Annotated in this window: 45 protein-coding genes and 1 pseudogene (1 of these 46 running past the window's edge); 37 read left to right on the plus strand and 9 right to left on the minus strand. The window is 65.6% G+C overall.

Annotation, left to right across the window (positions count from 1 at the left end):
• Nucleotides 1-592: the 5' portion of a ScyD/ScyE family protein gene (locus ACS5PJ_RS16875; RefSeq protein WP_439436017.1), read on the minus strand. Its footprint begins 521 nt before the window's first position; 592 of the gene's 1,113 nt are visible here — the first part of the coding sequence; the start codon lies at nucleotides 590-592; its stop codon lies off the left edge, out of view.
• Nucleotides 593-764: 172 nt separating this feature from the next.
• Between ACS5PJ_RS16875 and ACS5PJ_RS16880 the strand changes: the two genes are divergently transcribed.
• The 5 genes from ACS5PJ_RS16880 to ACS5PJ_RS16900 are packed head-to-tail and all read left to right on the plus strand — an operon-like array spanning nucleotide 765 to nucleotide 3,556.
• Nucleotides 765-1,265: a nucleoside deaminase gene (locus tag ACS5PJ_RS16880; RefSeq protein WP_439436018.1), complete on the plus strand. Its 501-nt coding sequence runs from the start codon at nucleotides 765-767 to the stop codon at nucleotides 1,263-1,265.
• Nucleotides 1,266-1,292: 27 nt separating this feature from the next.
• Complete coding sequence (gene trxA, locus ACS5PJ_RS16885; RefSeq protein WP_439436019.1) at nucleotides 1,293-1,718, plus strand: thioredoxin; 426 nt, start codon at nucleotides 1,293-1,295, stop codon at nucleotides 1,716-1,718.
• A 20-nt stretch (nucleotides 1,719-1,738) separates the two neighbouring features.
• Complete coding sequence (gene truB, locus ACS5PJ_RS16890) at nucleotides 1,739-2,659, plus strand: tRNA pseudouridine(55) synthase TruB (protein WP_439436020.1); 921 nt, start codon at nucleotides 1,739-1,741, stop codon at nucleotides 2,657-2,659.
• 2 nt (nucleotides 2,660-2,661) lie between these two features.
• Nucleotides 2,662-3,015 (plus strand): hypothetical protein, encoded by a 354-nt coding sequence (locus ACS5PJ_RS16895; protein WP_439436021.1) that lies wholly within the window; start codon nucleotides 2,662-2,664, stop codon nucleotides 3,013-3,015.
• 1 nt (nucleotide 3,016) lies between these two features.
• Nucleotides 3,017-3,556 carry a hypothetical protein gene (locus ACS5PJ_RS16900; RefSeq protein ID WP_439436022.1) on the plus strand — a complete coding sequence of 180 codons (540 nt, stop codon included), beginning with the start codon at nucleotides 3,017-3,019 and terminating at the stop codon, nucleotides 3,554-3,556.
• A 39-nt stretch (nucleotides 3,557-3,595) separates the two neighbouring features.
• Here ACS5PJ_RS16900 and ACS5PJ_RS16905 read toward each other — a convergent pair whose 3' ends face one another.
• Complete coding sequence (locus tag ACS5PJ_RS16905; RefSeq protein ID WP_439436023.1) at nucleotides 3,596-4,408, minus strand: DUF937 domain-containing protein; 813 nt, start codon at nucleotides 4,406-4,408, stop codon at nucleotides 3,596-3,598.
• Nucleotides 4,409-4,660: 252 nt separating this feature from the next.
• Between ACS5PJ_RS16905 and ACS5PJ_RS16910 the strand changes: the two genes are divergently transcribed.
• From ACS5PJ_RS16910 to ACS5PJ_RS16940, 7 genes are all read left to right on the plus strand, one after another.
• On the plus strand, nucleotides 4,661-5,644 hold the full coding sequence (locus tag ACS5PJ_RS16910; protein WP_439436024.1) for a bifunctional riboflavin kinase/FAD synthetase: 984 nt from the start codon (nucleotides 4,661-4,663) through the stop codon (nucleotides 5,642-5,644).
• Nucleotides 5,645-5,673: 29 nt separating this feature from the next.
• Entirely contained in the window at nucleotides 5,674-6,528 is an 855-nt protein-coding gene (kynA, locus tag ACS5PJ_RS16915) for a tryptophan 2,3-dioxygenase (protein ID WP_439436025.1), read from the plus strand.
• Nucleotides 6,525-7,784, plus strand: a complete 1,260-nt coding sequence (gene kynU / locus ACS5PJ_RS16920) for a kynureninase (RefSeq protein ID WP_439436026.1) — start codon at nucleotides 6,525-6,527, stop codon at nucleotides 7,782-7,784. The genes kynA and kynU overlap by 4 nt, the downstream gene beginning before the upstream one ends.
• A gap of 214 nt (nucleotides 7,785-7,998) precedes the next feature.
• Nucleotides 7,999-8,268 carry a 30S ribosomal protein S15 gene (gene rpsO / locus ACS5PJ_RS16925; RefSeq protein ID WP_108597943.1) on the plus strand — a complete coding sequence of 90 codons (270 nt, stop codon included), beginning with the start codon at nucleotides 7,999-8,001 and terminating at the stop codon, nucleotides 8,266-8,268.
• 247 nt (nucleotides 8,269-8,515) lie between these two features.
• A complete protein-coding gene (locus ACS5PJ_RS16930; protein WP_354147350.1) occupies nucleotides 8,516-10,777 on the plus strand; it encodes a polyribonucleotide nucleotidyltransferase in 2,262 nt (753 codons plus the stop codon).
• A gap of 110 nt (nucleotides 10,778-10,887) precedes the next feature.
• Entirely contained in the window at nucleotides 10,888-12,231 is a 1,344-nt protein-coding gene (locus ACS5PJ_RS16935) for a M16 family metallopeptidase (protein ID WP_439436027.1), read from the plus strand.
• Between the two features lie 61 nt (nucleotides 12,232-12,292).
• Complete coding sequence (locus ACS5PJ_RS16940) at nucleotides 12,293-12,754, plus strand: DUF1579 family protein (protein WP_439436028.1); 462 nt, start codon at nucleotides 12,293-12,295, stop codon at nucleotides 12,752-12,754.
• Between the two features lie 37 nt (nucleotides 12,755-12,791).
• Here the strand turns inward: ACS5PJ_RS16940 and ACS5PJ_RS16945 are convergent, their stop codons facing one another.
• Nucleotides 12,792-13,073, minus strand: coding sequence for a hypothetical protein (locus ACS5PJ_RS16945; protein ID WP_439436029.1), 282 nt, complete (start codon nucleotides 13,071-13,073; stop codon nucleotides 12,792-12,794).
• A 316-nt stretch (nucleotides 13,074-13,389) separates the two neighbouring features.
• Here ACS5PJ_RS16945 and ACS5PJ_RS16950 point away from each other — a divergent pair, with 316 nt between their 5' ends.
• A complete protein-coding gene (locus ACS5PJ_RS16950) occupies nucleotides 13,390-14,514 on the plus strand; it encodes a helix-turn-helix transcriptional regulator (protein WP_439436030.1) in 1,125 nt (374 codons plus the stop codon).
• A gap of 27 nt (nucleotides 14,515-14,541) precedes the next feature.
• Here ACS5PJ_RS16950 and ACS5PJ_RS16955 read toward each other — a convergent pair whose 3' ends face one another.
• The 3 genes from ACS5PJ_RS16955 to moaA form a co-directional block, all read right to left on the minus strand.
• Nucleotides 14,542-16,038 carry an HNH endonuclease signature motif containing protein gene (locus ACS5PJ_RS16955; RefSeq protein ID WP_439436031.1) on the minus strand — a complete coding sequence of 499 codons (1,497 nt, stop codon included), beginning with the start codon at nucleotides 16,036-16,038 and terminating at the stop codon, nucleotides 14,542-14,544.
• Nucleotides 16,039-16,230: 192 nt separating this feature from the next.
• Complete coding sequence (locus ACS5PJ_RS16960; RefSeq protein ID WP_439436032.1) at nucleotides 16,231-16,497, minus strand: MoaD/ThiS family protein; 267 nt, start codon at nucleotides 16,495-16,497, stop codon at nucleotides 16,231-16,233.
• A 3-nt stretch (nucleotides 16,498-16,500) separates the two neighbouring features.
• On the minus strand, nucleotides 16,501-17,625 hold the full coding sequence (gene moaA / locus ACS5PJ_RS16965; protein WP_439436033.1) for a GTP 3',8-cyclase MoaA: 1,125 nt from the start codon (nucleotides 17,623-17,625) through the stop codon (nucleotides 16,501-16,503).
• A gap of 156 nt (nucleotides 17,626-17,781) precedes the next feature.
• On the opposite strand from moaA, the gene ACS5PJ_RS16970 reads away from it, so the two are divergent.
• From ACS5PJ_RS16970 to ACS5PJ_RS17000, 7 genes are all read left to right on the plus strand, one after another.
• Nucleotides 17,782-19,401 (plus strand): molybdopterin-dependent oxidoreductase, encoded by a 1,620-nt coding sequence (locus ACS5PJ_RS16970; protein ID WP_439436034.1) that lies wholly within the window; start codon nucleotides 17,782-17,784, stop codon nucleotides 19,399-19,401.
• A 23-nt stretch (nucleotides 19,402-19,424) separates the two neighbouring features.
• Nucleotides 19,425-20,849 carry a molybdopterin molybdotransferase MoeA gene (locus tag ACS5PJ_RS16975; protein WP_439436035.1) on the plus strand — a complete coding sequence of 475 codons (1,425 nt, stop codon included), beginning with the start codon at nucleotides 19,425-19,427 and terminating at the stop codon, nucleotides 20,847-20,849.
• Nucleotides 20,837-21,331, plus strand: a complete 495-nt coding sequence (moaC, locus tag ACS5PJ_RS16980; protein WP_439436036.1) for a cyclic pyranopterin monophosphate synthase MoaC — start codon at nucleotides 20,837-20,839, stop codon at nucleotides 21,329-21,331. The genes ACS5PJ_RS16975 and moaC overlap by 13 nt, the downstream gene beginning before the upstream one ends.
• Entirely contained in the window at nucleotides 21,328-21,867 is a 540-nt protein-coding gene (locus tag ACS5PJ_RS16985; RefSeq protein WP_439436037.1) for a MogA/MoaB family molybdenum cofactor biosynthesis protein, read from the plus strand. The genes moaC and ACS5PJ_RS16985 overlap by 4 nt, the downstream gene beginning before the upstream one ends.
• A complete protein-coding gene (locus ACS5PJ_RS16990) occupies nucleotides 21,857-22,315 on the plus strand; it encodes a molybdenum cofactor biosynthesis protein MoaE (RefSeq protein ID WP_439436038.1) in 459 nt (152 codons plus the stop codon). Before ACS5PJ_RS16985 ends, ACS5PJ_RS16990 begins: the two co-directional genes overlap by 11 nt.
• 125 nt (nucleotides 22,316-22,440) lie before the next feature.
• On the plus strand, nucleotides 22,441-23,211 hold the full coding sequence (dapB, locus tag ACS5PJ_RS16995) for a 4-hydroxy-tetrahydrodipicolinate reductase (protein WP_439436039.1): 771 nt from the start codon (nucleotides 22,441-22,443) through the stop codon (nucleotides 23,209-23,211).
• 3 nt (nucleotides 23,212-23,214) lie between these two features.
• On the plus strand, nucleotides 23,215-23,694 hold the full coding sequence (locus tag ACS5PJ_RS17000; RefSeq protein ID WP_439436040.1) for a hypothetical protein: 480 nt from the start codon (nucleotides 23,215-23,217) through the stop codon (nucleotides 23,692-23,694).
• A 49-nt stretch (nucleotides 23,695-23,743) separates the two neighbouring features.
• Here ACS5PJ_RS17000 and ACS5PJ_RS17005 read toward each other — a convergent pair whose 3' ends face one another.
• Nucleotides 23,744-24,979, minus strand: a complete 1,236-nt coding sequence (locus ACS5PJ_RS17005; RefSeq protein ID WP_439436041.1) for a heparan-alpha-glucosaminide N-acetyltransferase domain-containing protein — start codon at nucleotides 24,977-24,979, stop codon at nucleotides 23,744-23,746.
• Between the two features lie 229 nt (nucleotides 24,980-25,208).
• Here ACS5PJ_RS17005 and ACS5PJ_RS17010 point away from each other — a divergent pair, with 229 nt between their 5' ends.
• The 9 genes and pseudogenes from ACS5PJ_RS17010 (at nucleotide 25,209) to ACS5PJ_RS17050 (ending at nucleotide 34,061) form a co-directional block, all read left to right on the plus strand.
• Nucleotides 25,209-25,742: a hypothetical protein gene (locus tag ACS5PJ_RS17010; RefSeq protein WP_439436042.1), complete on the plus strand. Its 534-nt coding sequence runs from the start codon at nucleotides 25,209-25,211 to the stop codon at nucleotides 25,740-25,742.
• 9 nt (nucleotides 25,743-25,751) lie between these two features.
• A pseudogene (locus tag ACS5PJ_RS17015) lies at nucleotides 25,752-25,964 on the plus strand (carbon-nitrogen hydrolase family protein); the annotation flags it as partial.
• Nucleotides 25,965-26,044: 80 nt separating this feature from the next.
• Nucleotides 26,045-26,497, plus strand: coding sequence for a carbon-nitrogen hydrolase family protein (locus ACS5PJ_RS17020; RefSeq protein ID WP_439436062.1), 453 nt, complete (start codon nucleotides 26,045-26,047; stop codon nucleotides 26,495-26,497).
• A gap of 105 nt (nucleotides 26,498-26,602) precedes the next feature.
• Nucleotides 26,603-27,511, plus strand: coding sequence for a 4-hydroxy-tetrahydrodipicolinate synthase (dapA, locus tag ACS5PJ_RS17025; RefSeq protein ID WP_439436043.1), 909 nt, complete (start codon nucleotides 26,603-26,605; stop codon nucleotides 27,509-27,511).
• A gap of 41 nt (nucleotides 27,512-27,552) precedes the next feature.
• Nucleotides 27,553-29,244, plus strand: a complete 1,692-nt coding sequence (locus ACS5PJ_RS17030; RefSeq protein WP_354147266.1) for a ribonuclease J — start codon at nucleotides 27,553-27,555, stop codon at nucleotides 29,242-29,244.
• A 129-nt stretch (nucleotides 29,245-29,373) separates the two neighbouring features.
• Nucleotides 29,374-32,322 carry an FtsK/SpoIIIE family DNA translocase gene (locus ACS5PJ_RS17035; RefSeq protein WP_439436044.1) on the plus strand — a complete coding sequence of 983 codons (2,949 nt, stop codon included), beginning with the start codon at nucleotides 29,374-29,376 and terminating at the stop codon, nucleotides 32,320-32,322.
• A gap of 9 nt (nucleotides 32,323-32,331) precedes the next feature.
• Entirely contained in the window at nucleotides 32,332-32,967 is a 636-nt protein-coding gene (pgsA, locus tag ACS5PJ_RS17040; RefSeq protein ID WP_439436045.1) for a CDP-diacylglycerol--glycerol-3-phosphate 3-phosphatidyltransferase, read from the plus strand.
• Between the two features lie 9 nt (nucleotides 32,968-32,976).
• Entirely contained in the window at nucleotides 32,977-33,456 is a 480-nt protein-coding gene (locus ACS5PJ_RS17045; RefSeq protein WP_439436046.1) for a CinA family protein, read from the plus strand.
• A gap of 152 nt (nucleotides 33,457-33,608) precedes the next feature.
• Complete coding sequence (locus ACS5PJ_RS17050; protein ID WP_439436047.1) at nucleotides 33,609-34,061, plus strand: helix-turn-helix domain-containing protein; 453 nt, start codon at nucleotides 33,609-33,611, stop codon at nucleotides 34,059-34,061.
• Between the two features lie 122 nt (nucleotides 34,062-34,183).
• Here the strand turns inward: ACS5PJ_RS17050 and ACS5PJ_RS17055 are convergent, their stop codons facing one another.
• Complete coding sequence (locus ACS5PJ_RS17055) at nucleotides 34,184-34,693, minus strand: MarR family winged helix-turn-helix transcriptional regulator (RefSeq protein ID WP_439436060.1); 510 nt, start codon at nucleotides 34,691-34,693, stop codon at nucleotides 34,184-34,186.
• A gap of 131 nt (nucleotides 34,694-34,824) precedes the next feature.
• Between ACS5PJ_RS17055 and ACS5PJ_RS17060 the strand changes: the two genes are divergently transcribed.
• From ACS5PJ_RS17060 to dapF, 6 genes are all read left to right on the plus strand, one after another.
• Nucleotides 34,825-35,049 (plus strand): DUF3046 domain-containing protein, encoded by a 225-nt coding sequence (locus ACS5PJ_RS17060; RefSeq protein ID WP_439436048.1) that lies wholly within the window; start codon nucleotides 34,825-34,827, stop codon nucleotides 35,047-35,049.
• 257 nt (nucleotides 35,050-35,306) lie between these two features.
• Nucleotides 35,307-36,362, plus strand: coding sequence for a recombinase RecA (gene recA / locus ACS5PJ_RS17065; protein WP_108598485.1), 1,056 nt, complete (start codon nucleotides 35,307-35,309; stop codon nucleotides 36,360-36,362).
• A 139-nt stretch (nucleotides 36,363-36,501) separates the two neighbouring features.
• Nucleotides 36,502-37,023 carry a regulatory protein RecX gene (locus ACS5PJ_RS17070; protein WP_439436061.1) on the plus strand — a complete coding sequence of 174 codons (522 nt, stop codon included), beginning with the start codon at nucleotides 36,502-36,504 and terminating at the stop codon, nucleotides 37,021-37,023.
• A 65-nt stretch (nucleotides 37,024-37,088) separates the two neighbouring features.
• A complete protein-coding gene (gene miaB / locus ACS5PJ_RS17075) occupies nucleotides 37,089-38,687 on the plus strand; it encodes a tRNA (N6-isopentenyl adenosine(37)-C2)-methylthiotransferase MiaB (RefSeq protein WP_439436049.1) in 1,599 nt (532 codons plus the stop codon).
• A gap of 4 nt (nucleotides 38,688-38,691) precedes the next feature.
• On the plus strand, nucleotides 38,692-39,588 hold the full coding sequence (gene miaA / locus ACS5PJ_RS17080) for a tRNA (adenosine(37)-N6)-dimethylallyltransferase MiaA (RefSeq protein WP_439436050.1): 897 nt from the start codon (nucleotides 38,692-38,694) through the stop codon (nucleotides 39,586-39,588).
• A gap of 53 nt (nucleotides 39,589-39,641) precedes the next feature.
• A complete protein-coding gene (gene dapF / locus ACS5PJ_RS17085; protein ID WP_439436051.1) occupies nucleotides 39,642-40,586 on the plus strand; it encodes a diaminopimelate epimerase in 945 nt (314 codons plus the stop codon).
• Here the strand turns inward: dapF and ACS5PJ_RS17090 are convergent.
• A complete protein-coding gene (locus ACS5PJ_RS17090) occupies nucleotides 40,567-41,181 on the minus strand; it encodes a class I SAM-dependent methyltransferase (RefSeq protein WP_439436052.1) in 615 nt (204 codons plus the stop codon). The genes dapF and ACS5PJ_RS17090 overlap by 20 nt on opposite strands.
• A 433-nt stretch (nucleotides 41,182-41,614) precedes the next feature.
• On the opposite strand from ACS5PJ_RS17090, the gene hflX reads away from it, so the two are divergent.
• On the plus strand, nucleotides 41,615-43,180 hold the full coding sequence (gene hflX, locus ACS5PJ_RS17095; protein ID WP_439436053.1) for a GTPase HflX: 1,566 nt from the start codon (nucleotides 41,615-41,617) through the stop codon (nucleotides 43,178-43,180).
• Nucleotides 43,173-45,230 carry an ATP-dependent DNA helicase gene (locus tag ACS5PJ_RS17100; protein WP_439436054.1) on the plus strand — a complete coding sequence of 686 codons (2,058 nt, stop codon included), beginning with the start codon at nucleotides 43,173-43,175 and terminating at the stop codon, nucleotides 45,228-45,230. Before hflX ends, ACS5PJ_RS17100 begins: the two co-directional genes overlap by 8 nt.
• The last annotated feature ends 229 nt before the right edge of the window (nucleotides 45,231-45,459 follow it).

A 45,459-nucleotide genomic window follows, 5' to 3' on the forward strand; every position in this document is an offset into this window, starting at 1 on the left:
CGTTGACCTTCAGGATGGCATTCATCCCGGCGTCGGCCACGTACACGGTGTTGCCCTGCACGGCCGTGGCATAGGGATGGGAATCGACTATCCCGGTGTATTGGGCAGGCGGGAACGGCACGTTGATTTTGGCCAGGCACTCGTCCGGGACATCGGAGCCGAAGCCGTAGTGCTGGGATCCGTCCGGGTTGTTGTTCACTTCGTAGGCGGCGAGGTCAGCGATCTCTTTGACCTCTCCCCGGCCGTTGATCGACTTCAAGAAGCCGGCCAGCTCCCTTGGGTCAGGCCCGGCGCCCACGCTTTCAACGAAAAACGTGGTGGTGCCGCGCGTTTCAACACCGCCAACATCCCAGTCCGCCCTCGTGTAAACGTTGACGGGCTCTTTGTCGTCCTCGACGCGGTCCAGCGTTCCGGCAAAGTTCTGTGTGACGAGGATGCTCTTGCCTGGTCCCACAGCGAGGCTCAGCGGTGACAACAAGTGCTCCGCCACGGTGTCGGGACCGGATTCTTTGGATTCAGCGGCGGCCGGACTCGCCGGGACAAGGATCGCGGCGGCCGCCAGGCACGCGATAACTCTGGACTTCCTGTTCATTGCATACTCCGGAGTTGAAGTGAACCCCGCGGACGGGGCCGGGCAATGAGACCAAGATCAGCACTGGACTGAATGAACCCCTGGCGCTAGGTTAGTCCCGCTGCCGCAACAAAGTCGATGTCATCTCCCCCTAATCCGCCCCCCTTCCTGCCAGCGTGGCTAGGATCGAGCTATGGCCTTGGGGAATGATCACAACGACGCCGAACCGCACCTCGAACGGCAGTACCTCGAACGCACCGTGAACCTGGCGGTCCGGAACGTCGCTGACGGCGGGGGACCGTTCGCCGCCCTCGTGGTGACAGCCGACGGACGCATCCACGAAGGCATCAACCGGGTAACCCGGGACAACGATCCCACCGCGCACGCTGAAGTAGTGGCCATCCGTACGGCGGCCGCTGCGAGCGCCAACTTCGACCTCAGCGGCGCCGTACTCTACGCCAGTTGCGAGCCGTGCCCCTTATGCCTGGCCGCAGCGCTCTGGGCGCGCATTGACCGCGTGTATTTCGCCGCCGACCGCCACGGCGCTGCCGCAGCCGGGTTCGACGACGCGCTCTTCTACGAATACTTCGACGGAACCAGGCCGGAACTTTTGCCGGTGGAACACGAGCCGATTCCGACGTCGGAGCTTCCGTTTGACGCCTGGCGGAACAATACCGAACGAACCGAATACTGAACCGGAGCCCAAGTGCCTGGAGGAGCAGTGGAACCAGCCCTGATCAAATGCCCCACGTGCGGGAAGACCAACCGGGTTCCCGCCGCTGCGTCCGGCCATCCGCGATGCGGCAGCTGCAGGGCTGACCTGCCCTGGATCGTCGACGCCGGGGACGACGACTTCGCAGTAGTGGCTGAACAGTCCCCGGTTCCTGCGCTCATCGATTTCTGGGCCGCCTGGTGCGGGCCCTGCCGGATGGTGAGTCCCGTCCTGGACAAGCTTGCCAGGGAGCGGGCCGGCCGGATCAAGCTCGTCAAGGTTGATGTTGACCAGGCTCCCCGGTTGTCCCGCCGGTTCGACATCCAGGCGATTCCCACGCTCATGATCATCAGTGGCGGCAAAGTGGTGGCCACCCAGACAGGGGCTGCACCCGCCGAAGCCCTTCGCTCCTGGCTTGACCAAGCGCTTCGCTGAGCGCCGATATACTGGGAGGCGTGCTTTCTGGACTGGTGATAGTGGACAAACCGCAGGGATGGACCAGCCATGATGTGGTTGGTCGGATGCGTCGCATCGCCGGAACCCGGAAAGTGGGGCACGCCGGCACCCTCGATCCCATGGCCACCGGAGTGCTGGTGGTCGGCATCAACAAGGCCACCCGGCTCCTCACCTACATCGTGGGCACCTCCAAGACGTACACAGCCACCATCCGGTTGGGCCAGTCCACCATCACGGACGACGCCGAAGGCGATGTTATTGCCTCCGTCAGCGCCGCCGCGGTCACCGATGCGGCAGTTCGCGGCGGCGTCGCCGCCCTGACCGGGGAGATACAGCAGGTCCCCAGCAGCGTCAGCGCCATCAAAGTCAACGGCGAACGCGCATACGCCCGCGTCCGGTCAGGCGAGGAAGTGAAGCTCGCGGCCCGGCCTGTCACCATCCACCGTTTCGAGGTCCACGGCATCAACCGGGAACCCGGCAGCGACGTCCTGGACGTCGATGTCACAGTGGAGTGCTCGTCCGGGACCTATATCCGTGCGCTCGCCCGGGACCTGGGCGACGCGCTCGGGGTGGGTGGCCACCTCACGGCACTCCGTCGGACCCACGTTGGCCCCTACTCGCTGGAACAGGCCCGTACCCTGGAGCAGCTTGCTGAAGAACTCGAGGTCCTGGAGATGTCGCAGGCCGCCCGGGCCCTCATGCCCAACCGCGAACTCACGGCCGAGGAGACGACCGAGATCTCCTTCGGCCGACGGATCGCAGCGGGAACGGAAGCGGGCAGCCTGCAGGCTGCCACCACCGAGCACCCTGCAGCGGCCTTCGCACCGGATGGCAGCCTCGTGGCCCTCCTGGCCGATACCGGCAGCTACGCGAAGCCGGTTCTTGTCTTCGCGCCCGGCAACGCCAGCCAGGATTCCTGAGCATGGACGCGTACTTCTACATCATCATGACGGTGGGCATCATCTCAAGCGGCATCTGCCTGGTGGCAGGCATCCTGAAAAAAGCTCCGAACGATGTCACCATCCTGTCCGTCGCTGCCGTCGAGCTGAGCTTGGTGGTCTACCTGGTGGGTTCGATCATCAGGGTCATCGCGGGCGAACCTATCGCCGGCGAGGCCTGGGAATTCTGGGGATACCTGGCTACGGCCATGCTGCTGCCGCCGGCCGCTGTCTACTGGGCCATTCTTGAGCGGACCCGCTGGAGCAACTTTGTCTTGGCCGCTGTCGGCGTCACAGCATTGGTGATGGCCGCCCGAATGAACCAGATCTGGTACTGAAATGGAAGAAGCCCGCAACGTGAAAGCACCGAAGTCCGGAACCACTCCCGCGTCCGGAGCCACTCCCGCGTCCAAGGCCGGCGGAGCCGGGGTTGGCAAGGCCCGCGGCAGGACCGGCGGCAAGGACACCAGGAACACCGGTCCCGGGCGTCTCCTCATTGCCGTCTATGCGGTGTTTGCGATTTCAGCCACCGCCCGCGCCGGCTACCAGATCCTGACCAAGTTCTCCGAGGCCCCGTTGGCCTACCTGCTCTCCGCCTTCGCTGCCGTCGTGTATCTCGTGGCCACCGTATCCCTGGCCAAGCCCGGGCGCACCTGGTTCAAGGTCTCGCTTGCAGCCGTGCTGGTGGAACTCGTGGGTGTGCTGGTGGTGGGGGCGCTGAGCGTTTTCGATCCCGTGCAGTTCCCGCACGAGACGGTCTGGTCGCTGTTCGGCCGAGGCTACGCCTTTATCCCGCTGCTCCTGCCCATCCTGGGCCTGGTCTGGCTGTACCGGCGGCGGCCGGGGAAGAGCCCGGCCGCCGCCGAAGGGCAGCGCTAGCTACCCGCAGTAATCCTGTTGGTGCTGCTTCCGGTGCTGTTACTTCTTGCCAAACAGGCCACCGAGGATGTCGCCCAGTCCGCCGCCCTTGGCCGGCTCCGGAGCGGGCTGGCTCTCAGGGAGGTCCACGTGGATGACCTCGCCGGGCTGCACTGACCGCTGACCCGGCTGGCCCTGAAGGTCCGGCAGCCGGTCACGTTCCGGCGTCTGGGCAGGCGTCGCAGGCTGCGGCTCCGCCTGCGTTCCCGGAGCCCCGCCACCGAGGATGCCGCCGAGGCTCCCCAGGATGCTGTCCAGCACCGAACCCTGCCGGCCGGACCCAGCGCCCGCACCTGCACCCGCACCTGCGCCGAGGATCCCGCCGAGGATGCTGCCGAGGTCGATGCCACCGGCCTGACCGGGAGCGCCGCCTGCCTGCGTCTGCTGGCCGGCGCCTTGGCCGCCCTGACCGAGGATCTTCTTCGCCAGGTAGGACATCACAATCGGCGCGAGGATGGGGAGGACCTTCCGGATCAGGTCTCCACCGATGCCACCGAGGGCGGGCGCGCCTGCAAGCTGGGCCGCAACCTGATCCTGCTGACCACCAAAGACGTGGCTGACAATCTTTTCGCCGTCCGCCGTGTCAACCCGGGTGGCGTCCACGCCGCCATCGGCCAGCCCGTCCTGGTGCTGGCCGAGGGCCTCCTGAAGTGATGCAGCGCCGTCGGGAGCCTGCGCGTTGTTGTGCATCCCTGCCAGCAGCGTAGGCAGCGCCGCTTCGACGGCTGACTGGGCTGAAGCCGGATCTGTTCCGAGCAGGGAGGCGATCTGGTTGACATCGATCTGGTTCAGGAGGTCGTGGATCTCGGTCATGAGGTAACTCCTTCAGCGCCGCGTTGAGTCGCGGACATTGTTCTATGCGGCGAGTGTCGCCGCCGGAAGCTGCCCTTGCATCGTAGTCCCCCCGTACTGACCGGTACCAGAGAGGTACCCGTGGCCGTATCGGTGGCCGACAGGCACAGTTGCGCCGTCCGGAAGCCACCGTGATTGCGGGTAATCTTAGAGGGTTCCGGCGCCGGCGCGCCCGGAACCATGACAGTTGTACGCAGTAAAAAGGCGAGGGTGATGGTCTACATCTGGAACGATCCGTCCGAAGTCCCGGCGGACTTTGGTCCCTCCGTTGTCACGTTTGGCAACTTCGACGGCGTCCATCGCGGCCACCAGCAAGTGCTCTCCCAGCTCACGCGCACCGCGCGGCTCAACGGTGCCAGGGCCGTCGCCATCACCTTTGATCCGCACCCCGCCCTCATCCACCGGCCGGAATCAGCGCCGGAACTGATCATGGGCCTTCCGGACAAACTGGAGGCCCTGGGGGAGTTGGGCCTCGACGCGATCCTGGTGATGAAGTATTCACTCAACCTCGCCAGCCTCACGCCCGAGGAGTTCGTGCGGCAGGTTTTCGTGGACAGTCTTCATGCCAGCCACGTGGTGATCGGCCACGATTCCAGGTTCGGCCGGGGCAACTCCGGTGACCTGGAAACCATGAAGGAACTCGGCGGGAAATTCGGCTTCGAAGTCCAGGTCATCAGCGAGTTCGGCTCTGAAGGCTATCCGCTGCACGACGACGGCGGCAGGGACCGCCGCTGTTCCTCCACCTGGGTGCGTGAAGCACTTCAGGAGGGAGACGTTGCCACGGCCGCCGCCGTGTTGGGCCGCCCGCACCGGATGCGCGGAGAAGTTGTCCACGGCGCCGCCCGGGGACGGGCCTTGGGGTTCCCCACAGCCAACCTTGCCCATGAGGCGTCAGGCTTCATCCCCGCGGACGGAATCTACGCGGGGTGGCTGGTTGACCATGTGGGGACGCGCTGGCCCGCTGCCATCTCGGTGGGGTCGAACCCCACGTTCGACGGCGTCAGCCGCCAGGTTGAAGCCCACGTGATTGACCGTCCGCAAGAGTCCGTGGAGGACTTCGATCTGTACGGCCAGACAGTGATCGTGGAATTTGTGCAGCGCCTCCGCGGCATGGTGGCATACCGTGGGCCTGAGGCGCTGGTTGAGCAGATGCGGCTGGACGTCGTCCAGGCGCACGACCTGCTGGCGCGGCGCTAACCAAGAGCACCCGCCACGAAAGGCAGCCAGTGACTGTCCAAAAGAACACCAGGAAGCTGGACAAGGGCATCGTCCGCGACTTCAGCTCCCGGATGAGCTACTCGTCCTACCTGCAACTGCCGACCCTCCTCAGCGCCCAGCAGCCTGTCAGCAAGCCCGAGCACCACGACGAACTGCTGTTCATCATCCAGCACCAGACCACCGAACTGTGGCTCAAACTCGTGCTGCACGAGCTCCGCAGCGCCGCTGTGTGGCTCCGCGCCGACGACCTTGGTGCGGCGCTCAAGGGCATCGCCCGGGTCAAGCACATCCAGAAGACCCTGACGGAGCAGTGGTCCGTGCTGGCAACGCTGACGCCCACGGAGTATTCGCAGTTCCGCGGCTTCCTGGGCAATTCCTCCGGCTTCCAGTCCAGCCAGTACCGCGCCGTTGAGTTTGTCCTGGGCAACAAGAACCGCAAGATGCTTCCGGTGTTTGAATCCGATCCTGAAGCACACGCCATGCTGGAGGAACTGCTCAACGCCCCCAGCATCTACGACGAATTCCTCGCCTACCTGGCGCGGCAGGGCTTCGACGTTCCGCCGTCCGTCCTGGAACGCGACGTCACCCGCGCCCACGAGTTCTGTCCCGAGCTGGTGCCGCTTTTCAAACACATCTACGAAAACGCTGCCGACAACTGGGGCGCCTACGAGGCCTGCGAGGAACTCGTGGACCTCGAAGACAACTTCCAGCTTTGGCGGTTCCGCCACCTCCGCACCGTCCAGCGCACCATCGGCATGAAATCCGGAACCGGAGGATCCAGCGGCGCCGCTTTCCTCCAGAAGGCCCTGGAACTCACCTTCTTCCCTGAGCTTTTTGCGGTCCGGACGGAGATCGGCCAGTGAGCACACACGGTGGCCCTCTGACAGAAACCTACGACGACGGCGCCCTCCTCGAGCGGGCAGCCCACCTTGATGCCAGTGACCCGCTGGCCCGCTGCCGCGGGCTCTTCATCGGCACCGATACCGACCTGTCCTATCTTGACGGCAACTCCCTGGGCCGGCCGCTGAAGCGGACGGTTAACGACATCAGCGCCTTCATCCAGGACGGCTGGGGCGGCAGGCTCATCCGCGGCTGGGACGAGGAATGGCTGGAACTTCCGCAGGCCATCGGCGACCAGCTGGGCCGGGCAGTGCTGGGAGCGGCTCCCGGCCAGACAGTGATTGCCGATTCCACCACCGTGGTGCTGTACAAGCTGATCCGTGCTGCCCTGGCAGCCGTGACCGATCCTGCCCGGACCGAGATCGTGCTGGACACGGAGAATTTCCCCACCGACCGCTACCTGGTGGAAGGGATAGCCCGCGAGGAAGGCCTTACCCTCAGATGGATCGACGCCGATCCGGCAGCAGGGGTGACCCCTGAGCAGGTGAAGGAGGCAACCGGGCCGTCCACCGCCGTCGTACTTCTCTCCCATGTGGCGTACCGCTCAGGTTTCCTGGCAGATCTTCCGGCCATTACCGACGTTGCGCACAGCGCCGGGGCGCTGGTGGTCTGGGACCTGTGCCACTCCGCCGGCTCGGTGGAAATCGACCTCGACGGCGCAGGCGTGGACTTTGCTGCCGGCTGCACTTACAAGTACCTCAACGGCGGCCCGGGCTCGCCGGCCTTCGCGTACGTCAACAGCCGCCACCTTCCCACGCTTCGGCAGCCGGTCTGGGGCTGGATGGGACGCAAGGATGCCTTTGAGATGGCCGCAGGGTATGAACCAGCGCCGGGAATCCGGGGATTCCTCAGCGGTACCCCCGCCATCTTCGGCATGCTCGCCATGCGCGGGACGTTGGATCTCATCGAAGGGACCGGGATGGCCGCCATCAGGGCGAAGTCCCTGGACCTCACCGCCTACGCCGTGGACCTGTTCGAAGCCTGGCTCGAACCCCTGGGCGTTCAGTTGTCGTCACCGCGCGAACCGGAACGGCGGGGGAGCCACATCACGCTGGACCATCCGGCATTCCGCAACGTGACCGCTGCGCTCTGGGAACAGGACGTCATTCCGGACTTCCGGGCACCGCAGGGAATCCGCATCGGGCTGTCGCCGCTGAGCACCAGCTTTGCCGAACTGTACCGCGGCATGGCGGCCGTCCGGGACCTGCTCCGTCCGTGACCCTCCTGCCGGGCTGGCCGGTTGGGGTCGCCGGCGCGGCTGTTTCGACAAGATTGCGGCGCTGACGGTAAACTGAACGATGGATCCGGCTGCAGTCCGTGGCGGCTGGTTCCTGCCATGTATGGCGAACCCCGGTTTTCCGGGGATTCCTGCGCTGGCAGACCCGGCAGTGAATTACTGATTCGGGCCTCACGGCACATCTCTAGGAGTTATTGTGGCACTTGACGCCGCTGTAAAGCAGTCCATCATCAAGGAATACGCAACCGGCGAAGGCGACACCGGTTCGCCCGAGGTCCAGGTTGCAGTCCTTACCCAGCGGATCAAGGATCTGACTGAGCACATGAAGGAGCACAAGCACGATTACCACACCCAGCGCGGTCTGCTGGCCATGGTTGGTCGTCGCAAGCGCATGCTCACCTACCTCAAGAACACTGACATCGCCCGCTACCGTGCGCTCATCGAGCGCCTCGGCCTGCGCCGCTAGTCAGGCTTAAGGGGCGGCCCTTTCCCTTGTGGATCGGGCCGCCTTCTTCAAAGGAAAACTAAACAGGAGGATCAACCGCATCACGCATTCGCGGTCCTCGGTAGTGATTCCCGGGAACGGCTTCGAAGACTGAAGCCCTGGCCCGTGGGTCTCGATCGATGACCGGGTGCAGTGCAGGCCAGTAGACAGATGCTGGGCTGGGTTGATGCGGCTGGGCTCCGTGAAACAAGAAACGGAGGTGACTCTCTTGGAGGGTCCCGAAATCCAGTTCTCAGAAGCAGTCATTGACAATGGCCGCTTTGGCAAGCGTGTAATCCGCTTCGAAACCGGCCGTCTTGCCAAGCAGGCAGCCGGCGCAGCCATGGTGTACATCGACGAAGACACCGCGCTGCTGTCCGCAACCACCGCCGGCAAGCACCCGCGTGAAGGTTTTGACTTCTTCCCGCTTACGGTTGACGTCGAAGAGCGTATGTACGCCGCCGGCCGCATCCCGGGCTCGTTCTTCCGCCGTGAAGGCCGCCCGTCCACTGAGGCCATCCTGGCCTGCCGCCTCATGGACCGCCCGCTGCGTCCGGCGTTCGTGAAGGGCCTCCGCAACGAGGTCCAGATCGTCGTGACCGTCCTGGCGATCAACCCTGATGAGCTCTACGACGTGGTGGCCATCAACGCCTCCTCCATGTCCACCCAGCTTTCCGGCCTCCCGTTCTCCGGCCCGATCGGCGGCGTCCGCGTTGCCCTCGTTGCTGACGAACAGGGTTCACAGTGGGTTGCTTTCCCCAAGCACTCCCAGCTGGAAAACTCCGTGTTCAACATGGTTGTAGCCGGCCGCGTTGCCGGTGACGACGTCGCCATCATGATGGTCGAAGCCGAAGCGACCGACAACTCCTGGAACCTCATCAAGGAACAGGGAGCCACGGCTCCCACCGAAGAGGTTGTCTCCGAGGGCCTCGAGGCTGCCAAGCCGTTCATCAAGGCACTGTGCGACGCCCAGGCTGACCTGGCCGCCCGCGCTGCCAAGCCCACGGTTGAGTTCCCGGTCTTTCTGGACTACCAGGATGACGTCTACGCCGCTGTTGAGTCCGCTGCCGCCGAGAAGCTGGCTGCTGTCTTCCAGATCGCTGACAAGCAGGAACGCGACGTCGCCTCTGACGAGCTCAAGGACGAAGTCACTTCTTCACTGTCCGGCCAGTTCGAGGGCCGCGAGAAGGAACTGTCCGCAGCATTCCGCTCGGTCACCAAGCAGGTTGTGCGCCAGCGTATCCTCAAGGACCAGATCCGCATCGACGGCCGTGGCCTGACGGACATCCGCCAGCTCACTGCCGAGGTTGAGGTTCTGCCCCGCGTGCACGGTTCGGCTATCTTCGAGCGCGGCGAAACCCAGATCCTGGGCGTCACCACGCTGAACATGCTCAAGATGGAACAGCAGATCGACTCGCTGTCTCCCGTGACGCGCAAGCGCTACATGCACAACTACAACTTCCCGCCGTACTCCACCGGTGAGACCGGCCGCGTGGGTTCGCCCAAGCGCCGCGAAATCGGCCACGGTGCACTGGCAGAGCGCGCACTCGTGCCCGTACTGCCGTCCCGCGAGGAATTCCCGTACGCCATCCGCCAGGTGTCTGAGGCTCTCAGCTCCAACGGTTCGACGTCGATGGGTTCCGTCTGCGCCTCCACCCTGTCGATGCTGAACGCCGGTGTGCCCCTGAAGGCCGCCGTCGCAGGTATCGCCATGGGCCTGGTCTCCGACCAGGTTGACGGCCAGACCCGCTACGCAGCCCTGACCGATATCCTCGGCGCCGAAGATGCCTTCGGTGACATGGACTTCAAGGTCGCCGGTACCTCCGAGTTCGTCACGGCCATCCAGCTGGACACCAAGCTCGACGGTATCCCCGCCTCCGTGCTGGCAGCAGCACTGAAGCAGGCCCGCGAAGCCCGCCTGCACATCCTGGATGTGATCAACTCCGCGATCGACACCCCGGACGAGCTCTCCGAGTTCGCCCCGCGCGTCATCGCGGTCAAGATCCCGGTTGACAAGATCGGCGAGGTCATTGGGCCCAAGGGCAAGATGATCAACCAGATCCAGGAAGACACCGGCGCCGACATCTCCATCGAGGACGACGGCACTGTCTACATTGGCGCCACCAACGGTCCGTCTGCAGACGCAGCGCGCTCCGCGATCAACGCCATTGCGAACCCGCAGGTTCCGGAAATCGGCGAGCGCTACCTGGGTACGGTCGTCAAGACCACCACCTTCGGTGCCTTCATTTCCCTCACCCCGGGCAAGGACGGCCTGCTGCACATCTCCGAGCTGCGCAAGATCGCCGGTGGCAAGCGCGTGGACAACGTTGATGACGTTGTTTCCGTCGGCCAGAAGATCCAGGTGGAAATCACCAAGATCGACGACCGCGGAAAGCTGTCCCTTTCCCCCGTAGTGGCTGAAGAGGAAGGCGCCGGCGAAACCGAGCGCGTTCACGCTTCGGTTGCCGCTGAGGGCGCCGACTCCGAGTAATCGGGTTTTCGGTACACAAGCATGAATCGGCGGGGCCCGGGGATTTTACACCCGCCCCCCCGCTGTTACGATGGCAGCCAGATCCGGCTGCCGCTTTTTGAAAGGCCTCAATGACTGTTGTACCCCTGCCGCTTGAGCAGAACCACGCTGGCGACACCCTGGTTCATGGATCCGAGGGCGGCGCCGTTGTGCGGCGGTCGGTCCTCCCCGGCGGCGTGCGGGTCCTCACCGAGGCCATGCCGGGCCAGCGCTCGGCGACCATCGGCTTCTGGGTGGGGGTAGGCTCCCGCGACGAGGCGCCCGGGCAGCACGGTTCCACCCATTTCCTGGAGCACCTGCTGTTCAAAGGCACCAAAAAGCGGACCGCCCTGGAAATCGCCTCCGCCTTTGATGAGGTGGGCGGGGAATCCAATGCCGCCACCGCCAAGGAAAGCACCTGCTACTTCGCCAGAGTGCTCGACACCGACCTGCCCATGGCCATCGACGTCATTGCCGACATGATCACCGGCGCCGTGCTGGATCCGGCCGAAATGGAGCAGGAACGCGACGTCATCCTGGAGGAAATCGCCATGGACAGCGATGACCCCACCGACGTCGCCCATGAAAACTTCGTGGCGGCCGTTCTCGGCACACACCCGCTGGGCCGCCCCATCGGCGGAACCCCCGCCGCCATCCGGGCCGTAGCCCGCGACTCCGTCTGGGAGCACTACCGCCGGTACTACCGTCCTGATGAGCTGGTCATCACCGCCGCCGGAGGGTTGGAGCACGACGTCGTCTGCAGCCTTGTGGTCGATGCGCTCCACGCTGCCGGGTGGTCGCTGGAGCCGGACGCCGCTCCCGTGGATCGACGGTCCACCGAGCGGGCAGAGATCACCGGCACCGCCGGACTCCATGTGGTCAAGCGTGCGGTGGAGCAGGCCAACATCATCATGGGCTGCCCCACGATCGTGGCCACCGATGACCGCCGCTTCGTCATGAGCGTACTCAACGCCGTTCTCGGCGGCGGCATGTCCTCGCGCCTCTTCCAGGAGATCCGGGAAAAGCGTGGGCTGGTGTACTCCACGTACTCGTTTGCGTCGTCCTATGCCGATGCCGGCTACTTCGGCATGTACGCCGGGTGCACACCGTCGAAGGTCCGTCAGGTTCTGGACCTGCTGGGTCTGGAACTGGACAAGCTCGCGGAAGGCGGGATCTCGGACGACGAGCTCCGCAAAGCAGTGGGACAGTTGTGCGGCGGAATAGTCCTGGCTCTTGAGGACACCGGTTCGCGGATGTCACGGCTGGGTCGCGCGGAACTCGTGTCCGGCGAATACCAGGACATCGACGAAACGCTCCGACTCATCAAGGCAGTCACCGCGCAGGAGGTCCAGGACCTGGCCAGGGAACTGGCTGCTGCTCCCAGGACCGTTACCGTGGTGGGCCCGTTCGAGGAAACTGAGACGTTCGGCCTCTGATTCGTATGGCCCTCACGGCAATAGCCTGACCTGACTGGCACAGTCCGGCGATAATGAATCCATGGACGCTCCGCAGCCGGGAACGGTGCACGCAGTACTGGAAGACTTTCTGGGACACTGGCGGGGTACCACACGCCTTGCAGCGTCGGCGTGGGGGCCCGAACGCACGGCATCGGCCGAGGTGAGCTATACGCGGGCGGCCGGCGGCTACGCCGTGGTGCAAAGCTACCGGCACACGGAAGCTGACGGCACACACTTTGAGGGCCATGGCGTGTTCACTGTTGACCCGGACCATGACGACGTTCTCTGGTACTACGTGGACAGCCTGGGCCAGCCGCCCGAAGCACCTGCCCGGTGCACGTGGCAGGACGGTGTCCTCCGGGTGGAGCGCCACAGCGACCGGGGCACGGCGCGCCATACTTTCCGTGTCCACGACGGCGTGCTGACCCATACCGCCGAGTTGCGGCTTGGCGCCTCGTCAGACTACGCACCGTTTATGCGTTTGGAGTGCCGACGGGCCTGACGGCTCCAGCGCAGGCGCAGCGTCATCCCGGTGCGCCTCAGACCGCGGATTCCAGGATTCGGGTTTGCGGCGCCCCATGCAACGCAGGGGACACGGCCGGTGAGTTCCAAACCTTGGCTTTCAGGTTAGCCAGCAATTGCTCAGCCTCTCTGAGCTCATTGAAATCGAGCTCCACCACGACGTAATGGGAGTCATCCACAGGCCGGGAAATCCGGTGGCCGACCACGCCCGACGCAGCCCGGTCCACCGGATCGCGGTCGAATGCCTGCTTCCACAGTCCGAAATCCTTGATGCCATGCTCTATGCGCAGTGTGAACATTACCGATTCTCCTCAGCTGGATTGCGATGTTTGGGTCCCGCGGTTGCGGTGGTTCTCCGCCGCTGGTTTTTCCTCCGGTGCATGTTTTCACGGTAAATGCGTGCCAATCCGGCGGCCATCCCAGAATTCTGGGGGACTGCTGGCTGGGGTACGGCGGTACTGGCCGGGGTATGGCGGTGCTGGCGGGGGTACGGCGGTACTGGCCGGGGTACGGCGGTACTGGCGGGGGTACGGCGGTGCTGGCCAGAGTGCGGTGGTGTCCAGAGTGCGGAGGTGTCCAGACAGCGATCGTGTCCCCAGGGCGCATACTGGGGGAATGAGAGCCGGAGGGTCCTGGAACCGGAGCCTGGAGCGGATTCGGCTCGTCAGTAATTCGAGTCCGGACCACCACGCTCTGCGTGCTGGTGTGCTGTCAGAGTTGGGCCGCGTTGTTCCGTTCATCGCCTTCGTCTGGCCACTTACAGACCCCGTGACGGGAACCGGAATTTCCCCCATGGCCCGGATTCCGTACCCGGAGGATCTGCCGCTGCTGATCCGGCTGAAGTATCTAACGGCCTTAGGGCGCTGGACCACGCTGGCGGGCAGGGGACCGCAGGTGAGGACACTGTTGAGCGAGACTGATGGCAATCCATCGCAGAGCCTTGTCTGGGACGGCTTAATGAAGCGCTATGAAGTATCCGATGTTCTGTATGCGGGCTTCGCGGACAAGTATGGCTACTGGGGTTGGCTTGATCTCTGGCGGACGGCTGATCAAGGCGCTTTCACTGCCGAAGAAGTGCAGTTCCTCGCATCGGTAGTGCGCGCGGTGACACCGGCACTTCGCCGGTCGGTCGCCAGGCAGTTTGCCGTCCCCGGGCCAGTTCCGTCGCCTGTTTCCTCAGGCATTGCCTTGTCCGTTGATGGACGTCCGAGACCTGACCTGCCTCAACAGGCCGTCCTCACCCTCGACGAGGGCATGGCAGTGGTGGGCGGAACGGCGTCCGTCGACGAATGGCTGGGGCTCCTTCAAGCAGGGCCGCGGCCCTTTCACACCGTTCCGGCCGAGGTCCTGAACGTGGCTGCCCAACTGCTGGCCGTGGAGGCGGGCGTGGACCACCATCCCGCGTGGTCCCGAGTGCATCTGGCGTCCGGTCAGTGGGCCATTCTGAGGGCCAGCCGGATGGGTCCCGCAGGGTCGGAGGGCACGCCACCGTTGGCGGTCACTATCCAGGCATGTCCGCCTGAGGCCACGCTGGATATTTTCGCCCGGAGCTTTGGTCTGACACCACGGCAGAGGGAGCTGCTTGAGCTGGCTTCGGGAGGCGTTGACACCGCTGCTATGGCCACGGCCTTGGGCATCAGCGCCTACACCGTCCAGGATCAGTTCAAACAGATATTTGATGCCTGCGGCGTGCACAGCCGGGCGTCCCTCTTGGCCATGGCCTTAGGCACAGCACCCTAAGCAGGGGGCTACGCACCCCACGACGGCTCAAACGCCGAGAGGCAGGCCCAGCGGTACGTCAAACCATGCCCCGTAGAGGTCGTCAGGAGGCTCGTCGCGGTCCGGAGGATCCCAGCCGACAACAGTGGGCAGATCGGTCAGGGGTTCTTGCCGAACTCCCGGCAGTTGTGGTGGTTCCCAGTCGGGGTATTCGCTGGCGTAGCGTCGGCCGGTGGGTGAGGTCCAGCCGGGCGGTTCGTCTTTGGTGGCCGGGCCGGGTTCCCAGCCGCCGGTGTGCCTGAGTTTGTGGTGTTTGGGGCAGGGCTGGGCGAGGTTGCTGATGCCGGTGGTTCCGCCGTGGGCCCAGGCGTGGAGGTGGTCCGCTTCGTTGTCCAGGGACTGGTTGTGGCAGCCGGGGAACGGGCACTTGCCGTCACGCAGCCGGAGCCATTGGCGTTGGGCTTTGGTGACCGGGTAGCTGGTCCGGCCGATCTCCAGCGGCGCCCCGTCCCTGGGATCGATGAGGACGCGGTGGAAGGACGTGGCGCCGTCCGCGATGAGCCTGCGAGCCATGGTGACCGGGATCGGCCCGTACCCGTCCAGCATCGCCGGCTCATCGGTGGCGCCGAGCAGGGACATGATGGGCGCGGTGAGCAGGACCTGCGCACGCGGCGAGGGCGGGACACCTTCGGTGAGGTTGTCCGCGTCGCCGCCGAGGAGCAGGTTGGCGGCGATGTCGGCCCGCCTCTGGGTCATGGTGCGGTCCTCGTCCGGGCCCTGCAGCGCCCGGGCGGCGGCGGTGGTGCGGTTCCAGATCCCGGCGGCCTGGTCCGCGGGCAGGTACGCCGAAAGCCAGGCCATCCCGTCCCGGTCCGGACGGTATTCCAGCCGCCGGTCCGCCACCGACCGGGCGTGGCGCTTCTCGATGCTGACCGGGTGGTGCCGTTCCCGCCAGATCCGGGCCTTATGCCGGAACCGTGAGGCGACCAGTTCCCCGGCAGGGCAGCCCCGGTTGGGGTTCTCCACCCCGGGGTCCAGGAAATGCGCCTCCAGAGCCTTCGCGGCGCCGGGTTCCAGGTTCGTGGTCTCGTCCACCATCACCCGGGCATGCTGCCACGACAGCGACCCGGCCGTCAGCGCGGACAGGGTCAACGGCAGGCCGGTGGTCAGCGTCTGGGACTCGGACAGCAGGGCTGAGGCGGTCCGTTCGCCGACCGTGAGGACGCACGCGACTTCGGCCACGACCGCCATCTCCTGGGCGCGATCAGACATGTCAGGGGACGCCAGCGCCTGGGCCGTATCTGCGTAGCCTGCCGCGGCGTGGACCGTCAGAGCGGCGACCTGCGCATTGATCCTGGTAGTCAGGGCCAGCGTGTCCAACCAGCCATCAGCTTCCCGGCGCAACGGATCTTCATCAGCACACCCGGCAGAATCCGCATTTCCGGTGAATCCGGCAGAGTCAGTCCCACCCTTAAGAGCAGCCAGGACTTCGGCCGCGGAAGCACAAACAGCCTCCGCCGCCTCAATTGCCGCTGTTCTTCCCATGCCTCTACCTTCTCAGCGGGCACCGACAGTTAAGGTGTGGACAAAGGCCGATGTGGATAACCCGGCGGCCCCTGAAGCTGGACTCGGGAATGAAACTTCAGGGCCTACCCGCAGCGGGAACGAATTGCGATCAGCCCCCGCGAACTGCGTCCAGCGACCGGAAAACTGCTGCCGGCCCGGAGCGAACTGCGCCTAGCCCCCGGCAAACGGCGGCAGCACGTCAACCACGTCGCCCGGGTTTAACACAGTCGTGTGGTCCCGGACCGCAACCTCGTTGAGGAGGAAGCTGCTGCGGGAAAGTATGCGCTGCAGGGGAGGGGCGCCCAGGGGAGGCTCGGCGCGGTCCACGGCGAGGACGGCCCGCAGCAGGTCGGCAACGGTCGCCCCGGTGGGGAGGTCGAAGCGCTCTTCGTCAACGCCCGCGGCGGCGCGTGCGGCAGCGAAGTATCGTACGTTCAAGAATTAGCCTCCGATGGCGCTCATGCTGCGGTCCGGCTGCACGAAGTCCGCAGCGCCGAGACCTGTGTGGTCCATGCCGTGGGCCTTGGGTTTGACCCACATGGCATCTTGCCAGCGTTCGGCCAGGGCTTCGTCGCTGGCACCCTCGCGCAGGAGGCCCAACAGATCAAACTCTTCACGGGAGAACAGGCAGCTCATGATCTTGCCCTCGGCGGTGATCCGGGTCCGCCTGCAGTCGGCGCAGAACGGTTCCGTGACTGACGCGATGATCCCCACGGTCCCCAGCACGGGTTCTTCAGCCACAGAGACTTCTTCAGCTTCCGGCCGGCGTCGTACTTCAAAGCGTTCGGCCGGGGCGCCGTCGCGGGCGCGGGGATCGGGACTGAGCACAAAGTCGCGGGACAGCAGTTCCCGGATTTCGGCGGCCGTGATCATGTTTCTGCGGGTCCAGCCGTGGTCTGCGTCCAAAGGCATCTGTTCGATGAAGCGCAGCTCGTAGCCGCGGTCCAACGCCCAGGCGAGCAGGGACGGCGACTCGGTGTCATTGATGCCCCGCATCAGCACAGCATTGAGCTTGACCGGGCCCAGTCCGGCGGCCCAGGCGGCGTCCACACCGGCCAGGACGCGGTCCAGGAAGGGGCGGCGGGTCAGCTGGGTGAAGGTCTCTTCATGCAGCGAATCCAGCGAGACGTTGATCCGGGTCAGGCCCGCGGCCTTGAGGGCGGCCGCTTTCTTGTCCAGGCCCACGCCGTTGGTTGTCATGGAAATCGGCAGGTCCGGGTGATTGCTGCGGAGGGCGGCGATGATGTCCACCAGATCGGCACGGACCAGAGGCTCCCCGCCGGTGAGGCGGAGTTCGCGCACGCCGAGCGAGTCAACGCCGATGCGGACAATGCGCACTATCTCCTCGGCGGACATTACGGCCTGCTTGGCAAGCCATTCGAGCCCTTCGGCCGGCATGCAGTAGGTACAGCGCAGGTTGCACTTGTCCGTCAGGGACAGCCGCATGTCGGTGGCGCGCCGGCCGTAGCGGTCCAGCAGCCCGGGCGGGGCGTCGGCCGGCCGGGCCGGAGGCAGGCCGGCACCTGCACCATCCCGGGGTTGCGGCATGCCTAGCTGAACAGTCATGAATTCAGGCTACGCCAAGTTTGGCCCGCGGCATCACGTCCGTCCCGCCGGGCAGCCGCCACCCCCGTGAGGTACCTGCCGAAGTACTTCCGGAAACCGGGCAGATAGGCTGTCCAGTCCGGCGCCGCAGCGCCCCGGCGAACCTATGCTGGAGAGGTGAACACGCCCCAGCCTCTGCAGGATACGGCCGACGACGGCGGGCGCTCCTCCCAGCGGCCTGGAACCGATGGTGCCGCACGGGGGAGCCGCCGTTGGGCTGCGGCGTCGGGCGTTGTGTCCGCCGGCGCTGCCGTGGTGCTGGGCGAGCTGCTGGCCGGACTGTTAAGCCCGTCCCTGTCACCACTGACGGCGGTCGGCGGCGTGGTCATCGATGCTGTCCCGCCGGGGGTGAAGGACTGGGCCATCTCATTGTTCGGAACGGCCGACAAAGCTGTCTTCCTGGCCGGGATGTTGCTGGTCATTGCGGCTGTCGGATCATTGGCCGGGATTCTTGAACAAGCCAGGCGCTTCGTGGGCGTGGCTGTTATCGCAGCATTCGGGATCGTGGGACTTGCAGCCGTGCTGACCCGCGCCCAGGTGACTCCCGCCGCCGTTCCCGTGCCCCTTGTGGCGGCCGCGTCAGGCGCACTCCTCCTTGGCATGCTGATCCGCCGTCTCCAGGAAGATGGCGCTGCGGCCGCATCCGGGACGGAAGGAACGGCAAGGCCGGGCCGGCGCTCCTTCCTCCAGGTCCTGACTGCGGGCGCCGGGGCCACTGCCGTTGGCGGGGTCATTGCCGCCGTGTGGCGGGGAGCGGCCACCGGGATCAGCGAGGCCCGCGAAAAGCTGCGGCTCCCCGGGGCGGTCTCTGCAGCGCCGGCCATTCCAGCCGGCGCCGAAGTTGGCTTGGACGGCATGCAGCCGCTGGTGACGCCGAACGCCGATTTTTATCGGATAGACACCGCCCTGATTGTCCCCTCCATCGATCCGGACACCTGGACTTTACGTGTCACCGGGATGGTGGAAGAGGAGATCGAACTTAACCTGACTGATCTCCTGGCCAAACCCCTGACAGAGCGGTACGTGACCATTGCCTGCGTGTCCAATGACGTCGGCGGCGACCTGATCGGCAACGCACGCTGGCTCGGCTGGCCTGTCCGGGAGATGCTCGCCCTGGCCCGCCCGAAGAACGGCGCGGACATGGTGTTGTCGCGGAGTTCGGACGGCTGGACTGCCGGCACCCCGCTGGAGGCCCTGACTGATGACCGGGATGCCCTCCTTGCGGTGGGTATGAACGGCGATCCGCTGCCGCTGGAGCACGGCTTTCCCGTGCGGCTCATTGTGCCGGGCCTCTACGGCTATGTTTCGGCGACCAAATGGCTGACTGAACTCCGGGTCACCAGGTTCGCCGACGACGTCGGCTACTGGACACCCCGCGGCTGGTCGGACCGCGGCCCCATCAAGACCTCGTCGAGGATAGATGTGCCCCGCCGCGGCCGGCGGGTGGGTGCCGGAACGGTGATGTTCGGCGGCGTGGCCTGGGCACAGCACACCGGGATCGGCACCGTGGAGCTTCGCGTGAACCGCGGTCCGTGGCAGAAGGCCGAGCTCGCGCCGGGGATCTCGCTGGACACCTGGTACCAGTGGCAGCTGGGCATCCCGCTCACGCCGGGACAATATGAGGTCCAGGTGCGGGCCACCGACCGCGACGGCGAGCCGCAGGCCGAGGAAAGCCGGCCGCCGGCGCCGGACGGAGCCACCGGCTTCCACACGATTAGAGTTGATGTGAATCCATGACGGCCCACACCGAAGGCAGACCCATGCACAGCAGCACCAACCAGCACGGTGACGGCCAGCAAGTTGAAGCCCCGCACGTTGAAACCCGGCACGTTGATGCCCCGCATGGCGGAGCGGGCCACGGCGACGGCCACCGGGGTCATGCCGCCCACCCTGGGAGGTCCGTGGACCAGCACCGCGCTGCCGTGGCTGAACTGCTGGCGCCGCTGCTGTCGACACCCGGCAGGACCGAAACACTGGCCCTTCGCGATGCCTTGGGCAAAGGGCTGGTCCACGATGTCATGGCGCCGCTCAGCCTGCCGCCTTTCCCCAACTCGCAAATGGATGGCTTTGCCATCAACAGCGCAGATGTAAACGGCGCGGACCTCAACGGCGCGGACCCCGGCAGCGTTGCCCCGGGTAGTGCCCCTGGCGCCGCCGGCCCTGCCACCCTTGGCACGCCCGACGGCGGCGCGGAGCTGCGTGTCGTTGACCCCGTTCCGGCCGGTGCCACGCCGGCAGACCTTCAGCGCGGCACCGCCGCCCCCATCATGACCGGGGCCATGATCCCTGCCGGGGCGGACGCCGTCGTGCCGATCGAACGCGCCGTTCCAGACCGGTTCCCGGTCCCCGGAGAGCCCGGTACCGTTTGGCTGCCGGCCACCGCGGCAGGCACCTTTGTCCGTTCCCCGGGCAGCGATATTGCCGCGGGGGAGTGTGCGCTCACAGCGGGAACCTTCCTGGGGCCTGCACAGTTGGGCCTGTTGGCCGCGCTGGGCGTAGCTGACGTTACGGTCCACCGTTCGTTGTCCGTCCTGCTGGTCACTACCGGAGACGAAGTGGTGGAACCGGGCCAGCCGCTGGCGCCCGGCAAGATCCATGACGCCAACGGCACTCTCCTGGAAAGTGCCATGCGGCAGGCAGGCCTGGCAGTTATCCGCACGGCCATCGCGTCGGACAGGCCCGAAGAACTTCGAACGCTGCTTCGTGGCCATGCCGGGGCGGTGGACCTGATTGTCACCACCGGCGGGGTCAGCAAAGGTGCCTATGAAGTGGTGCGTCAGGCCATGGAGGGCCAGAATTCAGAGTTCCTCCACGTGGCGATGCAGCCCGGTGGCCCGCAGGGAATCGGCACCTTCGACGGTGTGCCGTTCCTTGGCTTCCCCGGCAACCCGGTGAGCTGCCTGGTTTCCTTCGAACTTTTCCTCCGCCCCGTCCTTTCCGGTCTTTTCGGTGCCCCCGCTCCGCGGCCATCCCTCCGCGCCCGGCTGGGCCAACGCCTCACCTCGCCTGTTCACAAGCACCAGGTCCGCCGGGGAAACTTCCGCCCCGACGGGACGGTCAGCCTCGAGGGGGGCGAAAGCTCGCACCTGGTGCGTGCCCTGGCAGGCTCGAACGCGCTGGTCCACGTGCCCGTGGGGGTCGCCGCGCTCACCGAGGGTGATGAGGTGGAAGTATGGTTGCTGTGAATTCAGAACAAAGCCAGCCCGCGCTGACCCATCTCCGCCAGGACGGGAGCGCCCAGATGGTGGACGTTTCGGCCAAGGCCGAAACCACCCGCGAAGCCACTGCCACCGCCACTGTCCGCACCACGCAGGAAGTGCTGGGCCTGCTGGGCTCCGGTGGCCTGCCCAAGGGAGATGCACTTGCCGTGGCACGTGTCGCAGGCATTATGGCCGCCAAGAAGACCCCTGAACTGATTCCGCTGTGCCATCCGTTGCCGCTGTCGAAAGTGACGGTGGATTTCGATCTCGGACCCGATTCCGTTGCGATCCTGGCCACGGTCAAGACCCAGGGTGTCACCGGCGTCGAGATGGAAGCGCTGACGGCGGCGTCGGTGGCTGCCCTCAGCGTGTACGACATGATCAAGGCTGTGGACAAGCACGCCGTGCTGACGGACATCAAGGTGCTGGCCAAAAGCGGCGGCAAGAGCGGGGACTGGACACTGTGAGCATTGAAAGCACGTATCTGCCTGCGCGTGAACCTGAGCCGCACCGGCATGGTGAGGTGCAGGGCCGCAAGGCCGGTGTTGTCATCGCATCCACCCGGGCCGCCGCCGGCATCTATGAGGACGAGACCGGCCCGGTGATCATCGACTGGCTGACCGAGCACGGCTTCGAGGCATACCCCGCCATGGTGGTCCCGGACGGGGAGCCGGTAGGCGCAGCCATCCGGGCCCTCCTGACCCAGCATCCCGCCGTCGTGATTACCAGCGGCGGGACGGGCCTCAGCCCCGATGACCGGACTCCGGACGTCACGTTGCCCCTGCTGGACCGTGAAGTTCCCGGGATCATGGAGGCCGTCCGGCGTGCCGGCGCGGCCAAGACGCCGCTGGCCGCGCTGAGCCGGGGCCATGCCGGGACGTCGGGGCGGACGTTCATCATCAACCTGCCCGGATCGCCCAAGGGCGTGATGGACGGGCTCTCCGTCCTTGATCCCCTGATCGGTCACCTGTGTGACCAGCTGGAGGGCGGCCATGGGCACTGAATCAGTCTTCGAAGTAGTCCACGCGGTCCTCAGTGCGGAGCCCATCTCTGTGGACCAGGCCATTGCCGCGGTGGAGTCGGACACTGCCGGGGCCGTGGTCAGCTTCAGCGGGGTTGTCAGGAATCACGACGGCGGCAAGGCAGTAGAGCGGCTCAGTTACAGTGCGCACCCCACGGCTCACCAGGTGATGGCCGACGTCGTGGCCGCCCTCGTGGCCGAACATGCCGGCGATGCCTCGCTGCAGCCGGTCCGGATCTGGGCCGCACACCGCATCGGCATGCTCGAAATCGGCGACCCGGCGCTGGTCTGCGCCGTCTCCGCAGCGCACCGCGGCCAGGCGTTCGCCGTGTGTTCCGAGCTGGTGGACAGGATCAAGGAGCAGGTTCCCATCTGGAAGGAACAGTTCTTCACTGACGGGACTGTTGAATGGGTGGGCGCGGGGGAGTAACCCCGCTTCATGCGTCCCGTGGCGTGGCGCGGGCACCGGTCTGGCTGCCCTGGCTCTGGTTTGTGCGAGGTAACGCACAGCCTCCGGTTCAGTCCAGCGAGCGGCCCGACGGTAGGGTTAACGGCATGACCGAACAACACCCCACGCGCAGCCGCGTGGCCGTCCTGGGCGCCAACGGCCGCATGGGCGCCGAAGCCGTCAAGGCTGTAGAAGCCGCCGCCGATCTGGACCTCGTAGCCGCTTTGGGACGGGGTGACTCACTGGACCAACTGGCTTCCTCGGGTGCCCAATTCGTGGTGGACCTGACCGTCCCGGAGAGCACCGAGGCGAACGTCCGGTACGCCGTCGAGCACGGCATGCATGCCGTGGTGGGCACCACCGGCTGGGACGCAGCCCGGCTCGCAGGCCTGGAAGCACTCCTCGCGGAGCACCCGGAAACCGGTGTGCTGATCGCCCCCAACTTCGCCCTGGGATCTGTGCTGGCGTCAGCCTTCGCTGCCAAGGCCGCCAAGTACTTCGAGTCCGTGGAAATCATTGAACTCCACCATCCGGACAAGGTGGACGCGCCCTCCGGAACAGCTGTCCGTACTGCCCAGCTCATCGCGGCCGAGCGCCAGGCCGCGGGCGTTCCGGCCAGCCCTGACGCCACCACTACCGAACAGCCTGGAGCACGGGGCTGCGACGTGGACGGCGTGCGCGTGCACAGCGTTCGACTCCGCGGTCTGGTGGCCCACCAGGAAGTGCTGCTCGGCGGTCCGGGGGAGCAATTGACGTTCCGGCACGATTCCTTCGATCGCGCTTCCTTTATGCCGGGCGTGCTGCTCGGCGTCCGGAACGTGGCTGCCCATCCCGGACTGACGGTGGGCCTGGACGGCTACCTGGACCTGGGGGTTTAGGCCGTGGGCGATTTCCTGGCGGCGTTCCGCAAAAACCGCACCAAGGTCTGGGTGGGGGCCGTGACGCTCCTCCTCGTCTTCTACCTGGTGGTCTCCTTCCAGCGGTCCGTCCTGCTGCTGACGGACAGCAACCCTGCCGCCAAGGCCATCGGCGCCGCCTACCTTGTGCTGCCAGTCATTGGGGCCTGGGCGTTGATCCGTGAACTGATGTTCGGAGCGCGCACGGAACAGATGGCGAAGGTCCTCGAAGCCGAGGGCGGGCTTCCCGTGGATGAGCTCCCGCGCACACCGGCGGGCCGCATCGTCCGTTCCGCGGCGGACCTGGAGTTCGAAAAATACAAGGCAGAAGCCGAGGCGGCTCCCGGAGACTGGCGCTCCTGGTTCCGGCTCAGCTGTGCCTACGATGCCGCAGGGGACCGCAAGCGCGCCCGCTCCTCCATGCGGGACGCCGTCCGGCTGTTCCGCGGCAACGTCCCGGCCTAGCTGCCGGGGTTCCAGGCCAGCCGGCCCGGAACCACGTGGGTGTGGCCGGCTATGGCTGGCCGATCCGTTCGCCGCGCCCGATCCTGTTGGCGGCGTGGCCGGCCCATTCCAATGGCCCCCGCCACTTCAGCAGGACAAACGCCGTGCCCACGATGATGGCTGTAGCGGCATGGGCGAAGTACATGCCGTCTTCCGTCCAGCCGGCAGGCAGCGGCTTGAGGTAGAACCCCGAAACCACCCAGACATGGACGGTGTAGAGCGTCAGCGTCATGGCTCCGGCGCCCCGCAGCGGCAACAACAGGTCGAGGTCCAGCCACTCAGCGAGCCTCCCGAGCAGCAGGCACGCGCCCACGACCGCGGCAGCCACACCGGAGGTGTGGGCCAGGTCCAAGGTGGTGGCGGAGTGCGGCGCAGCGGCTGCGAGCCACCACCAGGATCCTTCCTGCCGGATTCCGGTGAGGTTGACTTGCAGGACGCTGTCGAGCGGATAGCCGGGTGCATTCAGGACGTCCTCGAGCGCCGCCCGGCCGCCCCAGTTCTCCATCGCGGCCGTGCCCAGGGCCTTGGCGAGGGCGGCCACTGCGATGCCACCTGTCAGCAGTACCACCGGAATCATCGCCTTGGTGAGGGCGAGCCGGCCGATGGCCAGGCCCACCAGCAGATAGGCCAGCCACTGGAAAACCGGGTAGTAGCCGGTGAGGAAGAGGTCGCCGAGCAGGGGAAAAGGCGTCGCCAGGTCCTCCCACGACGGGTTGTGCCCCAGGTTCAGGGGCGGATCGGACGCCATCAGCCACGGCCTCAGCAGGTAGGCGAGGACCGGTGAAACCAGGATCCAGCCAGCGGCCCAGGCGCACAGCGCCTTCAGTTTCAGCCCCAAAAACGGCAGGACGCAGAGGAACAGGGCGGCGTAGTGGACCAGGATGATGGCAAGGTTGACCTCCAGTCCGCCCAGTGAGAGCCCGACGGCGGCGATCACCAGTGCGCGCAGCGCGATTCCACGGCGCGCTGCATTCAGGGCCGCCCCTTCGGGAGGCACCTGCTTGCCGGTGGACAGCGCGAGGCCGACTCCCGCCAACACAGCGAACAAGGCAGCCGCCCGGCCGGAGAAGGTCAGCCCGATCCACGTGGGAGTCAGGTCCGCGTTGGCCTCGAACGTGGGGAGCAAATGTGTGGCCATCATGCCCAGGAGCGCAAGCCCCCGGGCCGCGTCTATGCCACGGAGGCGGCCCGCGGGCCGCGAGGGCCGGGGGACCCTGGAGGTCCTTGCGGTGGCACGGGAGGTCATGAGGCGATGGTCTCACACCTGCCTTGGGGGCGGCAGTCACGTGACGCCACCGTGCGCGGGGCGAAGCCAGGCAGGTAGCGGCCGGAGTCCAGGCCGGAGTTTATGCATGGAATCCATGCTGGAATCCGTACCGGGTTCGCCGGGCAGGGATGCCGCAGGGAATGCCGTGGACGCTGCCGGAGCTCCGGGGGCCTTGTGTTCGAATATATGTTCGAATAACATGGGCGGCATGCAGACTCCTTCCCAGCCCCCACAGTTTCCGGATTCTCCGGCCGGCCAGAGCGCCCTTCGGCCGGCCATTGATGCCGGCTATCCGGCACAGCCGGCGGGCCTGATGAAGGCCATGAGTCCGGGAGTGGTGGATTTCCTGTTCCGTCAGCTCGTGGCCGGACGGTCCGCAGTGGACGTCCAGTGGCAGGAAGAGGGCATCAGCCTCAGCGCCCAGCCGGCGGGAGCGGAGTTGGCGCGCAGGCTGGCAGATGTCGATCTGGAAGCGCTGACGCCCACGGAACTGTTCCATTACGTCCGGGCCGCCCAGAAAATGGCAGCCTGGGCTGAGGGTCTGCGTCAGGCGGCGGTGGAACGGTACTGCCAGCCGGATAGCCATGGCAAGGGCCCGCTTTCGGACTCGCCTCAGGCCCCGGCTAAGGCCCCGCTCAAGGGCCCGGTACAGGGACCGCGCCAGGGCCTGCGTCAGGCGGCGGCACCTGGCCGGCATCCCGACGGTACCCAGTACCCTGTGAATCTGCAGCATCGTCCCTAGGATGACAGGGTGACTGAAGCCCTGACCGTCTCCGCCGTCCAGTACCGGTCGCTGGAGGGCGGCATCATCCCGAACGTCCAGGAACACGTGCGCCTCATCGAGGATGCCGAATCCCATGGCGCCCGGCTGGTGGTTTTTCCGGGGCTGTCTTTGACCGGCCGCAACCTTGAACAGCTAATGACGGAAGAGTCCTGGCTCCGGCCGGTCGACGCACGGCTGGATGATCTCCATGAAATCTGCCGGCGCACCGGGATAACTGCCGTAGCAGGGCCGCTTACAAGGAACCTGACGGCACGCCACGGATGGCCTGCCTTGTCATCCATCCTGACGGCTCCACGCAGTCCGGCTTCAAGGCCCGGCTCGGCCGCGTCGAAGAGCAACATTTCACGGCCGGTGCCGGTGGCATCCTGCTTGAACTGGACGGCTGGAAAATCACCGTGGTCATCTGCTCCGACGCCGAAGATCCTGTCCACTGCACGGCGGACGAGTTTGCCGGAGTGGATGCCTGCGCTGTATCCGCTGTCTATGCGCAGGATCAGGAGCGGCGGCTGGCACTGCATCTTGAAGCCCTCGCCTCTGACAACGGCGTGTTCGGCATCCTGGCAAATCTTGCCGGGCCCACACCTTCGGGACAGTCCGATCGTCTGACCGGATTCTGGGGCCCCGATGGCCTCCAGCTCAGAAAGGCTGCCGGGACCGGCACGGAAGTGGTCACTGCCATACTGCAGCGCGGTGCCTTGCGGAAATTCCGCTGACGGGCAAGCCGTGTCCCCGGCGCAGTCCTTCGAAGTCCCCTGTTTGACGTGGATCACGCCTCTGCCATTGTCCTAACCGGAGGGGGACAGGGTAACGTTTTTTCCATGCCTCACACATCCGCGAACATTCCTGCCCTTGGTACGCTCCTGACCGCCATGGTCACGCCCTTCACCAAGGATGGCAAAGTGGACTACGCGCAGGCGGCGGAGCTGGCCACCAGGCTCGTGGACGATGGCTGCGACGGACTGGTTGTCACCGGAACCACCGGTGAGACCTCCACCCTCACAGACGAGGAAAACCTCGGCATGTTCCGTGCCGTCAAGGAGGCCGTGGGAAACCGCGCCGCCATCGTCGCCGGCACCGGGACCAACGACACCGCGCACTCCATCCGCCTTTCGCAGCAGGCGGCCGCGCTCGGCGTCGACGGCCTTCTGCTCGTCACGCCGTACTACAACAAGCCCAGCCAGGCCGGGGTCCGCGCACACTTTGAGGCCGTCGCGTCAGCAACCGATGTTCCCGTCATGCTCTATGACATCCCGGGCCGCTCGTCGATCGCCATCGAACCCGAAACCATGATCCGCCTGGCGCAGCACCCGAACATCGTCGCCGTCAAGGACGCCAAAGCAGACTTCGCCGCGGCCAGTCAGGTGATGGCGGAAACTGACCTGCTGTTCTACTCCGGCGACGACGGCCTGACCCTCCCGTGGATGGCCCTGGGCGCCGTCGGACTGGTCGGCGTCACAACCCACGTTGCCACCCGCCGCTTCCGCGAGCTGATCGACGCCGTCAACGCGAACGACCTCAGCACCGCCCGAAAGATCAACTTCGAGCTGCTCCCGGTGGTTCGTGCAACGATGACCCGCGTCCAAGGGGCCGTCGCAGCCAAGCAAATTCTTAAATGGCAGGGAGTCCTGCCCAACTCGATTGTCCGTTTGCCCCTCGTGGAGCCGGACGAAGCCGAGATCGAATCCATCCGCGAGGACTTGGCGGAAGCGGGGCTGGTCTTTTCCTAAGGGCTAAGACCGGCACCCTTCCGCCTGGAAAGTAGTGCACTATGACCCAAACCGCCCTTCCCGGCCTTGTCACGCCCCCACGCCTGCCGCAAGGCACCCTGCGGATTGTTCCGCTCGGTGGCCTGGGGGAGATCGGCCGGAACATGGCCGTTTTCGAAATCGACGGCAAGCTGCTCGTCGTGGACTGCGGCGTCCTCTTCCCGGAGGAGACCCAGCCCGGCGTTGACCTGATCCTGCCGGACTTCTCCTACATCGCGGACCGCGTGGACGACATTGTCGCCGTCGTCCTGACCCACGGCCATGAGGACCACATCGGTGCCGTCCCGTACCTCCTGCGGCTCCGTGCGGACATTCCGCTGGTCGGGTCCCAGCTGACCCTTGCCCTCATCGAGGCCAAGCTGCAGGAACACCGGATCCGTCCCTACACTTTGACCGTTGAAGAGGGGCAGGTCGAAAAGTTCGGCCCCTTCGAATGCGAATTCGTCGCGGTCAACCACTCCATCCCCGACGCCCTGGCGGTCTTCATCCGCACGGCCGCCGGTACCGTGCTGCACACGGGCGACTTCAAGATGGACCAACTGCCCCTGGACGGCCGGATCACCGACCTCCGCCACTTCGCCAAGCTCGGCGAAGAAGGAGTGGACCTCTTTATGTCCGACTCGACCAACGCGGACGTGCCGGGCTTCACCACCGCCGAGAAGGAGATCGGTCCGACCCTGGAACGGCTTTTCGGCCAGGCCACCAAGCGGATCATTGTCGCGTCCTTCTCCTCGCACGTCCACCGTGTACAGCAGGTGCTCGACGCCGCGGCCAAGCACAACCGGAAAGTGGCCTTCGTTGGCCGCTCGATGGTTCGCAACATGGCCATCGCGGAGAAGCTCGGCTACCTTGACGTACCCCCCGGCCTCGTGGTGGACATCAAAAACATCGACAACATGCCGGACAACCGCGTGGTCCTGATGTCCACCGGTTCCCAGGGAGAGCCGATGGCAGCGCTGTCCCGCATGGCCAACGGAGACCACCGCGTAGTGGTGGGCCAAGGCGACACCGTGATCCTGGCCTCCAGCCTCATCCCTGGCAACGAAAATGCTGTTTTCCGCATCATCAACGGCCTGCTGAAGCTCGGTGCCGACGTCATCCACAAGGGCAACGCCAAGGTCCACGTCTCGGGCCACGCCGCTGCCGGCGAACTGCTCTACTGCTACAACATCCTTGAGCCGCTCAACGCCATGCCAGTGCACGGCGAGACCCGCCACCTGATTGCCAACGGCAAGATCGCCATCGAATCAGGTGTGCCGGAAGCCAGCGTCATCCTCTCCGACAACGGCACCGTCATCGACCTCAAGGACCACCGCGCCGATGTCGTGGGCCAGATCGAGGTCGGCTTTGTCTACGTCGACGGCTCCAGCGTCGGTGAGGTCACCGAGGCCGATCTGAAGGACCGCCAGACCCTGGGTGACGAAGGGTTCATCTCCATCATCACGGTCATCCACCGCGCCACCGGCAAGGTGGTTTCCGGGCCGGAGATCCACGCCCGCGGTGTGGCCGAGGACGATTCCGTTTTCGACGAAATCATCCCCAAGATCAACGCCGCGCTGGAAGAAGCCGTGCTGAACCGGACCGACCACACCACGCACCAGCTCCAGCAGGTTGTGCGCCGCGTTGTCGGTACCTGGGTCAACCGCAAGCTCCGCCGCAAGCCCATGATCATCCCGGTGGTCCTCGAGGCTTAACAGCGCCGAAGCCCAGCGGATTTCAAAGGCCCGGTTCCTCGGAACCGGGCCTTTCCTGTGGGCAACATGGGGTCCGTTTTCGGCCGTAAATCCGCGGAAAACCGCATCAGTTCGGGTACCGTGGCACGTATGGCCACACGTACTACTCCCGCGCCCCGAGGCAATTCCGGCGGCACCACGGGCCGCAGTTCCGGAACCAAGACGGGCGGTGCGGCGGGCCGCGGCGCGGGCGCCACAGGGCCCAAAACGGGCACCGCCAGCGGCCGCGGCGGATCATCCTCCGGTGCCTCAGCCACGCGCCGGCTGCCCGCCGTCGAACAGCGCCAGCCCTGGCTCCTGCGTGTTGTGGCCGGCGCGTGGCTCGGCGTAGGCCACCTGGTGGGCGGGGGAGTCCGCCGGATCGGCTCCGACGTCAGCGACCTCCCGGCGGAGGAACGCCGCGACGGTGCTGCCCTCTTCAACCTGGCCCTCGGCGTCTTCATCGCCACGTTTGCCTGGTGGGGAATGACTGGCTGGTTCCCGGACGCCGTCTACAACGTCGTTAACGGCACCTTCGGCTGGATGTCCCTGCTGCTGCCGCTCATGCTCTTTGTCTGCGCCTTCCGGCTCTTCCGGCAGCCCGACGACGGGCGCGGAAACAACAGGGTGGGCATCGGTTTCCTCATCATGACCTTCGCGGGATGCGGACTGGCCCACGTCCTCGCCGGCCAGCCCACCGTCGCCCAGGGGTTTGACGGTCTGAGGCGCGCCGGCGGCATGCTTGGCTTCCTGGCAGCCTCGCCCCTCGCGGCCATCCATGCGGCGGTACCCCTGGTGCTTTATGGCCTGTTGGCCTTCGCCTCCCTGCTGATCATCACTGCGACACCCTTCGGGGCCATTCCCCGCCGCCTGCGCTCGGCCTACGAACACCTGATGGGCATCGATCTCCAGGATCCCGGCGAGGCAGCCGACAACCACGACCGCAGCTACCTCGAGGAAACGCGGCCAGCGGCGCTGCCGAAGAAGAAGAAGCGGCGCTTCTTCGGGAAGGACGATGAGGCCGATCCCAAACTTGAAGGCTACGTGGGGGACGAAGCCTTTGAGCACGCTGTCATTGACGACGACGAGACGGACGCCGGAGCATCGGCCCCGGGGCCCAGGCCCGCGCCCGGAGTCCGCCGCCCCACGCAGGCGGAGATCGCCGTCGAAAAGATCAAAGCCGCGCAGGGCCTGGGTTCTGCCGCGCCGGCGGCTGGGGAGAACGCCACAGAGGCCATTCCGCTGGTGACACCGGGCATGGTGGCCGCGGGTTCGCTGAATTCCGCAGCGGTGGCTGTTCCGCAGGTACCGGCCAAGCCCGTCACTCCGATCCCGCTGCCCACTCCCATCCCGCAGCGGACCGAGCAACTCTCCCTGGCGGGCGACGTCACCTACACCCTCCCGCCGTCGGACGTTCTGACCCCGGGGTCCATCCCCAAGGAACGCACGGAAGCGAACGACGCCATCGTCGCTTCCCTGACCGAGACCCTCAACCAATTCAACGTGGAGGCCCAGGTCACCGGCTTCAGCCGCGGACCAACGGTGACCCGCTACGAGATCGAGCTCTCCCCGGGTACCAAGGTGGAGCGCGTCACGGCCCTGTCCAAGAACATCTCCTACGCCGTCGCTTCCTCCGACGTGCGGATCCTCAGCCCCATCCCGGGCAAGTCGGCCATCGGCATCGAGATTCCCAACACGGACCGTGAAACGGTGTCCCTGGGCGACGTCCTCCGCAGCCAGAACGCCCGCCGCACGGAACACCCGATGGTCATGGGCGTGGGCAAGGACGTCGAGGGCGGCTATGTTGTGGCCAACCTCGCCAAGATGCCCCACCTGCTCGTCGCCGGTGCCACGGGTGCAGGCAAGTCCTCATTCGTGAACTCCATGATTACTTCGATCCTCATGCGGGCCACCCCGGATGAGGTCCGCATGGTCATGGTGGACCCCAAGCGCGTGGAACTGACCGCCTACGAGGGCGTCCCGCACCTCATCACCCCCATCATCACCAATCCCAAGAAGGCCGCCGAGGCACTGCAATGGGTGGTCCGGGAGATGGACGCCCGCTACGACGACCTCGCCAACTACGGCTTCAAGCACATTGACGACTTCAACAAGGCCGTCCGTGCCGGAAAAGTACATCCGCCGGATGACTCCAAGCGAGTCATCCGGCCCTATCCCTACCTGCTGGTCATCGTTGACGAGCTCGCCGACCTCATGATGGTGGCGCCGCGCGACGTCGAGGACTCGATCGTCCGCATCACCCAGCTGGCACGTGCCGCAGGCATCCACCTGGTCCTGGCCACCCAGCGTCCGTCAGTCGATGTGGTCACCGGCCTGATCAAGGCCAACGTCCCCTCGCGGATGGCGTTCGCCACGTCCTCCGTCACGGACTCCCGCGTGGTCCTGGACCAGCCGGGAGCGGAGAAGCTGATCGGCCAGGGTGACGCGCTGTTCCTGCCCATGGGCGCTTCCAAGGCCATGCGTGTGCAGGGCGCGTGGGTCACGGAGTCCGAGATCCACAAGGTGGTCGAACACGTCAAGGGCCAGCTCAAGGCCGTCTACCGCGACGACGTTGCGCCCGAGGCGCAGAAGAAGCAGATCGACGACGACATCGGGGATGACCTCGAAGTGCTGTTGCAGGCCACTGAACTTGTGGTCACCACCCAGTTCGGGTCGACCTCCATGCTTCAGCGCAAACTGCGGGTCGGGTTTGCCAAGGCCGGCCGGCTCATGGACCTGCTCGAATCCAGGGGAGTGGTTGGTCCTTCGGAGGGATCCAAGGCCCGCGACGTGCTGGTCAAGCCGGACGACCTCGCGGCGGTCCTTGCTGCCATGAAGGGACAGGAGGCTCCGGCTGTTGCCGACTCGCAGACTGCGGCGCTCAGCGACAACGCCAACGCCAACATCGCCCAGGGCGGCTACGCCGAAGACCTGGTGCAGGCTGACCTGGACCAGCGCAGCCAGAACGTTGAATACTACGACGGCGCCGACTCGCCTCCGGGCTCCCGGGGGGACGACGAAGATGGATCAGAGGACGCCTGGTCCCTCACCGGACGGTAGCCTAGGAAGGTGACTAGCACCGAAGCAACCGCCGCCGGCTCCAGCAGCGCAGGAATCTGGAATCTTCCCAACATCCTGACCATGCTGCGCATCGCCCTGGTGCCGTTCTTCGTCTGGTTCCTTGTGGCGGACGCTCCCGGACTACAGAGTGAGTTGGGGCCGTGGCGCTGGGCCGCCGTAGCGGCGTTCGCCGTCGCGATCTACACGGACAAGCTCGACGGCGACATCGCCAGGAGCCGCGGGCTTATCACCAATTTCGGCAAAATCGCGGACCCCATTGCGGACAAGCTCCTGATCGGCTCGGCGCTGGTGATGCTCTCCATCCTCAACGAACTGCCGTGGTGGATCACCATTGTCATCCTCGTCAGGGAGTGGGGCATCACGGCCCTTCGTTTCTTTGTCATCCGTTACGGGGTCATCCCTGCGTCGCGGGGCGGCAAGCTCAAAACCGTGGTCCAGACGGCAGCGATCTTCCTGTACCTCGTGCCATTGGGCGCGATTGCTCCCTGGCTGGTGTGGGTGGCCTTTGCCGTCATGATGGCAGCGGTCCTGATCACGGTGTGGACCGGCGTCGAATATGTCATTGAAGCCCTGAAGCTCCGCTCGCAGGGCAAGAAGGCCCGGGAAACAAGAGCATCCAATTAGGGAGCTGACGTGACTAATCTTCACCATCTCGCGGAACAGGCAGTCAGGCAGGCCTTGGCCGCCGGCCGGACGGTTGCCACCGCGGAATCACTCACGGCAGGCATGGTCGCAGCCGTTTTGGCAGACACACCCGGTGCCTCCGGCATGCTGCAGGGCGGCGTGGTGGCATACCAGAACACGGTCAAGTCAGGGGTCCTGAAGGTCTCACCTGAACTTCTCGACGCCGTCGGATCCGTTGACGGGGACGTCGCCGCGGCGATGGCGGAAGGCGCCCGAACCGTGTTGGGTGCCGACATCGGCATCGCCACAACAGGAGTAGCCGGCCCCGAAGAACATGACGGCAAGCCGGTCGGAACCGTGTTCATCGGCGTTGCCACCGCGGGCGGTGTCACCTTTGCCGAATACGTCTTCACGGGAAACCGGGCCGAGATCCGCGGACAGGCGTGCGGGGCAGCATTGGAAAGTCTGCTCACAGCCCTATCGTCCTGAAGTTACCGGGCGTAAAGTTGCCGGGAACAAATCCCGGTATCCATTAGTTATTACATTGTGTCGCTTCCGGACTATGGAGGCGCCTAGGATGATTAAACCACCACGGTTCGCTCCACGGCGGACCGCACTTATGAGGGAGCAAGGCGATACAGATGGTAAAGCAGCCCGTATCCGTAAACGGCGTTGTCCGCTGGAAGGATGTGGGCCTCGCCGATCAGGCTAAGAGCGAACAGAAGGAGCGCAAGATGGTTGTACTTCGTCACGAAATCGGTGATGTCCTGCGCGATGTCCGCCAGCGCCAGGGACGTACGCTCCGCGAAGTTTCGCACAGTGCCCGGGTTTCCCTGGGTTACCTCAGCGAAGTGGAGCGTGGCCAAAAAGAAGCATCGTCAGAGCTCCTTTCATCAATCTGCTCTGCCCTGGACGTTCCGTTGTCCAGCATGCTCCGCGAAGTCAGCGACCGCGTTGCTGTCGCCGAGGGAGTAGCCGTTCCGGACACCGTTCCCCAGGAATTCTCACAGCGTTATGGACGCGATCTTGAGCGCGACCTGAGCGCTGAGCTCAACAACGAACTCTCCACCGGTTTGCTCTCCGGCGCACGCTAAAACGCCCGCAGCATCCAAAGGCAGTTACACGACAAAGCCTCCGGCCCAAGGCCGGAGGCTTTGTCGTTGAGTCCTGGTGTCGTCTTCTACTGTCGTCGTCTTCCGTACGTTCCGTCGCCGGCCTAAGCGGACGTGTCCTTGGCGAAGCCGTCGTGTTCATAGATGGTGTTGAGCTTGGCCATGTACTCGGCGAGCGTCTGCAGTTCCCCGACCGGCCATTCGCCCAGCCGCTCCCGGAAGACCTGCCGGCGCGCATCCTGGACCTGGTGCATTCTTTCCTCACCCTTCTCCGTCAGGCGGATCGCCTGCGCCCTGCCATCCAGGGGATCGGCCTCCTTGGAAACCAGGCCCAGGCTTTCCAGGAAGGCGATCTGGCGGCTGACCGAGGGCTTTCCCACCCCGATGTTCAGCGCGAGGTCCGTGAGCCGGATGGGGCCCTCCCGCCGGATGACCGCCAACAGGCCATACGCCGCCGGCTCCATATCCGGATGGACCTGGCGGGAGAGTTGTTGGGACACGGAACGGGCACGGCGCCAGAAGAGGCTGATCTGGTGCTCCACATTATTCAGGGCCGCATCCAGGGTGTCCTCGCCCGAACCAGTCTCCGCAGCACCCGTCTGTGCACGGCCCATTCCGGCAGCACCGGCCTCCGCAAGACCAGACCGGGCAGGACGCGCCTCCGCAGGACCAGTCGAGGGAGGCGTATCAGGCACGTTGCTCATGGCAACAATTCTAGGGTCCCCGGTCATGAGAGACTCTATTGGTGCGGATCAGTGACTATTGGCGGCTTATGGACGACGAATTCGGAGCCGGGTACTCCCGCGTCCTGAGCAGTACCCTGGTCCTGGCCGGAGTGGGCGGACGCACAGCTGACCAGGCCCTCGCGGCCGGTGTAAGCCCCCGGCAGGTATGGCTGGCAGTCTGCGATGTCCAGGATGTGCCACCCGAGCGCCGGCTTGGCCGTGACGTCAAGCCCCTCCGCGACTGATACCCACCACTTAACTACCAACCACTGAACTACCACCCACTGAACGTTCCGGGCAGGCGCGCGCCCGGTCTTTCCACTGACACGCCGTTCGTCCTGTTCGAATATCTGTTCGGGTATAGCTATGCTTTTCGTAGTGGGTTATCCACATAGGCGATGTCATCCGGCTTGAATGTCAGTGGGTGCCATTAGCGTCAGAGATGACCAATAAACGGCCGCTGAGGCCACTCCAAAGCGAGAAAGCATTAGAGGTGTGAACCATGGCGGCAGCCCCGGATCGTGAAAAAGCGTTGGAAGCAGCGCTGGCCCAGATTGACAAGCAGTTCGGCAAGGGCTCGGTCATGCGGCTGGGTGACGAGGTGCGCGCTCCCATCGAGGTCATCCCCACCGGATCCATCGCCTTGGACGTCGCGCTGGGAATTGGGGGCCTGCCGCGCGGCCGCGTCGTGGAGATCTATGGCCCGGAATCCTCCGGTAAAACCACCGTTGCCCTGCACGCTGTGGCCAACGCCCAGCGCCTCGGCGGTATCGCTGCCTTCATTGACGCCGAACACGCCCTGGACCCGGAATACGCTGCCAAGCTTGGCGTGGACACCGACGCCCTCCTGGTCTCGCAGCCGGATACCGGCGAGCAGGCCCTGGAAATCATGGACATGCTGATCGGCTCCGGCTCGCTTGACGTGATCGTTATCGACTCCGTCGCCGCCCTCGTTCCGCGCGCCGAAATCGAGGGCGACATGGGTGACAGCCACGTGGGTCTGCAGGCCCGCCTGATGAGCCAGGCGCTGCGTAAGATCACCGGCCGCCTGAGCCAGACCAAAACCACCGCCATCTTCATCAACCAGCTTCGCGAAAAGATCGGCGTGTTCTTCGGCTCCCCGGAGACCACCACCGGTGGTAAGGCACTGAAGTTCTACGCCTCCATCCGCATCGACGTCCGCCGGATCCAGACCCTTAAGGAAGGTGCCGACTCCGTCGGTAACCGCACCAAGGCCAAGATCGTCAAGAACAAGATGGCCCCGCCCTTCAAGATTGCCGAATTCGACATCATCTACGGCCTGGGCATCTCCCGTGAGGGCGGCATCATCGACATGGGCGTTGAGCACGGCATCATCAAAAAGTCCGGTTCATGGTTCACCTACGACGGCGACCAGCTGGGCCAGGGCATGGAAAACTCCCGCAGGTTCCTGCGCGACAACCCCGAGCTCGCAACGGAACTTGAGCGTCTGATCAAGGAGAAGCTCGGAGTCGGGGTCAAGCCGGCAGCAGACGAGTCCAAGGACACACCCAAGCTGAAGGCCGTTGACGGCTTCTAAGAGGACTGTGGATCCAGTGGAGGAGCGGGAGCCGGGGCCGGCACGCAGAAACCGCAGGACCGGCGGGCGCAAGCGTTTCGGGCAGGACGGGCACGGGGATCCGGGGCTGGACGGCCCCAGTCCTGACTCGTCCGTCGCCATGGACCCGGAGCCGGACCCCGCCGCCCTTGCCCGCGCCATCGTCCTGCGGCAGCTGACCAGCTCGGCCAAAAGCCGGCTGCAGCTGTCCCGGAAGCTGGCGGAGCGGAACATACCTGAGGATGTGGCTGAAGCCGTCCTGGACCGGTTCCAGGAGGTCCGCCTCATCGACGACCCCGAATTTGCTGACATGTGGGTGCGCAGCCGCTCCCAGTCACGGAAGCTGGCGAAGGGAGCACTGCGCCGCGAACTGTCGGAGAAGGGCATCGATCCGGAGACAGCCGCGGGTGCACTGGAACAGCTCTCCGACGCGGACGAGGAAGAAGCTGCGCGCCGCCTCGTGGAGAGGAAACTCCGGGCCGGAACTGACCTGTCGGACCGGGCAAAGCGGGACAAAATCACCCGGCGCCTGGCCTCCATGCTCGCGCGGAAGGGTTACCAGCCGTCGCAGGCATTTCGGGTCGTAGGCGAGGTCATCGACGCGCAGGTGGCGCAGGAATCGGACCAGAGCGCGGACAGCTAAGCGGACGGTCATCGCTGTCCTGGGGCAGATCGGCGGCGCCGCCGCCAACCCGGTACCCTTAACAGGTGAGTTTGACCATTCCTGCCCCCGCATCCGGTACCGTCCCTTCTTCAGCCTCTGCTGCTTCTGCAACTGCTTCTTCTTCCGGCGCTGCTGCGCCGCAGCCGCGCACCTACCAGGTGCGTACCTTCGGCTGCCAGATGAACGTGCATGACTCGGAGCGCATGGCCGGCATGCTGGAAGCCGCGGGCTACATTCCCGCGGATGGTGAGCAGGCCGACGTCGTGGTGTTCAACACCTGCGCTGTCCGCGAAAATGCGGATAACAAGCTCTACGGAAATCTGGGCATGCTGGCTCCGGTCAAGGCCGCCAACCCCGGGATGCAGATCGCCGTGGGCGGCTGCCTGGCGCAGAAGGACCGTGAGACCATCCTCAAGAAGGCCCCTTGGGTGGATGCGGTCTTCGGCACACACAACGTGGGCGCGCTGCCCGCCCTGCTGGACCGGGCCCGGCACAACAACGAGGCCCAGCTCGAAATCCTCGAGTCCCTCGACGTCTTTCCGTCCACGCTGCCCACCAAACGTGACTCCGTCTATTCAGGCTGGGTATCCATCTCGGTGGGCTGCAACAACACCTGCACCTTCTGCATCGTCCCGGCCCTTCGCGGCAAGGAAAAGGACCGCCGGCCCGGAGACATCCTGGCGGAGATCCAGGCTCTGGTGGATGACGGTGCCATCGAAGTCACGCTCCTGGGGCAGAACGTCAACTCCTACGGCGTGGAGTTCGGTGACCGGCAGGCCTTCTCCAAACTACTGCGGGCGTGCGGGGACATCGAGGGACTGGAACGCGTGCGTTTCACCAGCCCCCACCCGGCCGCCTTCACGGACGACGTCATCGACGCCATGGCCGAGACACCCAACGTGATGCCGCAACTCCACATGCCCTTGCAGTCCGGTTCCGACAAAGTCCTCCGGGACATGAAACGCTCCTACCGGTCCACCCGGTTCCTGGGCATCCTGGACAAGGTCCGGGAGAAGATCCCGCACGCAGCCATCTCCACCGACATCATCGTGGGGTTCCCGGGCGAAACCGAGGAAGACTTCCAGGCGACCCTGGATGTGGTGGAGAAATCCCGCTTTGCCACCGCCTTCACGTTCCAGTATTCAAAGCGGCCGGGCACCCCCGCTGCCGACCTGCCCGACCAGCTGCCCAAGGCTGTTGTCCAGGAGCGCTTCGAACGGCTGACCGCACTGCAGGACAGGATCGCAGCGGAGGAAAACGCGAAACAGCTCGGCCGCCGCGTGGAGGTCATGGTGACAGCCCATTCCGGACGCAAGTCCGAGGAAACCCACCGGTTGTCCGGCCGTACCCAGGACCAGCGGCTGGTGCATTTCTCCGTACCCGAAGGTGCCGAAACACCCAGACCCGGTGACCTTGTCACGGTGACCATTACCGAGGCCGCAGCCTTCCACCTCGTCGCAGACCCTGCACTGGACGACTACAGCCTCCGACGCTCCCGCGCCGGCGACGCCTGGGACAGGTCGCAGGCCGATTCATGCGGTGCGCCCGCCCCCAGTGCAGCAGGCGCCGGCGCAGCTGGCGCCGGTGCCCCCCGTACCGGTATCTCGCTGGGCATGCCCTCGCTGCCCGTCCGGAGCCGCTGACCCGTTGGAGCAGCCCCCGGTCATCGCCGTCGTCGGTCCCACCGGGTCAGGCAAGTCGGACCTCGCCGTCAGCCTGGCACTCAAACTGGACGGTGAGGTCATCAACGCCGATGCCATGCAGTTCTACCGGGGCATGGACATCGGCACCGCCAAAATTACCGTGCCTGAACGAAGGGGCGTGCCGCACCATCTGCTGGATACCCTGGACGTTACCCAGGAGGCCAGTGTTTCCGACTTCCAGCAGCAGGCCCGCGACATTATCAGCGACATCCATGCCCGCGGTAAGCGGGCCATCCTTGCAGGCGGTTCAGGTTTGTATGTGAGGGCGGCCCTGGACGTCCTGGAATTCCCCGGAACGGACCCGGAACTGCGCCGGCAGCTGGAGGCCGAGCTCGAGGAAACCGGCCAGGAGGCCCTCCTTGCCCGGCTCCATAACGTGGACCCGGTGTCCGCAGGCCGTGTGGCCGATGCGCGCCGGATCATCCGGGCGCTCGAAGTGCACCAGCTCACCGGACGCCCCTTCAGCTCATTCATGCCCCGCCGCGAGTATGTCCAGCCCGCTGTCCAGATCGGCCTGGCCGTGGACCGGGCCGTACTCCGGGAGCGGCTGGCCCTTCGGGTGGAGGCAATGGTGCAGCGCGGACTCCTCGAGGAGGTACGCGGCCTGGACGCGGCAGGACTCCGCCGCGGCAAGACCGCCCCGCGCGCGCTGGGCTATGCGCAGTTCCTCAAAGTGCTCGACGGCGAGTCCACGGTTGAGGAGGCTGTAGAGGACACCGTTGTGGCCACGCGCCAGTTCGCACGTCGACAGCTGACATGGTTCCGCGCCGACCCTCGGATCACCTGGCTCGACTGGGACGCTCCGGACCTTGCCGCCCAGGCGGCCCGGCTCTGCAGGTGAGCGCCGCCGTCGGCCGTTTCAACTGATCTCCGGCTGGCCGGTAACCTAGGAGCATGCACGTAACTCCCGCAGAGACCACAGAGCCCGCCTTCACCACGCTGGGCGGACTCCGCTTCTCCAAGGGCCATGGCACGGGCAACGATTTTGTGCTGATTGCCGATCCGGAGGGCGTCCACACCATCGATGCTGAACAGGTTGCCGCCCTGTGCGACCGCCACCGCGGCATCGGCGGCGACGGCCTGATACGCGCCGTACCTTCCCGGTACCTGTCAGAAGGCCGGGAGCTCCTCGGGACCAGCCCCGAGGCGGAGTGGTTCATGGATTACCGCAACGGCGATGGGTCGCTCTCCGAAATGTGCGGCAACGGAGTCCGCGTCTTTGTGCATTTCCTTCGCGCCGAAGGGCTCGTTGACCTGCCCGACGGCGGAGCTCTCACCATCGGAACCCGTGGCGGAGTCAAGACCGTGGTCCGGACGGGGGACAACTACGCGGTGGATATGGGACCGTGGGAGTTCATCTTCCCCGGGGAAGCCAGCGCGAAAGCCATGGATTCCCTGGTCTCCGCGGAAGGCCTCGAGGTGCCACGTCCTGCACTGTCGGTGAGCATGGGCAATCCGCACACCGTGGTGGCCCTTGCTGAACTTTCCGAACTCGAATCCACCAGGCTCTTCGATGCCCCCCGCGTTGATCCGGTGCCGCCGAAAGGCACCAACGTTGAATTCGTCGTGCCCTCTGATCCCCTGGTGCACGACGGGATCGGCACCGTGACCATGCGGGTCCACGAACGCGGGGTGGGCGAAACACAGTCATGCGGAACAGGTGCCTGCGCCGCGGCGGCGGCCATCCGGCACTGGGCAGGGGCGGAAGCACCCGATACCTGGCAGGTGAGGGTTCCCGGCGGCGTCGTCGGTGTTAAGTTCTTTGCCGGGGCGGCCGGCCACGAGCACGTCGAGCTCAGCGGCCCGGCAGTGATTGTGGCTAGCGGGACGCTTTCCTGACCCGGAGGATCCGGAACGACTTTGACGTGGACTCCCGGGTCACGGTAAAGGATTCATCCAGTTCGGCTGCGAGCCACCGCTGAAGTGAGTCGGACCCCAAATTTTTCTGGACCACCAGCCAGGCCGAGCCGCCCGGCGCGAGCCGCGGCAGCCACAGCTTCAGCAGGCCGTGGAGTTCGTCCTTGCCGATCCGGATGGGCGGATTGGACCAGATCGTATCGAAGCGCAGTTCCGGGTCCACCTGCCCGGGCGTGCTGGCCACCACATTGCCCAAGCCCAGCAGGGCGGCGTTCTCGTTGGTCAGTGTGATGCAGCGTTCGTTCACGTCCACGGCGTAGACCCTGGCGTGCGGCGCCCGCAAGGCCAGCGTGAGCGCGATGGGCCCCCAGCCGCAGCCGATGTCCAGCAGGTTGCCGGTAGGGGACGGGGAGGGGGCCTCCGCCAGAAGCACAGCCGTGCCCTTGTCGATCCCGTCTGGGCTGAAGATCCCTGCGGATGTCTGCAGCGTGCGCGGTTCGCCGGCCAGCTCAACGGTGAGCGGCTTGCGGGTGAACGGCCCGGCGGGTGTAGCGCTGAAATAATGTGCGGACTCCATAACTGGCCAGATTAGTTGGCAGCAGTGGACAATGCGAAACTGCAGGGCCCCGCTCTGCTAATCTTGAACCCATGTTCTTGATCTTCGAGTAGCCGGCACGGGCATAGCCCCGTCGGCCAGATGCGCCCCGCAGCGATGCAGGTTTTCAACCTTCCGCATGCGCGCAAGGCAGATTCCCTTTCTTCTGTCCTGCCGCCGGGCAGCACCCGAATGATCAGCCTCCCCGCTTTTCGCTTCGCTAACCTGCCTGTGCCTTTCCTCACCTCAAGTATCCCCACGATGCGAATTTCATGTGTGCGTGCCAGCAGATTAGCGGGCCCGCGCAGCAGCCCAGGAGGCCCGGATGACCGCAAGCCGTCAGCCCAGCGCGAATACTTCACCACTGAACAACAATCGGCACTATTCTGAAAATGCCGAATCTTCAAAGGAGACCATGACCAGCCAGCCCAATACCGGTTCCGATCCAGCAGCCCAGGACATGAGTCCCGAGGAAATCCAAGCTGTCATCGACCGTATTCTTGCCAAGGATGTACCGGCCAGGAATGTCACCGCAACAGACACCGACAAGGCCGTGTTCGGCAGGGCGCAGGCGATCTCCCGCCGGGATGACGAGCACACAACCTACGACGGCGACCAGCAAGACCTTGAGGAACGGCGGGCGCTGCGGCGCGTGGCCGGCCTCTCCACCGAACTGGAAGATGTCACCGAAGTCGAGTACCGGCAACTCCGGCTGGAGCGGGTGGTTCTGGCCGGGCTCTGGTCCGAGGGCACCCTGGCGGACGCGGAAAACTCGCTGCGCGAACTCGCCGCCCTGGCTGAGACGGCAGGCTCGGAGGTCCTGGACGGCCTGGTGCAGCGCCGGGCAAAACCGGACCCCGGCACGTTCCTGGGCTCCGGAAAGGCCCTTGAACTCAAGGAGATCGTGATGGCTACCGGCGCCGACACCGTTGTGGTGGATGCGGAGCTGGCACCCTCACAGCGCCGTGGCCTGGAAGACATTGTCAAGGTGAAGGTCATCGACCGCACCGCCCTGATCCTGGATATCTTCGCCCAGCACGCCAAGAGCCGTGAGGGCAAGGCCCAGGTGGAGCTGGCACAGCTTGAATACCTCCTGCCGCGCCTGCGTGGCTGGGGTGAATCGATGTCCCGCCAGGCCGGTGGCCAGGTGGGTGGCGCCGGCGCCGGCATGGGTTCGCGTGGACCCGGTGAGACGAAGATCGAACTCGACCGCCGCCGGATCCGCACGCGTATGGCCAAGCTGCGGCGTGAAATAGCCGCGATGAAGCCGGCACGCGAAACAAAGCGGGCCAACCGCCGTCGTAATTCGGTGCCGTCCGTCGCCATCGCCGGGTACACCAACGCCGGAAAATCATCGCTGCTGAACAGGCTGACCGACGCGGGTGTGCTGGTGGAGAACGCACTCTTCGCCACGCTGGATCCCACAGTGCGCAAGGCCGAAACCTCGGACGGTCTGGGCTACACCCTGGCTGACACCGTGGGCTTTGTCCGTTCCCTGCCCACCCAGCTGGTGGAGGCCTTCCGGTCAACCCTGGAGGAAGTGGCGGACTCGGACCTGATCCTGCACGTTGTGGACGTTTCCCACCCGGACCCGGAAGGCCAGATTGCGGCCGTCCGGAAAGTCTTCAGCGAAGTGGACGCCCGCAAGATCCCCGAGATCATTGTGCTCAACAAGGCCGACGCCGCAGATCCTTTCGTGGTGGAACGCCTCAAACAGCGGGAACCGCGCCACGTGGTGGTATCCGCCCGTACCGGTCAGGGCATCGCCGAGCTGTTGCGCGCAATCAGCGACGGGATTCCCCGTCCCAGCGTTAAGCTTGAGCTCCTGATCCCGTACGACCGCGGTGATCTGATCAGCAAGCTGCATGAGACGGATGCGGAGATCCTGAGCCTGGATCACGGTGAGGACGGCACCCGCGCTGTGGTGATGGTCCGCGAAGGCCTGGCTGCTGAACTGGAATCATTCGTCAACCATGACTGAGGTTGTCGCGGGGGACATGGCGGGTACGGCGGCCGAGCAGTTCGTGATCGAACTGCTCGACCGCGCCGTCGCCGGCATGGGCGGTCAGAGCCGGAGCGGCCAGCACGAGATGGCCAGGCAGGTTGCCAAGGCAATTGAAACCGGCGATCACCTGCTCGTCCAGGCAGGCACAGGCACGGGGAAATCGCTCGCCTATCTCATCCCGCTGATTGCGCACTCGCTTGTGAGTGACAAACCCACACTGGTTTCCACCGCCACGCTTGCCTTGCAGACCCAGATTGTGGGCCGCGACCTTCCGCGGCTGCTCAAGAGCATCACTCCTGCCCTTGACCGGCCCGTCAAGGTCGCGCTGGTCAAGGGCCGCTCGAACTATGTGTGCAGGCACAAGCTCGACGGCGGGTTCCCGTCCGAGGAACCCGCCGAGGGCCAGCTCTTCTCCCTGGGCGAGGACACCAGCGTCCCGCATTTCGCCGCAGCCTTGGGCGGCCCGTCGTCCCAGCTGGGCAAGGAAGTGGTCCGGCTTCGCGAATGGGCTGCGAAAACGGGTTCAGGGGACCGGGACGAACTGCTTCCGGGCGTCACGGACCGGGCGTGGCGGCAGGTCTCCGTGACCTCGATGGAATGCCTGGGAGCGCAGAAGTGCCCGATGGCGGACGAGTGCTTCAGCGAACTGGCACGCCACGACGCTGCCGACGCCGACGTCGTGGTCACCAACCATGCAATGCTCGCCGTCAGCGCCTTTGAAGGCCTCGCCGTCCTCCCCGAATACGACGTCGTGGTGGTGGACGAGGCCCACGAACTCCAGGACCGGGTCACCGGCGCGGTGTCCGGGCAGCTTTCCGTGGCGATGGTCCACGCTGCCGCTTCAGGGGCACGGAAGCACACCGCCATCACGGTGGACGCCCTCAACGCGGCCGCCGCCAACCTCGAACTTGCCCTGGCCGGGGTGCCCAACGGGCTGCTCCCGAACGGCCTCAACGACGAACAGCTGGACTGCGTGGACCAGTTGCGCGAAGCGTGCCGCGCCGCGCTTTCCGATTCCAAGGGTGAGGGCGGCCAAACGGCCGACGGCGGGCGGCAGCTTGCCCGTTCGCGGCTGATGCTCATCCTTGAACTGTGTGAACGGCTGATTGTGGCCAAGGAAAACCGCGAAGTGGTCTGGTTCTCGCGCGCCAGTACTTTCGATCCGCAGCAGGGCTACGGGCAGCCGGATGACACCGCGCCGGTACTGATCAACATCGCACCCCTCAGCGTTGCCGGAAAGCTGCGCGAGGGGCTCTTCGCCGGCCACACCGTGGTGCTGACCTCGGCCACCCTGGCCATCGGGTCAGCCTTCGAACCGGCTGCCGGCGGGCTCGGGCTGGTCGGGGAGGGGGCGCCGAGCTGGACCGGAATCGATGTCGGCTCGCCCTTTGATTACCCCAAACAGGGGATCCTCTATGTGGCCGGGCACCTGCCCAAACCCGGCCGGGGTGCCTCGCCGGAGGCCCTCGACGAACTTGAAGCGCTGATCCGGGCGTCCGGGGGCGGAGCGTTGTGCCTCTTTTCGTCCCGCCGTGCCGCCGAGGAAGCGGCCGAGGCCATGCGTCCGCGGCTGGGGCTCAGCATCCTCTGCCAGGGCGATTCCACCATGACGGCACTGGTCAAGCAATTCGCGGACGAGCCCGACACCTGCCTGTTCGGGACCATGTCCCTGTGGCAGGGCGTCGACGTTCCGGGCGGATCGTGCCGCCTGGTGGTGATTGACCGGATTCCGTTCCCGCGGCCGGATGATCCCCTGATGACGGCGCGCTCCCGCGCCGTGGCGCAGGCCGGCGGAAACGGCTTCATGGCGGTGTCGGCCACGCATGCGGCGATCCGTCTGGCGCAGGGGGCAGGCCGGCTGATCCGCTCAACCGGCGACAAGGGTGTGGTGGCGGTCCTGGATTCGCGTCTTGCCACGGAGCGCTACGCCGGATTCCTTCGCGCCGCACTTCCACCTTTCTGGCCCACGACCGACCGCAAAACAGCTTTCGCGGCCCTGGAAAGGCTGGCGCGGGAGGGCTCTTGATCCGCAGGATCCTGCCGGGGCCGGATCCTGCAGAAGCCTGGCGGGGAGCGTACGCGCCATTCCTGACCACCAACAACGCGGGGTCACTTACGGCACTTCGGAGTCCCTCAAAGTCAATGGGTCGTTGCAACTTTGGGGCTAGGCTGCGGCGGCGATGAGTTGGCGCATACGTTGTTTGGGGGTCTCGAGGTTCAGTGTGGGGCGTGGCCGGTTGTTGAGTTTGTTGGCG

This window comes from Pseudarthrobacter cremeus (assembly GCF_051857465.1).
Taxonomy (GTDB): Bacteria; Actinomycetota; Actinomycetes; order Actinomycetales; family Micrococcaceae; genus Arthrobacter.

Bases quoted from the DNA above. Each gene is read 5' to 3' on its own strand.
- ACS5PJ_RS17100 (WP_439436054.1), top strand. From the start codon at position 43,173: ATGACTGAGGTTGTCGCGGGGGACATGGCGGGTACGGCGGCCGAGCAG.
- ACS5PJ_RS16900 (WP_439436022.1), top strand. From the start codon at position 3,017: ATGGAAGAAGCCCGCAACGTGAAAGCACCGAAGTCCGGAACCACTCCC.
- ACS5PJ_RS16910 (WP_439436024.1), top strand. From the start codon at position 4,661: ATGGTCTACATCTGGAACGATCCGTCCGAAGTCCCGGCGGACTTTGGT.
- dapF (WP_439436051.1), top strand. From the start codon at position 39,642: ATGCACGTAACTCCCGCAGAGACCACAGAGCCCGCCTTCACCACGCTG.
- ACS5PJ_RS17050 (WP_439436047.1), top strand. From the start codon at position 33,609: ATGGTAAAGCAGCCCGTATCCGTAAACGGCGTTGTCCGCTGGAAGGAT.
- ACS5PJ_RS17070 (WP_439436061.1), top strand. From the start codon at position 36,502: ATGGACCCGGAGCCGGACCCCGCCGCCCTTGCCCGCGCCATCGTCCTG.
- ACS5PJ_RS16975 (WP_439436035.1), top strand. From the start codon at position 19,425: ATGCACAGCAGCACCAACCAGCACGGTGACGGCCAGCAAGTTGAAGCC.
- ACS5PJ_RS16955 (WP_439436031.1), bottom strand. From the start codon at position 16,038: ATGGGAAGAACAGCGGCAATTGAGGCGGCGGAGGCTGTTTGTGCTTCC.
- ACS5PJ_RS17005 (WP_439436041.1), bottom strand. From the start codon at position 24,979: ATGACCTCCCGTGCCACCGCAAGGACCTCCAGGGTCCCCCGGCCCTCG.
- moaC (WP_439436036.1), top strand. From the start codon at position 20,837: ATGGTTGCTGTGAATTCAGAACAAAGCCAGCCCGCGCTGACCCATCTC.
- ACS5PJ_RS16990 (WP_439436038.1), top strand. From the start codon at position 21,857: ATGGGCACTGAATCAGTCTTCGAAGTAGTCCACGCGGTCCTCAGTGCG.
- ACS5PJ_RS16880 (WP_439436018.1), top strand. From the start codon at position 765: ATGGCCTTGGGGAATGATCACAACGACGCCGAACCGCACCTCGAACGG.
- ACS5PJ_RS16945 (WP_439436029.1), bottom strand. From the start codon at position 13,073: ATGTTCACACTGCGCATAGAGCATGGCATCAAGGATTTCGGACTGTGG.
- ACS5PJ_RS16905 (WP_439436023.1), bottom strand. From the start codon at position 4,408: ATGACCGAGATCCACGACCTCCTGAACCAGATCGATGTCAACCAGATC.
- ACS5PJ_RS17090 (WP_439436052.1), bottom strand. From the start codon at position 41,181: ATGGAGTCCGCACATTATTTCAGCGCTACACCCGCCGGGCCGTTCACC.
- ACS5PJ_RS16940 (WP_439436028.1), top strand. From the start codon at position 12,293: ATGGACGCTCCGCAGCCGGGAACGGTGCACGCAGTACTGGAAGACTTT.
- ACS5PJ_RS16950 (WP_439436030.1), top strand. From the start codon at position 13,390: ATGAGAGCCGGAGGGTCCTGGAACCGGAGCCTGGAGCGGATTCGGCTC.
- recA (WP_108598485.1), top strand. From the start codon at position 35,307: ATGGCGGCAGCCCCGGATCGTGAAAAAGCGTTGGAAGCAGCGCTGGCC.
- ACS5PJ_RS17030 (WP_354147266.1), top strand. From the start codon at position 27,553: ATGACCCAAACCGCCCTTCCCGGCCTTGTCACGCCCCCACGCCTGCCG.
- ACS5PJ_RS17010 (WP_439436042.1), top strand. From the start codon at position 25,209: ATGCAGACTCCTTCCCAGCCCCCACAGTTTCCGGATTCTCCGGCCGGC.
- dapB (WP_439436039.1), top strand. From the start codon at position 22,441: ATGACCGAACAACACCCCACGCGCAGCCGCGTGGCCGTCCTGGGCGCC.
- dapA (WP_439436043.1), top strand. From the start codon at position 26,603: ATGCCTCACACATCCGCGAACATTCCTGCCCTTGGTACGCTCCTGACC.
- moaA (WP_439436033.1), bottom strand. From the start codon at position 17,625: ATGACTGTTCAGCTAGGCATGCCGCAACCCCGGGATGGTGCAGGTGCC.
- ACS5PJ_RS16935 (WP_439436027.1), top strand. From the start codon at position 10,888: ATGACTGTTGTACCCCTGCCGCTTGAGCAGAACCACGCTGGCGACACC.
- ACS5PJ_RS17020 (WP_439436062.1), top strand. From the start codon at position 26,045: ATGGCCTGCCTTGTCATCCATCCTGACGGCTCCACGCAGTCCGGCTTC.
- ACS5PJ_RS17055 (WP_439436060.1), bottom strand. From the start codon at position 34,693: ATGGGCCGTGCACAGACGGGTGCTGCGGAGACTGGTTCGGGCGAGGAC.
- ACS5PJ_RS17035 (WP_439436044.1), top strand. From the start codon at position 29,374: ATGGCCACACGTACTACTCCCGCGCCCCGAGGCAATTCCGGCGGCACC.
- hflX (WP_439436053.1), top strand. From the start codon at position 41,615: ATGACCAGCCAGCCCAATACCGGTTCCGATCCAGCAGCCCAGGACATG.
- ACS5PJ_RS16895 (WP_439436021.1), top strand. From the start codon at position 2,662: ATGGACGCGTACTTCTACATCATCATGACGGTGGGCATCATCTCAAGC.